Here is a 56,487-nt window from a genome sequence, read left to right as displayed (position 1 = left end):
TACTGTTAATTTATTGGTTTCCCTTGAGTCGAACGACGTTTCTAATCGTCTTTCTGGTCTCGGTTGCGCTGTATTTATCTTCGTTGGATGTTATTCGTGCTGCCGTAGAAGTGCTTATAATTTATGTGGACCCCAAGTACATGATTTATCTGGATAGGGATGTGTTTAATGCTTCTTTTGCCTACCGTGCAGCCTATGTCCTTGTGTCTGTTGTGATTTTTTCAAGCATCTATCTAGCATGGGGTAACGGTGGCGCTCAAAACGATACCAAACAATCAGCACCTCCCATCCTCTATCGTCTGGCATTTGTGGGCTTGCTTATCCCTCTGATAATATTTGGATTTCCAACACTGTCTACTAGATACCAGTATTTTTTTGCGGTGTTTTTAATCGGTGCGGCATTGAATACATTGTTGCGCTTAAACTATACAAGCCGGCTGGTTACGGTTTTTGTAATTGCATTAGTCGGGTATTTGCCGTTTTATCGATTTCTCTCGAGTCCGCTTTCCATCGTTTATATCCCCTACCAGAGTCAGCTGTTTTATGATATGCACAATTCGACGGGGCAGGAGCGAACAGATAACCTACTCAATCAACTTGACGAGCTGTGGTCCAAATGATGAGCTTGCGTAAAGATATTGTACTGCTTACCACCAAGTATGCTGACGACAAAAAAGACGCTTGGCTCACTAATGAGTTGGCCTATTCTATGAACGAACAAGGAAGCGACGTTACGGTCGTCGTTTTCTCTTGGCTAAAAAACGAGCCAGAATCGGTTACGAAAGTTATAGATGGGATTAAAGTAATACGAATCAAGCTTCCGTCGATATTTTATAACTCCGGAGTCATAGGGACGGCGTTGAAAATATTCATATTTCCCTTTCTTGCAAGATACAAAATTGCCAAAGAGATTAAATTTTGTGATTTGCTCATAGCGAATACGCCTTGCGTCACAATTCTAGGAATGTCCCACTTCTTTAAGAAGCGATATAATTCTAAAAGTTTCCTCGTGTTGTGGGATTTTTTTCCTTTCTATTTAAAGGATCTCGGTGCGATCAGGAACAAGCTGTTCTTCGGTTTTTTTCGATATCTGGAGGAATTGATGTATGCCAGTTTTGATCGAATCGGTTGTATGACTGAAGGTAATGCTCGATTTCTTTTCGATAATTTTCCTTCCGTCTCAAAAGAAAAAGTTAAACTTTTGCCGATCTGGGCGAAGATCAAGAAAATTGAACCAGTCGATAAAGTTGAGGTGAGAAAAAAGTATAATTTGCCACCTCAAGGGTTCATTGCGATATACGGTGGTGCGATGTCAATCGTGCAAGAATTGGAAAATATACTTGACTTGGCCGCGATGTATTCAAAAGATGAAGTGACCTTCGTTTTTATTGGTAAAGGCACTGAAAAAGAAAGCCTGCAAAAAGCGGTTGCGGTGCGTGGGCTGCAGAATATTATCTTTATTGATTATATTCCGCGGGAAGAATATGAGCACGTTGTGCAGTCGTGCGATGTCGGTCTCATATCGCTGTCTAGGAAGTTAACAGTGCCCAGTTTCCCATCGAAATCGCTTGATTACTTTAAAGTTTCATTGCCGATTCTGGCGTCGCTGGATTCGGTTACGGATTTTGGCGATATTTTGGAAAACGACGTTCGCGGTGGCTATGCTGTAGTGGCTGGTGACGCGGCGGCGCTGAAGGCGAAGCTGGACCTGCTGATTGAGGATTCAGCGCTCTGCGCTGAGCTGGGCAGGAACGGCCGACATTATTATGAAAAAAACTTGAGCGTAGAAAACGCGAGAAGTATCATTATTTCATTACTATAAGGGGTTTTTTATGGCTATTTCATTCAAGGATTCTACGCTTTTAATTACCGGGGGAACAGGTTCCTTCGGAAACGCAGTGCTCAAGCGGTTCCTGGATACCGATATCAAAGAAATACGCGTATTCAGCCGAGATGAGAAAAAGCAAGATGATATGCGCAAAAAATATGCCAATAGTAAATTGAAGTTTTACATTGGTGATGTTAGGGATTTTCAAAGCGTCCTTAACGCTACACGCGGGGTGGACTACATATTTCATGCGGCTGCCTTGAAACAAGTACCTTCCTGCGAATTCCATCCTATGGAAGCCGTTAAGACGAACGTACTGGGCACCGATAACGTGCTTGAAGCAGCAATACAAAATAATGTTAAGCGCGTCGTTTGCCTCAGCACGGATAAAGCCGTTTATCCAATCAACGCAATGGGGATCTCCAAAGCGATGATGGAAAAGGTAATGGTTGCCAAGTCGCGTAATGATAACAACACTGTGATTTGTGGTACGCGATATGGGAACGTAATGGCCTCAAGAGGGTCGGTGATTCCTTTATTTATTGATCAAATTAGATCAGGTACCCCTCTGAGTCTGACTGATCCTAACATGACTCGATTCATGATGACTCTCGCGGATGCCGTTGATCTGGTATTGTATGCGTTTGAGCATGGCTCGAATGGCGACATGTTCGTTCAGAAAGCTCCGGCAGCTACGGTGGAAGTCTTAGCGCAAGCATTGACTAGTATGCTTGATGTGCCAGATCACCCTATTCAGGTAATTGGTACACGGCACGGCGAGAAACTCTTTGAAGCTTTACTAAGTCGCGAAGAAATGGCATGTGCTGAGGACCGTGGCGATTATTTTCGTGTGCCTCCTGACTTACGCGATCTGAACTATGCTAAGTTTGTAGAGCAAGGTGAAACAAAAATTTCTCGTACCGAAGATTATAATTCTCATAACACTGAGCGTCTCGATGTAGAAGGTATGCGCGAACTGTTGCTCAAGTTGGACTTCATGCGTGCGATTCAGCGTGGTGAGCACGCGGTGCCCGAGGAGTAATTAATGAAAATTTTGATCACAGGTGCTAACGGCTTTATTGGTCGCAATCTCATATCGCATTTTAGTGTAAAATCCGATGTTGAGGTATTATCATTTACGCGTAATGATTCTATCGCGAGCCTCCCAAGTTTAATTGATCAAGTGGATTTTATTTTCCATTTGGCGGGGATCAATCGCCCTCAAGATCCTTTGGATTTCCAAAAGGGTAACACTGATCTTACTGGTGTCCTTTGTGATGCGATCCGAAAGCGTGGTCGGCCGGTACCTGTGGTCTATACATCGTCTATTCAAGCGCCCTTGGATAATCCCTATGGAAGCAGTAAGCTTGGGGCTGAGCAGTTATTACGCGATTTACAAAATGATACCGGATCGCCGGTACATATATTTCGTTTGCCGAATGTCTTCGGAAAATGGGCGCGACCTAACTACAATTCAGCCGTAGCTACATTTTGCCATAACATTGCACACGGATTGCCGATCTCAATAAATGATCCCAGTGCGGCTCTAAAGCTTACGTATGTTGATGATGTCGTACAATGCTTTATGGATGTTCTAGAGGGGAGAAGGGAAGGAACCCCTTTTGTAGAAGTTGTGCCTCAGTACGATACCACTGTAGGCGCGCTTGCTGAGCAGCTGGAATCTTTTCGCGACAGTCGCGATACGATGATATCCGAGCGTGTTGGAGCAGGGTTGTGTCGGGCGTTGTATTCTACGTACCTCAGCTATCTGTCCCCAGATCAATTTACTTACGAAGTTCCAAGGCACGTTGATCCTCGAGGTGCTTTTGTTGAGATGTTAAAGACTAAGGATTCTGGCCAGTTTTCTTATTTCACCGCACACCCGGGCATTACTCGCGGCGGACACTATCACCACTCGAAAACTGAAAAGTTTCTTGTTATCAAAGGTACTGCCTGCTTTCGATTCCGCCATATAGTGTCGGGTGAGTTCTATAAGCTGACCACAACAGGCGAGCGTTCGGAAATAGTTGAAACCGTGCCAGGGTGGACGCACGACATCACGAATATTGGCACCGATGAAATGATCGTGTTGCTTTGGGCTAACGAAATTTTCGATCGTTCTGCGCCGGATACTTACGCACTGCCAGTTGGCACAGAGGCTTAACATCAGATGTTCAGAGATTGCGTGTCAGTAGGCGTGCGAAATGAAATCTCCGAATATTTCATCTCCTGTAAAGAGCTTGAGTGGCTGTCGTTGACTTAATGCGCGGTGGCGTGGTGGCTGATATGTTAAGCACATTTAATTTATTCAAAAATGGCCTGAGAAAATGAAAAAACTGAAAGTCGTGACTGTCGTCGGAACTCGCCCGGAAATCATCCGTTTATCACGGGTCATGGCCGCGCTTGACCAGTATTGTGAGCATATCCTTGTCCATACTGGGCAGAATTACGACTACGAGCTGAACGAGATTTTCTTTCAAGACTTAGGCATCCGAAAGCCTGATCACTTCTTGAATGCTGCCGGGACCACCGGCGCGGAAACCATCGGCAATGTAATCATCGCGGTGGACCGGGTGCTGGCTACCATCGAGCCTGAAGCCGTGCTGGTACTGGGCGATACAAACAGTTGCATGGCCGTTATCCCCGCCAAACGGCGCAAGATTCCGACATTCCATATGGAAGCCGGAAACCGTTGCTTTGATATGCGCGTCCCTGAGGAGATCAACCGACGTATCGTTGACCACACAGCGGACATCAACCTGACCTATAGCACTATCGCCCGGGATTATTTGCTAAGCGAAGGTTTGCCTGCAGATCGTGTGATCAAGACGGGCAGTCCCATGTTTGAAGTGCTCAACCATTATCGCGATAGCATCGAGGCTTCAAACGTCTTGGAGCGACTTGGGTTGGAGGCGGGTAAGTTCTTTGTTGTCAGTGCTCACCGTGAAGAAAACGTCGACTCGGATAAGAACTTTCTCAAATTGGTCGAGGTGCTCAATACCGTGGCCAGTACGTTCGGCCAGCCTGTTATCGTCTCTACCCATCCGCGCACCCAAAAGCGTGTTGATGCGATGGGCATCGTGTTTCATGAAAATGTCCGATTGCTCAAGCCCTTGGGATTCATGGATTACAACAAGCTGCAACTGGAGTCACGTGCGGCTCTCTCTGACAGCGGCACCATCAATGAAGAGTCTTCGATTCTCAATTTTCCCGCCTTGAACTTGCGTGAAGCTCATGAGCGACCAGAGGGTATGGAAGAAGCGGCTGTAATGATGGTCGGGCTGGAAGTCGAGCGAGTGCTGCAAGGGCTGAGTATCCTTCAGACACAAAAATCAGGTAGTGAGCGCAGCCTTCGCTTGGTGGCGGACTACAGCATGCCTAACGTTTCTGAAAAAGTTGCTAGGATCCTGCACAGTTATACTGACTACGTAAACCGTGTTGTTTGGAAGCGGTATTGAGTCGAGTTGTGAAAATGCCAGAGAGCAAGCTGAATATTTTGGTGGTGACGCAGTATTTCTGGCCAGAGAACATGCGCATCAACGACTTGGTACGTGACTTCACCGAAAAAGGGCACGCGGTAACAGTGCTTACCGGAGTGCCCAATTATCCGGAAGGGGTGGTGTTTGAAGCCTACAAGGCGGCACCTGCACAGTTCACCGAATATCAGGGTGCCCGCGTTGTGCGGGTGCCTATGCTCCCGCGCGGCAAACGCAGCATACAGTTGATTTTCAACTACCTGAGTTTTTTTTCCAGTGCTTCGACCCTAGGTGCGTATGCGTTGCGAGGACGCAGTTTCGATGCCGTATTCGTCTACGCAGTTTCCCCGATCATGGCGGCGATCCCTGCGTTGGTGATCGGCCGTTTAAAGAAAGCCCCCGTGTTTATCTGGGTATTGGATTTGTGGCCGGACACTTTAAAGGCCGTCGGCGTTTTGAAACAACCGGCGTTGTTGTCCATGGTTGGTCGAATGGTGTCTTGGATCTATAACCGTGCTGACTACCTTTTGCTACAGTCCAATGGTTTTTTTGATAACGTCCGAGGCTACTGTACACGTCCCATGGACCCGCGACGCTTGATTTACTTTCCCAGTTGGGCTGAAGACGACTTCTCTGCAGCTCCGAATCACTTGACCTCGATACTTGCACGTGACGAGTCGGTTTTTACGGTGGTATTTGCTGGGAATCTGGGGGAGGCCCAGGATTTCCCTGCGGTGCTGGACGCTGCTGAGCAACTGCGTGGGAAAGTCGCTGTGCGTTGGGCCATCGTCGGTGATGGCCGGATGAGTCAATGGCTGAGCCAACAGGTGAGTAAGCGAGGCTTGGACAACGTTCTGCTCTTGGGCAGGCATCCATTGGATGCCATGCCTGCCTTGTTTGCCAACGCCGATGCACTGTTGGTGTCACTGAAGACCAATGATGTGTTTGAAAAAACCATTCCCGGCAAAGTCCAGGCTTACCTAGCCTCCGGGAAGCCTCTGCTGGGAATGATCAATGGGGAAGCAGCACGTGTAATTGATGAGTCCGGTGCAGGGTTTACATGTGCATCCGGCGACGCGGATGGCTTGGCACGTATCACTCAGGCATTGGCGGCTATCACTCCTCCCTTACGTAAGGTCATGGGAGAGAGCGGCCGTGAGTATTATCTTCAGCACTACTCCAAGCAACGGCTGCTGACGCGTTTGGAAGATATCTTCAGAAAAGCCACGCTACGAAAGGTCAATCACTGATGCAGAAAAGTATTCTCGTGACCGGCGCGAGCGGATTTGTAGGTGGAGCGGTATCCGTGCGGTTGCAGGCAGACTCAGGAAAATCGGTATTCGCGGTGGTTCGCGGTGATCGGAATTTATCGGCGCCTATCAATACTGTGCGAATTGACTCGTTCTCTGCACAAACCCAATGGCACACGCACTTGGCGAATGTGGATGCGATCATTCATTGCGCCGCTCGCGTGCACGTAATGAATGATACAGAAGCTGATCCGCTGGCTGCTTTTCGGCAGGTGAACGTTGAAGGAACGCTGAATTTTGCAAGGCAAGCAGCTGAAGCCGGCGTCCGTCGATTTATCTTTATCAGCTCCATCAAAGTGAACGGGGAAGGTACCTCGACCGGCCAACCTTATACTGCGGACGATATGCCTGCTCCAACGGACCCGTATGGCGTGTCCAAGCAGGAGGCTGAGCAGGGGCTGCGGGAAGTTGCGCTGGCGACAGGGATGGAAGTGGTCGTCATCCGGCCTGTCCTGGTTTATGGGCCCGGCGTGAAGGCTAATTTCTTGAATATGATGCGTTGGTTGGACAAAGGCGTGCCTTTGCCATTCGGCGCCATCGATAACCGGCGAAGCCTAGTGAGCATCGATAATCTGGTCGATCTCATCGTAACGTGTATCGACCATCCAGCGGCGGCGAACCAGACCTTCCTGGTCAACGATGGAGAAGATCTGTCGACCACGATGTTGCTAAGCCGGATGGCCCACGCGCTGGGTAAACCAGCGCGGTTGATTCCGGTCCCTAGTTGGATACTCGAGCGCGGCGCCAGCATGCTGGGCAGGAAAGCATTGTCCCAGCGCCTTTGTGGTTCGCTGCAGGTCAGTATCGAGAAGACCCGTACACTTTTGAATTGGAACCCTCCCGTGAGTGTCGATGATGCACTGGCCAAGACCGCACGGCATTTCAGGACGAATCAAGATAAATGACGTATTTCTGGATATTTGCCTCTGTCACGATGGCGTCGCTACTCATGACTGCCGGGCTGCGCCGGTATGCCTTGGCGCGTAGCATCATCGATATTCCGAATGCACGCAGCTCTCACAGTATCCCGACGCCCCGGGGCGGGGGCGTCGCCATCGTCGTGGCGTTCCTGATGACCTTGCCTTTGCTCGGCCAGCTGGGTTTGGTACAGCTTCACTACATGGTTGCGTTGGGTGGGGCAGGTGCATTGGTCGCCATCGTGGGTTTCATGGATGACCATGGACATATTGCCGCACGGTGGCGATTGCTTGGGCATTTCAGTGCAGCTGTCTGGGCGTTGATATGGCTTCAAGGCTTAGCGCCCCTGGACCTGTTTGGTGTCAGCGTTGATCTATCCTGGATAGGTCATGCTCTGGCTGCTTTTTATCTTGTCTGGATTCTCAACCTGTATAACTTCATGGACGGTATTGACGGTATCGCCAGTATAGAGGCTGTGCTGGCCTGCCTGGGGGCGAGTGCTCTCTACGTACTGTCGGGTTTCACCGGCCTGATCTGGCCTCCGCTGGTCTTGGCCGCTGCCGTGCTGGGCTTTTTTTTCTGGAATTTTCCGCCCGCGAAAATCTTCATGGGAGACGCGGGCAGTGGCTTCCTGGGCATCGCACTTGGGATCATGTCTCTGCAAGCCGCCTGGGTTTCCCCGGCCTTCTTCTGGGCATGGCTGATTCTGCTGGGAGTGTTCATTGTCGATGCGACCGTCACCCTGATCCGGCGGTTTTTGCGGGGTGATAAAGTCTACGAGGCCCATCGTAGCCATGCCTATCAGTTTGCCTCGCGTCATTATGGGCGCCATCGCCCTGTCACGTTGGCAGTGGCGGCGATCAACGTGCTGTGGTTGTTTCCCCTCGCGTGGTGCGTCGTGGTCCTGAAGCTGGATGGGCTGATGGGTGTTTTGCTGGCCTACGTGCCGCTGGTGTTATTGGCTTTCAAGTTCAAGGCCGGCCAGTTGGAGGACGCCTGAATGTCCCAGGTAAAGATGTGAAACGGGTCATGGACGGCTGTCATCGAGCAACTGGACATAACAAGAATGGGTACGAACAACAAGGTGCTGGAAATATTCATGGATAGACTTCGCATTGCATTGCTGGGCCTGCCACGTCGGCAGAAACGCCTGCTTCAGGTCATGACCGATGTGCTGCTGGTCTGGACCGCCCTGTGGTTGGCGTTCGCAGTGCGCCTTGGCTTCGACGAGATGATCAATCCGTTTAGCAGTCATCCGTGGCTCCTTGTCAGTGCTTCTTTAATTGCTATCCCATTGTTCGTGCGTTTTGGTATGTACCGTGCCGTCATGCGTTACTTGGGTAACGATGCCTTGATCGCGATCGTCAAGGCCGTCAGCCTGAGCGCGTTGGTTTTGGCGCTCGTGGTGTACTGGGGCGCCTCTTATATGGCGCCTGTGCCGCGTTCGGTTATCTTCAATTATTGGTGGCTCAGCCTGGTGATGATTGGCGGCTTGAGATTGCTTATGCGTCAGTATTTCATGGGCGATTGGTTCATTCCCTCCGGCCAAGTGCCCTTCGTCAACCGGGGGGCCGGTCTTACCAAAGTGGCGATCTACGGAGCCGGGGCTGCCGGTAATCAGCTTGTGGCGGCTTTGCGTATTGGTCGAGATATGCAGCCGGTAGCTTTCATCGATGACGACACCAGTATCGCGAATCGCATGATCTCTGGTTTGCAGGTGTTCAAACCCAAGCATATCCAGAAGATGATTGAGCTCACCGGCGCTCAGGAAGTGCTCTTGGCCGTTCCGTCGGCGAGTCGTGCGCGACGCCGTGAAATCCTCGAGTATTTGGAAGGATATCCACTGCACGTACGCAGCGTGCCGGGTTTTATGGATCTGGCCAGTGGCCGTGTGAAAGTTGACGACATCCAAGAGGTCGATATTGCCGACTTGTTGGGGCGCGATGCGGTGCCTGCGCAACCCGAGCTTCTGTCCCGTTGTATCAGCGCAAAGGTCGTTCTGGTCACGGGAGCGGGCGGGTCGATCGGTTCTGAACTCTGTCGACAGATTCTCGCCCTGCAACCGGCGACTTTACTGTTGTTCGATCACAGTGAGTTCAACCTCTACAGTATTTTGAGCGAACTGGAGGAGGTCATCGCCCGACAATCGATCCCGGTGAATTTGTTGCCAATTCTGGGCTCAGTGCGTAATGCGGCTAAAATGTTTGACGTCATGACTTCCTGGAACGTCGAGACGGTGTATCACGCCGCAGCCTATAAGCATGTGCCGTTGGTGGAGCACAATATTGCTGAAGGTATGCTTAACAACGTCATCGGTACGTTGAATACCGCGCAAGCGGCGTTGAAGGCCCAGGTCGAGAACTTCGTGCTCATTTCCACGGACAAGGCCGTGCGCCCTACTAATATCATGGGCAGCACCAAGCGCCTGGCAGAAATGGTCTTGCAGGCGCTGAGTCAAGAACTTGCGCCGGTGCTCTTCGCTGACAGCGGTAATGTTGCCCGGGTCAATAAGACTCGTTTCGTCATGGTGCGCTTCGGCAATGTGCTGGGGTCCTCCGGCTCGGTTATTCCGCGTTTCCGCCAGCAGATTAAATCCGGCGGTCCCATCACCGTTACGCATCCCAATATCACCCGTTATTTCATGACAATTCCAGAGGCGGCCCAGTTGGTGATCCAGGCGGGATCGATGGGGCGAGGCGGAGATGTGTTTGTGCTAGACATGGGGGAGCCTGTAAAAATCGCCGAGCTTGCCGAAAGAATGGTTCACTTGTCTGGCTTGAATGTGTGCTCCGAGAAGAACGTGCACGGTGATATTGCGATTGAATTCACCGGTTTGCGGCCTGGTGAAAAGCTTTATGAAGAATTGCTGATAGGTGACAACGTGGTCGCGACACAGCACCCGATGATCATGAGCGCCAACGAAGACCATCTGCCATGGGAACAACTCAAGGCCAAACTGGATGATCTGATGGCCGCCGTTACCATGGATGATTACTCACGGGTCCGAATGCTGCTACGCGAAACCGTAAGCGGTTACGCGCCCGAAGGTGAAATCGTCGATTGGATATTCCAGCAACAACGCTTGATTCCGCAACACAGGGATCGTTAATGGAGCACGTTGGTGGTTGCCAGGAGGATAGGCTTGCCGTTTAAGTTTAGGGGACAACGGCAGTCCGCAAAACTGGGCGTCTGGGCCGAGATCCAGCTTTCGGATGGGCTGTGGATATCGTGTTGCCAGGGGTAAAAAACTTTCATTAATTTCCTGTTGGCCTGGGAACGTCATTGCGGGCATGCTCCATTTCATGACGGGCCCTGCTGATGCGCAATAGCTTATTGCTACAATCCAATCAAAAAGGCAGAGAAGAGGAGACAGCGCTGAGCATTCGTCCAGGCAGTTTGATTAATCAAGCATTACGCGGATTCAACTGATTGCGCAATACCACTGCGTTCTCAGGCATTGCTGCTGATGCGTGAAATTTCAGGAGCCTGGCGCGGCGCGGCAGGTATTAACGTGCCGCCGGTGCCATGTCATTCAGTTCACGCTGGGATGGCCAGAGAAGGTCTAACTTTCGAAGCTGACACAGGCACTCTTTTTGATGAGCGTTTTATCAGTCATGCGTGACGTCGCCCGGTTCAATAAAAACGGAGTTGCACCAGAGGCAGGTCAAGATGCGTAAAGGATTTATGGATAAATTAAGAGTCGCCCTGCTAGGGTTGCCACGACGCCACAAGCGGGCGCTACAACTGGCAACGGACATTATTCTCGTCTGGATCGCCCTCTGGCTGGCGTTCGTCGTTCGTCTGGGTGTTGAGGCATTGGCCAGCCCGATTGCTACGCATTTATGGCTTTTCGGCTCTGCCCCGTTGGTTGCCATCCCGATCTTCATCCGATTTGGCATGTATCGCGCTGTCATGCGTTATTTCGGTAACGATGCGCTGATCACGATTTGCAAGGCGGTCAGCCTTTCGGCCTTGCTGCTGGCCCTTGTGGTGTATTGGTATAGCAATCATAAAACCGTAGTGCCACGCTCCATTATTTTCAATTATTGGTGGTTGAGCCTGATCATGATTGGCGGTTTACGCCTGATGATGCGGCAGTATTTCCTGGGGGACTGGTTCACCGCAGCTCAACATGTTCCATTCGCCAATCGAGACGATGGTCTGCCCAAGGTTGCTATCTACGGGGCCGGAGCCGCTGGTAATCAATTAGTGGCCGCGCTACGCATGGGGCGGGTGATGCGACCGGTCGCATTTATCGATGATGACAGTAATATCGCAGACCGCGTGATCGCCGGGTTGCAGGTCTACGCACCCAGAAATATTCAAAAGATGATTGATACAACCGGCGCAGAAGAAATCCTGCTGGCGGTGCCTTCCTCCTCACGTGGGCGTCGTCGGGAGATATTGGCGCTGCTTGAAGGTTTCCCGCTGCATGTGCGCAGCGTTCCGGGCTTCATGGACCTGGCCAGTGGTCGGGTCAAGGTCGATGATATTCAGGAAGTAGACATCGCGGACCTTCTCGGGCGCGATTCGGTACCCGCACAAGCTGACCTGCTTGAACATTGTATCGCTGGACAATCTGTCTTGGTCACTGGGGCCGGTGGTTCGATTGGTTCCGAGCTTTGTCGCCAAATCCTGGCATTGAAGCCGACTACCTTGCTGCTGTATGAGCACAGCGAATTCAATCTCTATAGCATCCTGTCCGAACTTGAACCTCGAGTCATTCGGGAATCGTTGTCGGTTCGGCTATTGCCTATTCTGGGATCGGTACGAGACCAGGACAAACTGCTCGACGTGATGAAGACCTGGAGTGTCGATACGGTTTATCACGCCGCCGCTTATAAACACGTCCCGATGGTCGAGCACAACATCGCCGAAGGCATCCTGAACAACGTAATCGGCACATTGAACACAGCACAGGCTTCGTTACAGGCGGGGGTGTCGAATTTCGTCCTGATCTCCACGGATAAAGCGGTGCGCCCGACCAATGTAATGGGCAGCACCAAACGGCTTGCGGAGCTGACATTGCAAGCCCTCAGCCGTGAGTTGGCCCCCGTGTTGTTTGGCGACAAGGGCAACGTCTCGCGGGTTAACAAAACGCGTTTCACCATGGTCCGGTTCGGCAATGTATTGGGCTCGTCCGGTTCGGTTATACCCTTGTTCCACAAACAGATTAAATCCGGCGGGCCGTTGACGGTTACCCACCCCAAGATCACCCGCTATTTCATGACCATTCCCGAGGCCGCACAGTTGGTTATCCAGGCAGGCTCCATGGGGTTGGGCGGAGATGTGTTTGTGCTGGACATGGGGGATCCCGTGAAGATTGTCGAGCTGGCGGAAAAAATGATTCATCTGTCCGGCCTGAGCGTTCGATCAGAAAAGAACCCCCACGGCGACATTGCAATCCAGTTCACCGGCCTGCGCCCGGGCGAGAAGCTTTTCGAAGAGTTGCTAATTGGTCACGACGTCGTCGCGACCCAGCACCCAATGATCATGAGTGCCAACGAAGACTACCTGCCTTGGGACGTCCTCAAGAGCAAGCTGGCTGAATTGCTGGTCGCGATTGAGCGGGATGACTATGCCAGGGTCCGCCAACTGCTTCGGGAAACTGTCAGTGGTTACGCCCCGGATGGAGAGATTGTCGACTGGATCTATCAGCAGCGGCGTCTTGAGCCCTGATTGTTACACAACCGGTAACGTACACATTTTTGACAGCGGTGCATCATCGCCTAAGTTTGAGAGGCAGCTTGGGAAAAAAGCTGTTTCTTCTTAACGATGTCATGGAGCTTCACAGATGCGTACACGTTATTTCTACTCCTTGGTTTTTGCCCTTCTGACCAGCGCCTCAATAGGTGCTGTCGCCGCACCTGCCGCGAAACTGGAAACCGTAGCCTCGCAGCAAGCCGTTGACGTGGGAGCATCTCAACGCGTTAAAATTGATCTTAATGGTGCAGATGCCACGACCTTGCAACGTGAGTTGTTGGGAGTTGGAGAGGCCAAGGCCAAGGCGATTGTGGCTTATCGTGAGAGCAATGGGGCATTTTCGTCGGTTGAAGAGCTATTGGAGGTCAAGGGAATTGGCAAGGCTATAGTGGATCGGAATCGTGACAAACTGGAAGTGAGATAAGGGCTAAGTAGCTAGCGAAAAAGGCCGGCTTCGATGGCCGGCCTTTTTGCATTCCATCCGATAGTTCTAGCGTTGCACCAACATATTCGAAATCGCCACGCATCCTCTTTTCAGGAAACGGCGCGCTGTAGCGAGTCGACGATATGGGTGAGTTGGTCTTCACTCAGCCCCATCCAGAGTGGCAGGCGGATCAAGCGTTCCGACAAGGTATCTGTATTTGTCATCGTGCCATGGGTACGACCGTAACGTAGCCCAGCTGGAGAGGAGTGCAGCGGTACGTAGTGGAACACCGAATAAATATGGTCGAGCTTGAGTTTATCTAGCGTGCGCTGGCGGTCAATGCCGGGAGCAAGTAATACATAGTACATATGGGCATTATGCGTACAGTTTTCCGGGATGATCGGACGGCGCACCGCGCCTTTCAATTCAAGCTCCTTGAGCGCCTGGTGATAGCGGCTCCAGCTATTCAGGCGATTCTGTGTGATTGACTGTGCCTCTTCCAGCTGTGCCCAAAGAAACGCGGCGGTCAATTCTCCTGGGAGATAAGATGATCCAACTTCCTGCCATGTGTATTTGTCGACTTCGCCCCTGAAGAAGCGGCTTCGGTCCGTACCTTTCTCGCGGATGATTTCGGCGCGTAACGACATTGCCGGGTCGTTAACCAATAGAGCGCCACCTTCGCCGGAGATCACATTCTTGGTTTCATGGAAGCTATACGCACCTAAATCACCAATACTACCTAAAGCTCTTCCTTTATAAGACGCCATGACACCCTGTGCAGCATCCTCTACGACGTAGAGGCCGTGTCGGCGGGCGATCTCCATTATCGTGTCCATTTCGCAGGCAACGCCTGCGTAGTGAACCGGAACGATTGCCTTGGTGCGAGGTGTAATTGCGGCTTCAATTAACCTTTCGTCTAAATTCAAGGTATCTTCTCTGATATCCACAAACACTGGTATCCCGCCGCGCAATACAAATGCGTTAGCGGTGGAGACGAATGTGTAAGACGGCATGATGACTTCGTCCCCGGGTTGAATATCCAGCAGTAGAGCTGACATTTCCAAGGCCGCAGTACATGAGTGTGTCAATAACGCTTTTTCACTGTGGCTATACTGTTCCAGCCACTGGTGGCAACGTCGGGTGAAGGGGCCGTCACCGGAGAGTTTATTGAGGAATTTTGCTTCGGCGATATAATAAAGCTCTTTACCCGTCATATAAGGGCGATTGAAGGGAATTTTAAGGTCGCTCACTGCATGTCTCCGGATTATTGTTTTCTAGCTAACAACAGGAGCGAACTCCCGAAGGGGAGCGTGATACCTGCCTTCAACAAGCTATGCTCTATCTTCATGACGAATTCCAGGATCCGATTCGTCGTCGGGGTAATCTTGGTGGGTGCCATCCAGCACAAAACCAATACCGCAACCAATTTCCAAAAAATTGCGAATGTCGCCGATACGAGATCTCAATACCCACATAATTACTCGGTTACGGGCCCGAAACCACCAATGCCGTGCCTCAGGCGGAGCAAGGACTTCGAAGGCCGACTTGGGGAACGGGGTGCGATCTAAGTTCATTGCCTAAGCTCTCTGTTAGTTAATGCGCTTCAGGCGGCTGTCTCGAAGGGTATCCCACAAATAAATAATTGCGCCACAAGTGGCGGGGATTAGTACCATCAACGTGTAATTTGCCAGGGAGGCACCTACAGCTACGTTGGCCGGTACGTCCAACAAACCATAAAAATATACAAAAAAACCTTCTCGCACGCCGAGCCCGCCAATGGTTAATGGAACCATGGTCAGGATAGCAATGACAGGATATAGTGCTAAATGTTGAACGAAGGGGATGTCGTAGCCATACGCTCGAAATACCAGATATACCACCAATATTAGCGATATTTGATGGCAGAAAATATAGAGCAAGGAACTTTTAAGCGCCCGTTGATAAGGAAAGCTGACCGTGCTGGCGTGAAGTTTTTCTATATATCCTAATAGGCGAGACAGCAGCGAGTTCTGAAAAATGAGATGGCTATAGAGTGTATGGATTTTTCTACTGCTGAATGAAATTTGCGCGCCGACTGCGATGCAACTGATAACGAGAACGGTAATGTTGAGCGAAGTGTAATTGTCTGATTTCGGTAGAAAAGGCAGAGCGCAAAGGGTAAGAGCACACAGCACCAATAGGCCCATCATCCTATCTATAATGACGGTACTGCCGGCCGTTCCTCGCTTATCCGGGTGACGTCGCTCGATATGGAGCATACGAAAAGCGTCTCCGCCTTGTGACGATGGAAAAACCAAGCCTTGAAACTGAGAGACCAAGCTCACCTTCCATAGACTGGGTAACGCTTCATCAATTGAGTTGAGTCGTAAAAATACTTGCCAGCGACTGATGGAGAAAAACGAGCTTAGCGTCAAGGGAATGCCCGCAGCCAACGCAAGATATTGCCATGCTTTAATGCCATCAATTAATGACGCTAGCTGGATATCTAGTGTTTTTGCCAGGAAGACAAAAATTAAAATGGCAAAAATCAGTCTTAAAAGCGTTGCGGGCATGCGGGCTGCTCAATGCTCGAGGAAGGCGAATACTTCGCTAAACACAGAGGAAATTGCCTGTGCATTGGGGGGGGCGTGCGGGATGGTCGTTTGCACCATGTTTCACCTTGAGTGACAAAATATTGCTTATGACTGTTTAGAGTCTATATAACCGACCAAGTCGTTCACTGTTTGAAGGCGTTCAATGTCGTCGTCGGGTATCTGAATCTGGTAATGGTCCTGGATAGCAATCATGATGGCGAAAATATCCATCGAGTCGATTCCCTGGTCGATCAACTTCAGGTTGTCACGTAATGACGAAGCGTCCGCCACAACATTAGCTTTCTTGATGAGCTCAACGATCGTTTCTTTTGTAGTTGGCACGGTCGGTGTTTCCTCGTTCTGGTGTTGCTGTTATCCCGGTCAGAAATTTTTCTACTCGGATTAAATGATGCGACGGTTGGAAGGCGATTTCGCGGCGGGCGCGAAGCTCAAGGCCGAGAATTTTGCCACAATCCAGGCAGTAGCGGGGCTGTCCTGCATGCAGTTCACGACCTTTTCCCGCGCGGCCGTCAATCGACGTTCAGGGCGCTGAAGTAAATGGTGCCGATCTGTTCCGAACCGAGTTCAATGCGAGTACGGGTCAGTCGGGTGCCCAGGGTTTGTTCGATCGTCAGCTCTACTCCGCCCAACTCATGGCTCAGCGGCCACTCGGGGCTTTCCCAGCGGCAGAAAACCCATTGGTGAGCACTGGGTAGGCACAGTTCTTTGAGATGCAACGCCTTGTTCAGTGATATCAGCACTTCTATCGAAGAAAAGTTTGCTGGCATGTTCGTCAGGCTAATCGAATGCTTGGCGGGAGAGTAATGGCTGTTGCTGTTGACCAGCGACTCGTCATAGGCGCGTCGAGTTTCGGCAAGTCCTTCGGCTTGAATCAATCTGCCTTCATGTTCAACGCCATCTAGGTGAAAAGTGAAGCTGGCAATGTCGTTACCCCCTGGCGTTTGAGGAGCGGACCTTGGCCACCAGTGACAACTGAGGAGATGGCTGGTCATTCTGCCAATTTTGAAGTCGAGCTTTTCGATCCTTGCGTCCGGCGCACGATCCATAATGGATTGCATCGTGGCACAGAGGATGTCGGCTCCCTGTATATAAGTCCTTTCGCCCTTGAAACCCAGTGAAAGCTCGGTGGAGTGCATCATTTCAATTTCCCCAGGTGGGCCGTCATGTTCGCCCTATGATTGATCGCGAAGTTTCCGGACACAACGCTATGTGGTGCGATATCGCTGATGACTACCGAGCCCATTTTTATTTGTACAGCGTCCCCGATCACCAGACCCTGGGCGATGGAGCAGGAGGCACCGACCCATACGCCTGCTCCCAAGCGAGAGCGCCCGGCGACCACGGTGTTGCCGGATACAACGCAATTTTTGCCAATCACCGCGCCGTGACCAATATTCGTCATGATGCCAATCTGGCAATTATCGTGGATAGTGGTCGGTTGCTGGAATAAAGAGCGCGCAATCACCGCGCCAGCGAGCACTTGACAGCCTGATCCGATGCGTACGCCGCCCTGATGCTTGACCATCGTCAGCGTGCCGTCGCCGTTGCGCAGGGTGATGAGGCCCTCGGCGCCCACTACGGCATTCGAACCGATGAAAACGTTGTCTCCGATCTCGACAGGGCCTTCAATGACAACATTCGCTGAAACTTCGACGTTGTTGCCCAGTTTAGCCAATGGCGAGATAACGGCGCTGGGGTGTAGTTTGCAGTTGTCTCCGATGATGGGGGGAGGCAAAGTTGCGCATCCCGCCTCTTGGTTGAAACTATTGTAGAGACGGAAAAAGGCGGTTCGAGGGTCGACGCAGAATACAATTGTTTTTTCCGTCGCCCGTACTTCATCCATCAGATTTTCGGGGCACAGAATACAGGCCACGTTCACGATGGCCAGCGCTTTATGCAGGTAGTGAATGTTCTGACAGTACACCAAGGCGCCGGGTGCTTGTGCTTCAATTTCGTCGAGGTGCGTAAAGAAACCGCTATTTAAAGTATCTTCGGGCGGAAAATAATCCATGACTCGGTAGGTGGAGGTCATTATTAATCCACATGCTCTTCGATAATTGGGAACTGGCTAAGGTGAGTTGCGTTTTCTACCAGCCTCCCTAGGTACTCACCCTGTACGCCCAAAGCCAAAAGTATGTTGCCGGCAAGAAAGGACACGAGGATAGCAAGTGACGCCCAGCCGGGCACAATATGGTCAGTCAGGAGGGTGCGCAGCAGCACGAACACTGCGAAGAGAATACTCGACGCACTGACCATGAATCCCCAAATCACCACATAGCGCAATGGCAGGAGCGAGTAGTTGATAATGAGGAACGATAGCGTTTTGAACATCTTGCCCAAGGTGTAGGTGCTTGGACCGCCGTCGGCGCGCGGTGCGTGACGTATGGTCACATTCGCCATCATGCTGATGGGCACCGAATTGAACAGCATCGCGGCAATGTGAGGATGTGATCCTTGATACCTGGCCAGCTGTTTCGCCACTTGCTGGCTCATCGCCCTGTAGCTAGAAAGACCGAAATCAGTCGGTTTGCCCAACACCTTGCTGACTAGTTTCTGATTAAGCCAAGAGGCCAGGTTGCGCCAGGTACTGTGTTGTTTCTCGGCCATCGGTATCTTGCCGATTACGACATGCTTGCCCGCCTGGAGCTGGTCGATGAAAAGCGACAAGTCCTCAGGAAAACACTGCAGATCGTCGTCAATCGTCACGACATAGCGTTTGCAGGCGTAGCTGATGCCGCACAGGGTGGCATGTTGTTGCCCTTTGTTCCTTGCGAAGCGAATGGCTTTGACCCGCGGGTCCTGTTCGTGAAGCGCCAGTGCGGCAAACCACGTCTGATCCGGGCTCGCATCGTCCACCAGGATAATCTCCCAGTCGTCGCAAATCAGCCCGAGGGCTGCTTGTGCACGTGCGTAAAACTCCGGGAGCGTATTCATGCTCCTAAAAACGGGTACAACCAAGCTAACTGAAACGGTTCTATCGATCACCTTGAGCTTCATCCTGACCATTGGATTAAACGATGACACAGGCTGCCGATGCGTCCTGTATGGATGTTACGGGCTTGTAGATTCGTTGCTTCCGCTTGGTCGTGCACGGCATGTCGCAGCCGATGGGGTGAGCATCAGGCTTTACCAGTCACCAGCGTCGCTCGACTTCAAGCAGGCATTGTGGAACCTCAGCGGATCTTCGTTAAAAAGTGAAGGATTTTAAGCCATGGAAGAGAAGGTGTCACGGCACCGGGAGCTTGATGCTTCTTCAATAGGCGGGGGCTAGGTTGGTGTTCGAAGCGTTACCCTAAATGGATATCACGCCGAACAGTGGGCGCGACGGACGCATGATAGGTTCGGTGTCGGGATTCGGCTATCATCGGCGCTGGCGAGTGAGCCTCTATTGACAAGATGGACAGTCCATCTTGATTCGACCGGATGTTTGATTGATGAGAGAAGCGGTAATAAGAAAAATCCAGATCCTGCACCTGATATTGTTTTTTGCAGTATTGCTGAGTGGGATATTTCTCCCAATCTATTCTGATGAGGTGGTGACAAAATTCAGAATTGCGCGGCTTTTTCTTGAGGAAGGCAATGCGGTTACGTTATATCCACAATGCACGGCCACCGCCGGGCGAGCGGTCGTTTGGATATTTTATCCGGCTGCGATGTCACTGTCGGCCGTATATGGTCATCTGGGGCCGCTTGGCCTGAGGGTCAGTGGTATTGTTTTAGCGCTGATCTGGTTCGGTTTGCTGGCTTATTGGTGTTTGCGCCAAGCGCACGACTCGGGAGCAGGGCTCCAGCGTTTTGCCGGATTAGTCGCAGTGGCGTCGCTGGGTGTCTTGCCTTTTTTGTGGGTTATGTCGCGTCCGGAGCATCTTCTGATACTGGCGATTCTGGTGCTCTGCCTGTCTGCTCTGTTTTTGAAGGAAGGAAAGTCTCCACGAGCACAAGCGGCAATCGGGGTAGGGTTAGCATTTTTGCTGTCTTTGTTCTTCTATGCTCATCCCAAAAGCCTGTTTTACATGCCGTTCGCGCTGGCGGCCGTCTGGTCGGCGACAGCTACCTACCATAAAGTGGTTCGCTATGGCCTGCTGCTATTCGTATTGGCCTTGTGCGTTCAAGTCTTCCTGTATTTCAGCGCACTGGGGGCCTGCCAAGACGCTCCCCAAATTCAACAGCTGTTAGCGACCAACACCCTATTGCCGGGAATGTTGTTCAGTGCCCCCTTTGAGTTCATCAGCGCCGCCTATAACAATTTAATAAGCTTTCCTGAGCGGATGTTGCCGCACCTGAACTTTAATGCTACTTACCAATCCGGTTGGCTGCCTCCGATGACGGACAGCTTTGGAGCGTTGCCATATCTTAACTTGACCATTGAATACGCCCTATACGCATTTATAGTCGCGACTCACATTCTAAGCATTCTGGTGTTTTTGTTGCAAGTGCTTCGCCGACGAATCACTGTCCCGGTGGTGTTGGCGCTATTGTTGACCGGGGCAAATGTGATTAACGCATTCTTCTACAATATCCAGAATTTCTACGCAGGCGTTCAATTCGTGCCTGTTTCCATCATTATCGCGGCCTTATTGATGCATACCCGGCGCGCAGCGAAGCTGAACAACGCATCGGTATTGGCCGCTTATTCACTTCTATTGATCCTTGCGACGGCATCGCTGGTGACATTGTCGGTATTCGTTACGCCAGGCCTCGTTGGTAATGCAGCTTTTACCCAGTCAAGCTTGCCTGGGCAACCATTGTCAATTCCGGTTTTTGGTGTACAACCTCATTTGGAGTCAATTACAAAGTTGGGGACGTCATGCAATATTCCCACGCAGTCAGCAGAGAACGTTGTCGTTGATCATATGACATACTTTGCCTATCTGCGCGATAAGCAACCGATCCACGTTCTCTATGTGTCCGAAATTGGATATGGCGGCGACTTGAGTAACGGCAAGTTGTTGCCGTTTCTAAAAGGACTAAACAGTCCGGGGCTGATCACCCGGTGCGAATGGGTACCCTATCCATTCAGGGAGGCGCAGGAAAAAGATGATAAAGGTTATTGCTGTGTCAATTTCGGTAAGCTCTGACAGGCACTGCTCCTGATTACGTCGCACGGAAAGCGCTGATGGGAAAAGAGGCCGGTCGCAATGACCGGTCCGCGCTTTCCGGTGGGTTTGACTTCGGCAGAGTGAAGGCCAGCAAGCTCTGTAAAACATCGGCGTGATTGAACCCGGCATGAAACGTCACTGAGCCTTTATCTCGACGATTCCGAGCAACTGCTTTTGCAACTACTGACTCTTGCCAATCACACCTGATCAAGGATTCTCGCCATGCACAAAGACTACCCAGCCGCCTACCAGGTCAGCAAAGGCTCAGCCCTGCAGGTGGACAAACCTTTCTACGACCGCATCCGCACCCAGCAGGACAAGCGCACGCTGATCGAGCAATTCGAAGTCCCGATCCGCACCGGCCGAGCCTGGCACGTACCGGCCGGTCATGTGTTTCGCGTCACTACCCCTGTGGGCCCGCAGGTGGGCGATTTCAACGTCTGGAACGCCCACGATCCCCGTGAACGCCTCTGGGCGGCGCGTACTCGCCAGCTCCAAGGTGCACATGTCAGCACTCATGATCGGTTGTGGTCGAACCTGCCATTCCTGCGGCCACTGGTGACCATCACCGATGACAGCCTGGCCGGTTATGGCATCGATGAGCACGGTGGACGGCTGCACGACTTGCTGGGTACGCGCTGCGATCCCTATGTGAACAAGATGCTGACCGGAGAGGACTTCCACCATCACTGTCACTCGAACCTGACCCGTGCGGTGTTGCCCCACGGCCTGACGGAGTTCGATGTGCACGACGTGTTGAATATTTTCCAGTGCACGGGGCTCAATCATGACGACATGTATTTCATGAAGGCCTGTCCGGCGCAGAAGGGCGACTACCTGGAGTTTTTTGCCGAGATCGATCTGCTGTGCGCGTTGTCCACCTGTCCTGGTGGTGACCTGTCGCTGGCGATGTGGGGGCCGGATGCGCAAGATCCGCTTAGCGTCTGTCGTCCCCTGGGAGTGGAGATCTACAGGCTCGAGGATTCATTGCTGGCAGGCTGGAGCCAGCCTGAGCGGGCGGCATACAAGGGCTTGCATGGCTTGCACATTGCCAAGGCGGATTGGGAGCAGTGAGGTAGCAAGCGCTGGCTTTTTGTGGCGAGGGAGCTTGCTCCCGCTGGGCTGCGTAGCAGCTCCAACAGCCCAAACCCGCTTAGCCTGACACTCCGCGCCAGCAGGTTTAGGGCCGCTTCGCGCCCCAGCGGGAGCAAGCTCCCTCGCCACGGAAGCGGTGTGCGGCTTAACGATCCTTGGCCTCCTTCGCATCCATCTCGGCATTGCGCTCGGCCACACGCTTGCGCTGTTCATCCGTCAATTCAACCTTGTTGGCGGTGTCGCGCAGCATCATCAGACCGCCAACGATCGAGCCGATTGCAACAATCAGAATCAACCAGGCATACCAGGGCATAGGGCTCTCCTTGAGGGGGCGATGGACGAACGAGCATTTCGCTGTTCCATCGCACCTATCACTTATGAGCGAAAGTCGCTCGCAGTGGTTCAATACTACGCCCGTTCTGCCGCTTTCACCTCAGAGCCCGGTCAGCATCGCATCAGCCGGCGCATCGGCACGCAGTTGTGCGGTGAGCAGGAAATACAGGAAGCCCGCCGCCATGAAGCCGAGGAAGATTAGCCCGATCAGCGCATTGAACCAGGCCATCGCCACCAGGCACACCACCGCCAGAACCAGGGCGATCCCCGGCACGATCGGATAACCCGGTGCGCGAAAAGTACGTTCCAGGTTGGGTTCGGTTTTACGCAACTTGAACAGGCTGAGCATGCTCATGATGTACATGACGATGGCGCCGAACACGGCCATGGTGATCATCGCGGCGGTCAGGGTCATGCCGCCGAGGTTGATCAGGCCGTCGCTGTAGATCGCGGCGATGCCGATCACGCCACCGGCGACGATGGCCCGGTGCGGGGTCTGGAAGCGTGACAGTTTGGCCAGGGAGACAGGCAGGTAGCCGGCGCGGGCCAGGGCGAAGAACTGGCGCGAATAGCCAAGGATGATGCCATGGAAACTCGCCACCAGGCCGAACAGGCCGATCCATACCAGCATGTGCAACCACCCGGAGCTTTCGCCGACCACGGTTTTCATGGCTTGGGGCAACGGATCGTTGATATTCGACAGGGTCCGCCAATCGCCCACGCCCCCAGCGAAGAACATCACGCCCATCGCCAGCACCACCAAGGTCAGGATGCCACTGATGTAGGCCTTGGGAATCGTACGTTCCGGGTCCTTGGCTTCTTCGGCCGCCATCGCTGCGCCTTCAATAGCGAGGAAGAACCAGATGGCGAAGGGAATCGCGGCGAACATGCCGGCAATGGCCGGTGCGCCGAATACGTCGGAACCGGCCCAGCCGTTCAAGGCAAAATGGCTGAAGCTGAACGCCGGGGCGACGACGCCCATGAACACCAACAGTTCGGCCACGGCCAGTACGCAAACAATCAGCTCGAACGTCGCAGCCAATTTGACCCCGAGGATGTTCAGGCCCATGAAGACGATATAGGCGCCGACCGCCGCGTGTTTCGGGTCCAGGGCGGGAAATTGCACATTCAGGTAGGCACCGATGGCCAGGGCAATGGCGGGCGGAGCGAAGACGAACTCGATCAGCGTCGCCAGGCCTGCAATCAAGCCACCTTTTTCACCGAAGGCTCGACGGCTATAGGCAAACGGCCCGCCGGCGTGGGGAATCGCGGTGGTCAGCTCGGTGAAGCTGAAGATGAAACAGGTGTACATGGCCGCGACCATGAAGGATGTCACCAGAAAACCCAGCGTCCCGGCCACGCCCCAGCCATAACTCCAACCGAAATACTCGCCCGAAATCACCAGCCCGACGGCAATGCCCCACAAGTGCAAGGTGCCTAGCGTGGGTTTGAGTTGTGTGTTCATCGTGGCTCCCCTCGATCGTTAGCAAAAGCGCTGGGGAAGGGCAGTGCAGTGGGCGTGCCAGGGTGGCGGGGGCAGTCGTAACGGGTCAAATGGTGTCGTATCGGGGATGTTCCTTGCTCGTTGGGCTCCTGTTGTGCGCCAGTTAAGGGCATCAGAGTCTGTGATGCCGTCTTCGCGAGCAAGCCCGCTCCCACAGTAGATCTGTGGTGATCCACTGATTTCACGTACACAACCTATCCATGTGGGAGCGGGCTTGCTCGCGAAGACGGCAGTCCAGGCACTGGCATAACGATGCCTTGCCCCATTTTTTACAGATTCTTTACCCCCCAAGCCTCCCTTCGATCTCGTTCCTTTACAGCCCCCTTGCCGACAATTACCTCACACACGGCACGACGCCGTACCACGGAGAAATCCCATGAGTGTTCTGGACGGGGTGTCGCTGCTGCTGGCAGTGGCGCTGTTCATTTATCTGCTGGTTGCGCTGTTGCGCGCGGATCGGAACTAGGAGCGGCTATGCACGGTTATGACTATGGGCTGGTCCTCGCCTTTTTTGCCCTGGTGCTGATCCCGGCACCGTTTCTGGGGCGTTTTTACTATCGGGTGATGGAGGGCCAGCGCACTTGGCTGTCCCCGATCCTCGGCCCGGTGGAGCGCGGTTGCTATCGCCTGGCCGGCGTGGATCCCGACCTTGAGCAGAGCTGGCAGAAATACACCCTGGCCTTGCTCGCCTTCAACCTGGCCGGTTTTTTCGTGCTGTTCGCGGTCTTGTTGTTCCAAGGATATCTGCCCCTCAACACCGAGCAATTGCCGGGCATGGAATGGACCCAGGCCTTCAACACGGCCGTGAGTTTCGTGACCAACACCAACTGGCAGTCCTACAGCGGCGAGGCATCCCTGAGCTACCTGAGCCAGATGATCGGCCTGACCGTGCAGAACTTCGTCAGCGCCGCCACCGGGCTGGCCGTGCTGGTGGCGCTCTGCCGCGGGATCGGGCGCAAGTCCACCGCGACGCTGGGCAACTTCTGGGTCGACATGACCCGCGCCACCCTTTATGGGCTGTTGCCGCTGTGCCTGTTGTTGGCGCTGTTCCTGGTGTGGCAGGGCGTGCCGCAGACTTTTGCGCATTATGTGCACGGGGTGACGATGCAGGGCGTCGACCAGGTGATTCCATTGGGGCCGGCCGCGAGCCAGATCGCCATCAAGCAATTGGGCACCAACGGCGGCGGTTTTTTCGGCGTCAACTCGGCACACCCCTTCGAGAACCCGACGGCCCTGAGCAATCTGTTCGAGGTTGCTTCGATCATCCTGATTCCCGCCGCGCTGGTGTTTACCTTTGGCCATTACGTCAAGGACCTGCGTCAGAGCCGGGCGATCATCGCTTGCATGCTGGTGCTGTTCTTGATCGGCGGCGCCACGTCGCTGTGGGCCGAGTACCAGCCCAACCCAGCCCTGAACAGCCCTGCCGTGGAACAGACCGCGCCCCTCGAAGGCAAGGAAGCGCGCTTCGGCACCACCGCTACGGTGTTGTGGTCGGTGACCACCACAGCGGCGTCCAACGGCTCGGTCAACGCCATGCATGACAGCCTGAATCCGTTGAGCGGCATGGTGGCGCTGGTGAACATGATGGTCGGCGAAGTGATCTTCGGCGGCGTTGGGGCCGGGCTCTACGGCATGTTGCTGAACGTGCTGATCGCGGTGTTTCTGGCTGGATTGATGATCGGTCGTACCCCGGAATACCTGGGCAAGAAGCTGGGTGCCAGGGAGGTGCAGTTGCTGGTGGTTACCCTGCTGGTCATGCCCGTGAGCGTGCTGGTGCTGGGCGCCATCGCCGCGAGTTTGCCCGGGCCGGCCGCGGCGGTGAGTAATCCGGGGGCCCATGGTTTCAGCCAGTTGCTGTACGCCTACACCTCGGCGGGAGCAAACAACGGTTCGGCATTCGGAGGGTTCAGCGCCAACACGTCTTTCCACAACCTGATGCTGGGCCTGGGCATGTTGATCGGCCGTTTCGGCTACATCCTGCCGGTGCTGGCGTTGGCTGGCAGTCTGGCGCTGAAGAAAACCGCGCCGATCGGCCAGAACAGCTTCCCCACCCACGGCCCGCTGTTCGTGACCTTGTTGACCGTGACCATCCTGCTGGTGGGTGGACTGACCTTCCTGCCGACCCTGGCGCTGGGGCCGATTGCCGAACACTTGAGCATGGGCTTCTGAGGAACTGATGATGAATATGCCGATGAGCAAAACCGTTGCCGCCAAGGCACCGGAACAACCGAAAGCCAGCCTGTTGGCCCTGTGGCGGCCCGCGCTGGTGCAAGCCTTCGTCAAGCTCGACCCGCGCCAGCTGCAACGCGCCCCGGTAATGCTGGTGGTGGAACTGACTGCGATCCTGACCACCGTCCTCTGTTTCATTCCCGACAGCGCAGTGCCGACGTTTGTGGCAGCGCAAATTGCCCTGTGGCTCTGGTTCACCGTGCTGTTCGCCAATTTTGCCGAAGCGTTGGCCGAAGGTCGCGGCAAGGCCCGGGCCGACAGTCTCAAGGCCGGCAGTGAGGGCCTGAGCGCACGTCGCCAAACCGCCAGCGGTTTTGAGGTGATCCCCGCCACCCGCTTGCGCAAAGGCGATGTGGTGCGCGTCGCAGCGGGGGAGATGATTCCCGGCGACGGTGAAGTGATCGAAGGCATTGCCGCCGTCAACGAGGCTGCCATCACGGGTGAATCGGCGCCGGTCATTCGTGAGTCCGGTGGTGATCGCTCGGCCGTCACCGGCAACACGCGGCTGGTGTCCGACTGGTTGCTGGTACGGATTACCAGCAACCCTGGCGAATCCACCCTGGACCGCATGATCGCCCTGGTCGAAGGCGCCAAGCGCCAGAAGACACCCAACGAAGTGGCGCTCGATATTCTGCTGATCGGCCTGACGCTGATTTTCCTGCTGGTGGTGGTGACGCTCCAGCCGTTCGCTCACTTCGCCAATGGCAGCCTGCCCCTGGTGTTCCTGGTGGCGCTGTTGGTGACGTTGATCCCGACCACCATCGGCGGGTTGCTCTCGGCCATCGGCATCGCCGGGATGGATCGTCTGGTGCGCCTGAACGTGATCGCCAAGTCCGGCCGTGCGGTGGAGGCAGCGGGGGACGTGCATGTGCTGATGCTGGACAAGACCGGCACCATCACCTTCGGCAACCGCCGTTGCGCGGCAGTCCATGCCGCCCCCGGCGTGAGCGCCCAGACGCTGGCCGAAGGTGCGCTGTTCGCCTCGCTGGGCGACGATACGGCCGAGGGCAAGTCCATCGTCGAATACCTGCGGGGCTTGAATCCGCAATCCGAGCCCGGCCTCGAAGCGTTGACGGTTGTGCCATTCAGCGCCGAGACGCGGTTGTCCGGCGTCGATTATCAAGGACGCATCTACCGCAAAGGCGCTGTGGATTCGTTGTTGGATTTCATCGGTCTACCGCGCAATGAGCTGCCGTCGGCCCTGGCCCGGGAGGTCGACAAGATCGCCCAGAGCGGTGGCACGCCGCTGCTGGTGTGCATGGATGGCCGGCTGCTGGGCGCGATCCATCTCAAGGATGTGGTCAAGCCGGGTATCCGTGAGCGTTTTGCCGAACTGCGCAAGCTGGGAATCCGCACGGTGATGGTTACCGGTGACAACCCATTGACCGCCGCCGCGATTGCCGCTGAAGCCGGGGTTGATGACGTGCTGGCCGAGGCTACGCCAGAGAAAAAACTCGCGAGAATCCGCCATGAGCAGAACGACGGTCGGCTGGTGGCGATGTGCGGCGACGGTGCCAACGATGCGCCGGCCCTGGCCCAGGCCGACGTCGGCATGGCGATGAACGACGGCACCCAGGCGGCGCGGGAGGCCGCGAACATGGTCGACCTCGACAGCGACCCGACCAAGTTGCTGGACGTGGTGCAGATCGGTAAGGAACTGCTGGTGACCCGTGGCGCGCTGACCACGTTTTCCATCGCCAATGACATCGCCAAGTATTTCGCGATTCTGCCGGCGCTGTTCGCTTCGATTTATCCACAGCTCGGCGTGTTGAACGTCATGCACCTGAGCAGCCCGCAGAGCGCGATCCTGTCGGCCATCGTGTTCAACGCATTGATCATCGTCGTGCTGATTCCCCTGGCCTTGCGTGGCGTGCGGGTGCAGGCGGCGAGCGCGGCGGCGCTGTTGCGGCGCAACCTGTTGATTTATGGCCTGGGCGGGATTGTCGTGCCGTTCGTGGGGATCAAGGCGATCGATATGTTGCTGACGGCGATGGGTCTGGTTTGAGCCAGTAATGGGATGACCACTGACATTGTGGCGAGGGGATTTATCCCCGTTGGGCTGCGTAGCGGCCCCCAAGCCTGATACCTCAGTGTGTCAGGCAAAACGATGGCGACTGTTTTTGGGGCTGCTGCGCAGCCCAGCGGGGATAAATCCCCTCGCCACACATGTGTTTTCATATTGAGGATATTTGGATGTCCACACTCGTTCGCCCGGCCCTGAGCCTGTTGCTTCTGATGACCCTGATCACCGGCGTCGCCTACCCACTGCTGGTCACCGGCGTGGCGCAGGTCGCCTTTCCCGTCCAGGCCAATGGCAGCCTCATACAGGATGCAACCGGCAAGGTCCGTGGCTCGATGCTGATTGCCCAGGATTTCACCGGTGACGCCTGGTTCCATCCACGGCCATCGGCCGGTGCCTTTGCCACGGTCGCCAGCGGTGCCAGCAATTTATCCCCGAGCAACCCGGCCTTGGCCGCAAGGGTGCTAGATGAGGCCGAAAAACTGCAAGTGCCCGGGCAGGGGCCGGTACCACTGGCGCTGCTGACCACCTCCGCGAGCGGGCTGGATCCGCACTTGCCACCGGCCGCGATTGCCTATCAACTGGCCCGTGTCGCCGCGACGCGCAATCTGCCGGTTTCGACCTTGCAGCGATTGCTCGACGACAACATCGAGCAACCCTTGGTGGGCCCGCCGGTAGTGAATGTGCTGGCGCTGAACCTGGCGTTGGAAAAGCTGTAGACCAGTGAAGCCGCCTTCGCGAGCAAGCCCGCTCCCACATTGAATCTTGGCGGACGTAGAAATAGCGTACTACGTAGATCCGGTGGGAGCGGGCTTGCTCGCGAAAGCGGCTGAACATCCGCTACATCAACATCTGAAACGAGAGCCACCAGCATGAGCGACGCCGGCCGCGCCGATGCACTGTTAGCCAATCTGCCCCGCAACGACCGAGGCCGACTCAAGGTTTTCCTTGGCGCGGCCCCGGGTGTCGGCAAGACCTACGCCATGCTGCAAGCAGCCCACACGCGGTTGCGCCAAGGGGTAAAGGTGATTGCCGGTGTGGTGGAAACCCATGGCCGAACCGAAACCGAAGCGCTGCTTGGCGGCCTGGTGCAACAGCCATTGGTGCGCTCGGAATATCGCGGCGTCATGCTCGAGGAAATGGACCTCGACGGTTTGCTGGCGGCCCGGCCAGCCCTGGTCCTGGTGGATGAACTGGCCCACAGCAACGCGCCCGGCAGCCGCCATGCCAAGCGCTGGCAAGACATCCAGGAACTGCTCGGCGCTGGCATCGATGTCTACACCACCGTCAACGTCCAGCATCTGGAAAGCCTCAACGACCAGGTGCGCGGCATCACCGGTGTGCAGGTCCGCGAGACGTTGCCGGACTGGGTCCTGCAGGAAGCCGATGAATTGCTGCTGATCGACCTGCCACCGCGCGAGCTCCTGGAGCGCCTGCGCGACGGCAAGGTCTACGTACCGGAACAGGCCCGGGCGGCCATCGATGCGTTCTTCACCCAGACCAACCTGACTGCATTGCGCGAATTGGCCATGCAGACGGCCGCCGCCCAGGTCGATAACGACTTGGCCCAAGGCTATCGGCAGATGGGCCAGGCCGCACCGGCGGTGCGCGGACGTTTGCTGGTGGGCGTAGACGGTGACGTCCAGGCTGAACGCCTGGTGCGCCATGCCAGCCGCGTTGCCCAGCGTCGACATCTGCCGTGGAGCCTGGTGCATGTGGACAATGGCAGCGTTCGCGACGAGCCTTCACGCCAGCGCCTGCAAAATGCCCAGCAATTGGCCGAGCGCCTGGGCGGGGAAGTGGTGCTGCTGCGAGCCGGCGAGGTGGCCAAGACCTTGATCCAGCATGCCTGCGAGCGTCGTGCCACGCTGGTGTTGGTGGGACAATCCAGGCCGCGCCTGCGCAGGCGGCTGTTTGGCGGCGGCCTCGCTTCGCGCCTGTTGCGTGATGCCCGCGGCCTGGAAATCAACGTGCTGGACAGCGACGAGCAACCCCGTCCCGCCCGCGTGCGCTCAAGCGTCGTCCAGACCGGGTTCGATTATGTACTGGCGCTGCTGGCGACCGTGGCGGCCAGCGCCTTGGCCTGGGGGATTTCGGGAGTGTTGGCATTGCCCAATATTTCCCTGGTGTTCCTGATGGCGGTGTTGCTGGTGGCCGTGCGCAGCAGCCTCGGCCCGGCGCTCGCCTGCGCGGCGCTGTCGTTCCTGGCCTATGATTTTCTTTTCATCCCGCCGAATTTCTCCCTGACCATCCAGCGCGAAGAAGACGTGCTGACACTGGTGTTTTTCCTGCTGATGGCGGCCCTGACCGGCAACTTGGCGGCCCGCCAGCGTCGTCAGCTGCAGGCCCTGCGCGACACCCAGCAGGAAACCGGCGAGTTGCTCGACCTGTCGCGCAAACTCACCGCTGCCACCGACCGCCAGGCCGTCATCAGTGCTGCCGCCCAGCACCTCAACGGCTGGCAAGACTTGCAATTGTGCCTGCTCAACCGCGACAACCAAGGCAGTTGGAAGATCGAGAGCGGAGAACCGCTGACGTTCACCGAACCCGAGCGCGCGGCAGCCGACTGGTCCTGGCAACACGACCAACCGGCTGGCGCCGGCACTGGGACACTGCCATCCGGGCGTTGGTGGTGGTGGCCACTGTCAGCGGAGGGCGGGCCGTTGGCGTTATTGGGCGTGTGTCCGAAAGAAGGCAAGCCCCTGAGCGGTCAGCGTCGTCGTCTGCTGGCGGCCCTCAGTCAGCCGTTGGCCCAGGCATTGGCGCGGGCGCAACTGGCCCAGGATCTGGAAGCGGCGCGCCTGCATGGCGAGACCGAGCAGTTGCGCAGCGCCTTGCTGGCTTCGGTGTCCCACGACCTGCGCACGCCGCTGACTGCCATGCGCGGCAGCATCGACAGCCTGCTGGCGCTGGGGGAGGCGATCCCGCTGGCGGATCGTCGCGAGCTGCTCGAGGGCACCCGCGATGAAGCCGAGCGCCTGGACCGCTACATCCAGAACCTGCTGGACATGACCCGCCTTGGCCACGGTGCCCTGAAGCTGGCGCGGGACTGGGTGTCGCCGGCAGATATCGTCGGCAGCGCGCTGAACCGCCTGCGTGCGGTGCTGGCGCCGCTGGCGGTCGGCGTCGAGGTGCCCGTCGAATTACCCCTGCTGTATGTCCATGCCGCGCTGATCGAACAAGCCTTGGTGAATGTTTTGGAGAATGCTGCGCGGTTCTCGCCGGCCCACGGACGACTGTTGCTGAGCGCGGGGACGACGGACGCCGAAGTATTTTTTGCCGTCGCCGATGAAGGGCCGGGCATCCCGCAGGAAGAGCGGGAAAAGATCTTCGACATGTTCTACACCGCGGCGCGAGGTGATCGGGGCGGGCAGGGTACGGGGCTGGGCCTGGCGATCTGTCAGGGCATGGTCGGTGCCCATGGCGGGCGCATCAGCGTGACCGATGGCCTCGACGGGCGTGGCACCTGCATCACTTTGCACCTGCCGTTGCAAGCACAGCCGGGGATGGACGATGAAGCTTGAGCGGCGCTGGGTTACTCTTTTCCCACCGGCTTGCCTTTTCACCTGACCGCATTGAACGGACCCCATGAGCCAGACCGCAACCCTTTTGGTTATCGATGACGAACCGCAGATCCGTAAATTCCTGCGCATCAGCCTGGTTTCCCAAGGCTATAAAGTGCTCGAGGCCGGCACCGGCACGGAAGGACTCGCGCAGGCGGCATTGAACAAGCCGGACCTGCTGGTGCTCGACCTGGGGTTGCCGGACATGGACGGCCAGCAAGTATTGCGCGAGTTTCGCCAGTGGTCGACGGCGCCAGTGCTGGTGCTCTCGGTGCGGGCCAGCGAAGCACAGAAGGTCGAGGCGCTGGACAACGGTGCGAATGATTACGTGACCAAACCGTTCGGCATCCAGGAGTTCCTCGCCCGAATCCGCGCCCTGTTGCGCCAGGCCCCGCCAGGCGAGCCGCAGGAAGCGGCGCTGAAGTTCGGCCCGCTGACGGTGGACCTGGCGTATCGACGGGTGCTGCTGGACGGCGCCGAAGTGGCCCTGACCCGCAAGGAATACGCGGTCCTGGCGCAACTGGCGCGACACCCTGGGCGGGTCATCACCCAGCAGCAACTGCTCAAGGATATCTGGGGGCCGACTCACGTCGAAGACAGCCACTACCTGCGGATCGTGGTCGGGCACCTGCGCCAGAAACTCGCCGACGACCCGACCCGGCCCCGGTTCATTGTGACTGAGGCGGGGGTGGGGTATCGGTTGTTGGGTGAATGAGGAATCTAGTCACGAATAGGTTTCTAGCCGTGCTCCCTCTCCGCATGGGGTCAGCAATCATGCTTAATTCTGCTCACTCTCATACCGATCCAACGTATCACTGGCAATCTCTCGCCCCAAGGCGATCAATTCAGGCGCCTTGTAGAACTCGAAAAACCGGCACACCCGTTTCGGCACGTTGATCAGCACATCCGGCGGATAACCGGCGATCTTGTACTGGGCCAGCGATGTCTGCATCACCTCGAAGCTCTGGTTGATCAGATCCAGCAACGACGCAGGCCCGACGTTGTCGATGATGAACGAGCCGGTGGCGGATTTCGGCGCGCCTTCGGTCTCTGGTGCGGCGGCCGGTTGCTGGCCTTCGGGTTCGGCGGACTCCAGCCAGGGATTGATATCGGCCGCCTCGGCCTTTAACGCTTCCTGTTCCAGCAGCAGCAATTGCTCGGCTTGCTTGCGGCGAAACGGCAGGCGCGACCCCAGGGAACTGACCAGGGTATCGAAGCGCCGCCTGAACGCGGCGGGGCGCTGGATGACCGGCAATCGGTACTGTTTCTGGTTGGTGGCGTTGAGGTTGACGGCGATGATCAGGTCGCAATGGCTCGACACCACCGGCACGATCGGCAACGGATTCAGCAGGCCGCCATCCACCAGCATGCGGTTACCTTGCATCACCGGGGTGAACAGGCTGGGAATCGCCGCCGAGGCGCGCATCGCCTGGTGCAGGCAACCTTCCTGGAACCAGATTTCCTGCTGGTTGGTCAGGTCGGTCGCGACGGCGGTGTAGGGAATGCGCAGGTCTTCAATGTTCAGTTCGCCGACGATCTTGCGGATCTGCCCGAAGACTTTTTCGCCACGGATCGCCCCCAGGCGAAAGCTGACGTCCACCAGTCTCAGCACATCCAGGTAATCCAGGCTTTCGATCCAGTTGCGATAATCCTTGAGCTTGCCTGCGGCATAGATCCCGCCCACGACAGCGCCCATGGAACAACCGGCGATGCAGGCGATGTCGTAGCCACGCCGTTCGATTTCTTCGATCACCCCGATATGGGCATAGCCCCGGGCCCCACCGGAGCCCAATACCAATGCGACACGTTTTGTCATGACCTGGCCTCTTGTCGAACAGACTTCAACAATGCACTGATCGACGACTTGGCTCAATCGTTGTGGCGCAGGCGTCGTTTTTTGACACGCCGGCGCGGCATTTGCGTATTCTCGGCCACACATGAATATAGACGGGCGGGCCAGGCACTTTTTACCGGCGCGACCGTCTTACCAGCACGACTGTTTACCTGACTTGAGGTGTAATCGATGAAAGCCCGGATCTGCCTGCCCCTAGTGGCGTCCCTGATGGTTCTGGCCCTGGCCGGTTGCGCAGGCAAAACCGCTTACCGTGACAGCTGCGGTACCCAGCTCGACGCCGCCTGGCATGAACTTGACCTGGCCAAGGCCGAGGGTTTTGCCGGCACTGTCAGTTATTCCAAGGCCCTGTCGCTGCTGACTGGTGCCAAGACCCAGCAGCAATTCGAAGCCTTCGAAGGCTGCTCCAAGAAAGCCGAGAAGGCGCGTTTCTACATTCGCGAATCCCGCGCCGGACGTTAACGACAGCCGCAAGCTTCGAGCTTCGAGCTTCAAGAAGGCGGCATAAGCTGCTTCCACTTGCAGCTTGAACCTCGCAGCTTGGAGCTGCACACGGAGTGCGTCCCATGATCGATCGGCTGGTGGCCCGGATATTGGGCCTGGAAGTTCGCCTGCTCGCCTGTCAGGCCCGTTTGAATGCCCACACCGACAGCGAAGCGTTGCATGACCTGCGCACCACGGTTCGCCGTTTGCGCAGCCTGCTTCGTCCGTTGCGCGGACTGCCCGGCGTCGAGCAACTGGAAGCCGCCGCTGCGGCGGTCGGCGCCCTGACCACGCCTCTGCGCGATCGGGAGGTGCTCGCGGCCTACCTTGAGCAGCATGGCAAGAACGACGCAGCACAACGCCGTCGAGTGCAGATGGCCGACGCTTATCCCCGCGTGGCCGCCAGTGCGCAACTGGCGCAGTTGTTGATGATCCTGGACGCGTTCCCACGCTTCATCCGCGCCGCCCAGCGCGAAGGATTGCTCAAGGGGTTGCGCAAGCGCATCGAGAAGCGCCTGGGCAAACAATGGAAACAACTCGGCGAAGCCCTGCATGATCCGGCCCACGACCGTCACCGGTTGCGCTTGTTGATCAAGCGCGTGCGCTACGCCATCGAAGCCTATCCCGAACTCGACCGCCTGCCCGAAGCTGCCTTGCCACGGCTCAAGTCTGCCCAGGCCGCGCTGGGTGACTGGCACGATTGCTGGCAATGGCTCGCCAAGGCCGAGGAAGAAACTGATCTGCAATCGTGTGTGCCAATCTGGCAGCGCACCATGGAAAAAGCCGAGGACAAATCCGATAAGGTCCTCGACAAGCTGATTGCGAGTTGCTTCAGATCCTGAATCCTGCACAGATTCATGTGGGAGCGGGCTTGCTCGCGAATGGGATAGATCAGTTCATACAGTTCTGACTGACCCACCGTATTCGCGAGCAAGCCCGCTCCCACAGTCGATTAGGGGTGGATTTAAAACTGCGGCTTATCTGTCAGCCTCTTTGGCCGGAATGAGCGCTGTGCCGCTGGCCGGGGCTGGTTAAGATTCCTTCATCCTTTTTTCTGTTGCCTTCGAGGTCGCCATGCGCTTTTCCGATTTGATCGATGCCGTGCGTCGGCAGCCAGATGCCGTGGTTATCGCGCCCGAATGGGGCCAGGGCCGCGCCAGTTTTGGTGGCTTGGTGGCGGCGCTGCAATATGAAGCGATGCGGGCCCGGGTACCGGCGGATCGCCCGGTGCGTTCGCTGGCGATCACGTTTGTCGGCCCGGTGGCGCCCGATGTGCCGGTCAGTTTCGAAGTCGACGTGTTGCGAGAAGGCAAGGCGGTGAGCCAGGTACTAGGGCGCGCGGTGCAGAACGGCCAGGTAGTGACCGTGGTGCAAGGCAGCTTTGGCGCATCGCGTGGCTCGGTGGTGGCGGTGCAGGCCGACCCCGCACCGGAATTCAAAAGCGTGGAGCAATGCCAGGAGCTGCCCTACATCAAAGGGGGCACGCCGGAGTTCATGCGCCATCTGGCGATGCGCTGGAGCGTCGGTGGCCTGCCGTTCACCGGCAACAAGTCCCGCAGCATGGGCGGCTGGGTGCGCTTGCGCGGCGACGTGAAAGAGGAGCCGTTGAACGAAAGCCATATCCTCGCGTTGGTGGACGCCTGGCCACCGGCGTTGCTGCCGCACCTCACGCAAATGGCCCCGGGCAGTACGCTCACCTGGACCATCGAGTTTGTCCAGCCATTGCTGGAGCTCACCACTCTGGACTGGTGCAAATACCTGGCCGAAATCGAGCACGCCCAGGACGGCTACGGCCACGTTGCCGCGAAGTTCTGGAGTGCCGATGACCGCTTGATTGCCATGAGTCGGCAGACAGTCACGATCTTCGGCTAAAGCTTGTATCCCACTGATCAGTGACGGTGGCGATCCCGCCAGGCGCGCCACCAGCGACCGCTGAGCAAGAATCGGGGAAAGGTCAGGAACTGTTCCACCATCAGCCGTGACACCGCGTCTTTGCGGTCACTGAATGGTTCGCTGGCCTGGGCCTCGAGGCTATGTCCGTGGCGCTGCAAGCCAAGTGCCGCGACCAGGCCGATGATGCCGATGGCGACATCGGCCAGGCTCAGGCTGAACACCCCGGACACAATCAGCAGAAACGCGATGATGAACAGCGGCACGGCAATCAGGTGCAACACCAGGTTGGTGGGGTGGCGATGATTGTCAGGGTAGGCGCGCCATTGCCAGGCCGCAAGGTTGGGGTGACGTTTGCCCATGATGCTGTTCCTTAAGTTCATGAAACCGAATAACCCAAGAATAGGCCTGCCCGGGCAGGGCGGCGAATCGCGGTTGGCTATTGACGCGATAGGGGGTCATAGCCATTTTTCCCTCTCCACAGTGAACTTGAGCAGGCCAAGGTCCTAAAGCTTCAGCTGCCCGATCGCCTTGCTCAACTCACCGGCCAACGTGGCCAATTCATGGCTGGTGGTGGCCGAGTCCACCGTTTGGCGCACGGTGTTTTCGGTCACGTCGCGAATACTCACCACCGCCCGGTTCATCTCCTCGGCGACATGGCTTTGCTGCTCGGCGGCGACAGCGATCTGTGTATTGCTTTCACGCATCTGCGCCACCGCACTGGTAATTTGCTCCAGTGCCTCGCCGGCCTCATGGGCTTGTTGCACGCAATCGTCGGCCTTGAATGAGCTTTCCTGCATGAAATCCACCGCATCCCGGGTTCCGGCTTGCAGCGCCGCGATCATGGTGGTGATTTCATCCGTGGACGACTGCACCCGCTTGGCCAGGTTGCGCACCTCGTCGGCGACCACGGCAAAGCCCCGGCCCATTTCCCCAGCCCGCGCCGCTTCGATGGCGGCGTTAAGGGCCAGCAGATTGGTTTGTTCAGCGATGCTGTGGATTACATTGACCACGCCGTTGATCTTCTGGCTGTCTTCGGCCAGGCGCTGGATCATTTCGGCGGTCTGCTGCACGCCGCAGGACAGCCCCGTGATCGACTGTTGCACGCGACTGACCACCTCGCGGCCATTGCCGGCCAGGGTGTCAGCAGTTTTCGACAGGTCGCGGGTGGCACCGGCATGCTGGGCGATGTGATGAACCGTGGCGGACATTTCGTTGATCGCCGTGGCCGCCTGATCGGTTTCGCTCTGTTGGCCGAGCATGCCGTGACGCACGTCATTCATGCTCGACGCCAGGCGCGCCGCGCCACTGTCCAGTTGCCGGGCCGTGCTGGCGACGGTATCGACCACACGTTGGTAGCCAGCTTGCATGGCGTTGAACGCCGCCGCCATCTGCCCCACTTCGTCCTTGCAGGCCAGGGGCACGCGGGCAGACAAGTCACCGGTTTTTTCCACATGCAGCATGACGTCTTTCAGCGTGTTGAGTTGGCTGAGCAAAAAGCGGATGAGCAATTGCGAGGCCCCCAGCATTGCCAGCATCAAAACGAACACGGCCACGGCGTATCGGCTGAAGCGCTCGGCAAACACCTGGCTCAGGCTGGCGCCTTGGGCCAGCACCGCAAGCTGTTGGCCGTCGCCTCGACGGATCACTTCGGCGCCCAGCAGCGGATCATCGCCGAACAGCAGGCTGGCATTGAGTTCGACCCAGCCCTGGGCCGGTGCCAGCGAAGGCAGCGGCTGTCCGTTGAACACGGGGACTTGATCGTGTTGGAGTGGCAAGAGATAGCCAGACTTGGGCAGCGCCTGCCCGACAGGCCAGGCTGCGAGCAAATGTGCCTGGGCCTGGGCGTTCGCCTGGGCCGCGTGGTTGCGCGCTTGTTGCTCCAGGTGCACGGCATAGAGCACCAGCAATAACGTGGTAACAAAGGCGACCGCATTGACCGCCCAGAATTTGTACTTCAGCGAGATATTGCTAAGCCAGGCACCCATGGAAGGTCTTCTCTGATAGCGGAAACAGCATTGGCAAGGTGCCAGTATTGTGCCGCTACCTGAGGACCTGAATGTTGACGCGTGTCAACAGACACAGCAGTACTACCCCTGTGGGAGCGAGCCTGCTCGCGATGACGGTTGATCCGCTAGCATGTGTATCGCCTGATACTCCGCTATCGCGAGCAGGCTCGCTCCCACAGGGGGGCAATCAGGAGATTGAAGGCAACCCGAAAAATGCCCGGGCGCAGGCGGTGCTGTGAGCCGCCAGGTCTTCCTGGGTTTCGCCCCGGTGCAAGGCCACCTCGCGCAAAACCTCCGGCAGATAGGCCGGCTCGTTGCGACCATTCTTGGGTTTGGGCCGCAGTGTGCGGGGTAGCAGGTATGGAGCGTCGCTTTCGAGCATCAGCCGGCCACGGGGAATTTCGCGCACCAATGGGTGCAGATGCGTGCCCCGGCGCTCGTCGCAGATCCAGCCCGTGATGCCGATGTGCAAGTCCAGGTCGAGATAGTTGAACAGGGCCTTTTTTTCGCCGGTAAAACAGTGCACCACCGCCGCTGGCAATTGGTCGCGAAACTCCCGGAGGATTTCCAACAGGCGCTGGTCGGCGTCTCGTTCATGGAGGAAAACCGGCAACTGCAATTCCACCGCCAAGGCCAGATGTTGCTCCAGGACTTTCTCCTGTTGCGGCCTGGGAGAAAAGTCCCGGTTGAAATCCAGTCCGCATTCCCCCACCGCACGGACTGGGCTTTGCCTGAGCAAGTCCTTGAGGTGCCTGGCGCTGTCAGCCGTCCATTCACTGGCGCTGTGGGGATGGATACCGGCAGTGGAAAATAGCCGCTCGGTGCTGTTGTCGAGGCGTTCGCACAGCGCCAGGGCCTGCTCGCTGCCCTCGATGCTGGTGCCCGTCAGGACCAGTTGGCAGACCCCGGCTTCATGGGCGCGCTCAAGCACCGCCTGGTGTTTATCGGCAAAACTGGGGTTGGTCAGGTTGACGCCGATATCGATGAGTTGCATGGTGCTACCTCGGCCCAAAGGCTGGAAAGCATATCAGAGCTGTAGATTTATAAGAAAAGCCAAGAACTACAACGGGTTGAGGCTGTCTGTTAAGGCCGCGAGACACATTGGATTGGTATAAAAGCCATCACTGTGCCAGTCTTCCGCACTTTTTCAGCGCCTAAAGCGCTCTGTTTCTGTCGACTCAGTCTCAATTTTCAACGAGGCGGTCGGCAGTATTCCTTCCGGAGAGTGGATGACACGTCCCCAGGTGTTGCTACTGCTGTGTTGTTCGCTGCTGCTGCCAATGCTGGCCGAAGCACGCCTGCCCGGACCGCTGCAGACCGTTGCGCCCGGCGCTACGCGCGACCTGGCGCAGATCCGCAGCAGCCGGGTATTGAAAGTGCTGGTCAATCAGAGCCGCAACAGCTCCGGTGAAGTCCAGGGCGAGCCCATTGGCGTCGAATACCACCGGCTGCGTGCCTTCGAGCAATACCTCAATGGCCATGCCCAAGACGGCCAGCAAATTACGCTCAAGATCATTCCCATGGCCAAGGACCAGTTGCTCGGTGCCTTGCAGCGCGGGGAGGGCGACCTCGTCGCGCCCGGTGAGTTGCTCCAGCCCCAGGCCGGGCAGGCGGTCAGTGCCAGCGATCCGATCCGTACCAACGTGCCGTTGCTGCTAGTGGGCATCAAGGGGGAAAAACGCTACACCCGCCTGGAGCAGCTTTCCGGCAAGACCCTGGCGCTGCCCAACGGCAGCGCGGCGGGGGACGCGGTGAGCCAGATCAATCAGAAATTGGCGCTGCTCAAGTTGCCACCGGTGAAGGTCGAGTGGGTCGATCCCACTCTGGCGGTGGAGGACGTACTGGAGATGGTCCAGGGCGGGATCTTCCACCTGACGATCGTCGAACAACCGATTGCCGAACGCTGGGGCAAGATCCTTTCCAAGCTGCGCCTGGACCGTCAGGTGCCGATCGGCGAACCAGGCGACGAATCTTGGTTCGTGCGTCGCGACGCAGGCATGCTGCGGGCAAGCATCGACCGCTTCCTGGCGACCTACAAGGCACCGTCCAACCAGGACGCAGCGTTCCTGCGCATCTACCGCCGCTTGTATCAGGTCCATTATCCCTTGGCCCGAGCCGATCGACAGCGCCTGGAGAAACTGCGTCCGGTGCTGCAAAAGCATGCCGATGCCCAAGGCATGGACTGGCTTAACCTGGCGGCCCTAGCCTTCAAGGAATCGGCCCTGCAACCCAGCGCCCGCAGTGGCTCAGGCCCCACCGGCCTGATGCAGATCACCCCTTCGGCGGCCCAGCGGGTCGGGGTGGATAACATCCAGAACCTGGATGCCAACGTGCAGGCCGGCGCCAAGTACCTGGCCATGATCCGCCGCAAATTCTTCGCCAGCCCCAAGCTCAACGAGCGCGAACGCATGGCGTTCGTCCTGGCGGCCTACAACATGGGGCCCGAGCGCGTCCAAGGCATGCGTGCCGAAGCCCGGCGACGCGGCTTGAACCCTAACCAGTGGTTCTTCCAGGTTGAACGCATTGCCATGGAGCAGGTGGGAATGGGCGCGGTCAGCTACGTTAATAGTGTGAATAAGTATTATCTGGCATTTGATCGAGAGCGTGAGTCGCTGGAGCCCACGGAGCAAAAGGTTGCGCTGCGTAAGTGATCGATTAAGTTGATTGGTATGTCGCAATAATTGCGCTGTTAGCACAAAAAATTTCGATTAGTATGGCCGCAACAACCACACACTTGGATGACCCTGCATGAGCGCCTTGATCAACAAAGTATTGTTTACCCGTGCTGGCTATGGCCTGACTGTCCTGCGCATCGTCGTCGGGATCATTTTCGCTGCCCACGGCTCGCAGAAACTCTTCGGCCTGTTCGGTGGCTACGGCTTGGCGGGGACGGCACAGTGGATGGAAAGCATCGGGCTGACGCCAGGATACGTGATGGCAACACTGGCGGGCGGTACCGAGTTCTTCGCCGGGGTGGCACTGATCATCGGCCTGCTGGCCCGTCCGGCGGCGCTGGGCCTGGCCTTCCTGTCACTGGTGGCGATCTTCTCCGTGCACATCGGCAACGGCCTGTTCATGGCCAACAACGGTTATGAATTTGCCCTGGCACTGCTGGCAGGCAGCATTGCCGTGCTGATCGAAGGGGCTGGCAAGCTGTCGGTCGATCGCGCCATCGCCAACTGATCGCAGATTTTCAGCTGAAGGCCCGTCTGGTACGGGCCTTTTTCGTGTGTGGCGATTCTTGACACCGGCCGGTCAGCTTCTCTAGGATGCCGCCCATGCGCCGATTTAAACAGCTACTTGCGGGGCGCCAGGTGACTCATCTCAGTTGCCGATAGAAGCCGGAACAACAGGGCTTCGAAATACCGCTAAAGCGCTGGTTCGGTGTTGCCTCTCACCTGCCATGCAGACTTTTGAGGCAGAGACACGACACTATGAATGCACTCAACCCCCTCGTACGTCTTGCGCCGATCACGGCGGACCTTGTGCAACGCAACCCGAAAATTCTCCTGGGCGGCACCCACCAGCCCACGCTCTTGCGATATCTCGACGGCTGGCCGCGACGCAACCACGGGCCCGCTGCTTTCCTGATCCAGTTCGTAGACGACGGCGAGTCCCTGGCCCGTTTTGCCAATGACAGTTTTGACTTGGCTGTTATCCAGTCTCCCAGTGCGGCGGACGCTCCCGAGATGATTCGGCAACTGACCCGTGTCGCACGCCAGGGTTTGATTACTCGCCGCTGAAGCTGCCGATTACGGGTAAGTGATATCCACGATGTAGACCCGCTTTTCTCCGGTAGGCGTCTGGACGCTGACTTCCGCGTCCAAGGCCTTGCCGATCAGCGCCCGTGCCAATGGTGAATCGATACTGATCAGGTTCTGCTTCAAATCCAGTTCGTCCGGGCCGACAATGCGGTAGCGTGACTCCTTGCCATCTTCGTCTTCGACAGTGACCCAGGCGCCGAAGTAAACCTTGTTCGGATCGCTGGGTTTTTCGCTGACCACCTTGAGCGCCTCGAGGCGCTTGGTGAGGAAGCGCACGCGGCTGTCGATTTCCCGCAGCATTTTCTTGCCGTAGGTGTACTCGGCATTTTCCGACCGGTCGCCCTGGGCCGCTGCCTCGCTGACCGCCTGGGTCACTTGAGGACGGCGCACATGCCACAGCTCATGGAATTCAGCACGCATCCGCGCCTCACCCTCAGGGGTGATCAGCGCGGTGCCGGCGGTGCGGGGTGGGCGATAACGGCTCATGGCAACTTCTTGTGATAGCGAAGCCGGGAGTCTATCAACCCTCGCGCAATACTGTCAGCGGGCTGGCATTGAGCGCTCGACGAGTGCCAAACACTCCGGCCGCGCCGATCAGCAGCGCGCCCACCAACGGTAATGCCAATAGCCACGGATGCGGATGCCAAGGCAGGTCGAAGGCATAGCGGTAGAGCACCAGGCTGACCAGTTCCGAACCCAGGGCTGCGAGCAAGCCGCTGACTGCCCCCAGCAGGCCAAACTCGATACGCCGCGCCTTCACCAGCAATGCTCGCCCGGCGCCGAGTGCCCGCAGCAGCGCACCTTGGCGAATCCGCTCGTCGAGGGTTGCCTGCAGGCCGGAAAACAGCACCGCCATTCCTGCCGCCAGTACAAACAGCAACACATATTCAACGGCCAGGGTCACCTGGGCGAGGATGCTGCGCAGTTGTTCAAGCAGGGCTTCGACCTGCAGGATCGTCACTGCCGGGAAGGCCCGGGACAGGTCGACAATCTGCTGGTCGTGGCCCGCCGCCAGGTAGAAGCTGGTGAGGTAGGTAGCCGGCAGGTCCTTCAGCGTGCCCGGCTGGAAAATCATGAAGAAGTTGGGTTGGAAGTTATCCCAGTTGATCTCCCGCAGGCTGGTGACCTTCGCTTCCCGGTTGACGCCGCCAACGCTGAACATCAGACGGTCGCCAAGCTTGATCTTGAGGTTTTCAGCCACTTTGCCTTCCACCGAAACCCCGGGAATATCATCCGCCGGTTGTTGCTGCCACCAAGTCCCGGCGGTGACGACGTTGCCCGCCGGCAGATCGGCCGCCCAGGTCAGGCTCAGGTCGCGTTGGAGGGCCCGGTCACCCGCTGAGTCCTTGGTGACAAATTCCGTGGCGGGTTCGCCGTTGATGCTGATGAGCCGCCCTGGCACTACGGGGTACAGCGGTGCCGATTGTGCCGACAGCGCCAGCAGCTTGTCAGTGAAGGCCTGCTTGTCGTTGGGCAGGATGTTCAGGGCGAAATAGTTCGGGGCATTTTTGGGCAACTGGTTCTGCCAGGTGTCCAGTAACTCGCCGCGCAACAGCGCGATCAACGCCATGGACAGCAGGATCAGGCCGAACGCCAGGGCCTGGCCGGCCGCCGCAAGGGGGTGGCGCAGCAGTTGCCCGAGGCCCAGCCGCCAGGGCAGGGCAGAGCGGGCCAGCAGCCGGCGCAGGCTCTGGAGCAACAGCAGCAAGAGGCCGCCGAGCACCAGTGCGGCGATGACACCGCCCCCCAGCAGCGCGAAGGTGAGGACCAGGTCCAGGCTCAGGCGCCACATGATCAGGCCGAGGGCGGCCAGCGCGGCACCGTAGACCATCCACGTGCTGGACGGGATCGGCAGCATGTCCCGGCGCAGCACGCGCAGCGGTGGCACCCGGCCCAGCGCGGCCAGCGGTGGCAGGGCGAACCCCGCCAGCGCCACCAGCCCGGTACCGACTCCGGCGAATGCCGGCAACAGGCCCCCCGCCGGTACGGTGGTGGGCAGCAGGTCGTGCAGCAAGGCGAAAAGGCCTAACTGCGCGACCCAGCCCAGCAGCGCACCACTGATGCTGGCCAGCAGGCCCAGAGTCGCCAGTTGCAGGCTGAACAACACCATGGTTTCCCGTCGCGACAGACCCAGGCAGCGCAGCAGGGCGCTGGCGTCGAAGCGTCGGGTGGCAAAGCGGTTGGCCGAAAGTGCAACGGCGACGCCGGACAGCAACACCGCTACCAGGCTGGCCATGTTCAGGTAGCGTTCGGCCTTGCCCAAGGCGCCACCGATCTGCCGGTTGCCATCGCGGGCGTCCTGCAAGCGCTGGTGGGCCTCGAGGCCCGGCTTGATCAGGTCGCGATAGGTTTGCAGCGCCGGCGCCGGGCCGCGCCACAGATCGCGATAACTGACGCGGCTGCCGGGTTGCACCACGCCGGTGGCGTCCAGGTCCTTGAGATTGATCAGCACCCGTGGGGTGAGGCTGTAGAAGTTGCCGGCGCGATCGGGCTCATAGGTCAGTACCCGGGCCAGGCGCAAAGTCTTGTTGCCGACATCGATGCTGTCTCCGATCTCCAGGTCCAGTGCCGTCAACAGCCGGGCTTCGACCCAGGCCTCGCCAGGGTTCGGACGTCCGCCGGGTTCTTCCGGAGCGAAAGGGGCCGGGGCGCTTTTCAGTTCGCCGCGCAGTGGGTAGGGATCGTCGGCAGCCTTGACGCTGGACAGCTGGATACCGTTATCGGTGGCGACGACGCTGGAGAACTCCACTACCCGAGCATGCTCCAGGCCCAATTCGGTGCCGCTGCGGATCTGCTCCGGACGGGCGGGCGCGCTGCCTTCGAGCAGCAGGTCGGCGCCGAGGAATTCGGTGGCGCGCATCATCATGGCGCCATTGAGACGGGCGCCGAAATAACCGATGGCGGTACTCGCCGCCACGGCCACCAGCAAGGCAAAAAACAATACCCGCAATTCGCCGGCGCGGGCATCGCGCAGCAATTGGCGGACAGCGAGACTGAACAGGCGCAACAGCGGCAAGCGTGCCATCAAGGCTCCAGGGGGGCGACCATCTGGCCGGCTTCAAGGCGGATCAGGCGCCGGCAGCGATGGGCCAGGCGTTCATCATGGGTGACCAGCACCAGGGTCGTGCCGCGTTCCTTGTTCAACTCGAACAGAAGGTCGCTGATGCGTTCGCCAGTGTGGCTGTCGAGGTTGCCGGTGGGTTCGTCGGCAAACAGCACGTCGGGTTCGGCGGCAAAGGCGCGGGCGATGGCCACGCGTTGCTGTTCGCCGCCCGAGAGCTGGCGGGGCGAGTGGGCCAGGCGCTGGCCCAGGCCGACGCGCTGGAGCAGTTGCGTGGCGCGTTCGCGGGCATCCTTGCGACCGTCCAGCTCCAGCGGCAGCATGACGTTTTCCAACGCGTTGAGGCTGTCGAGCAACTGGAACGACTGGAAGACAAAACCGACATGTTCGGCACGGATTCGGGCCCGCTGGTCTTCGTCCAGGGTGCTGAGGGCCTGCCCGGCGAGGGTCACTTCACCACTGCTGGGCAGGTCGAGGCCGGCCAACAGGCCCAGCAAGGTGGATTTCCCGGAGCCGGACGCGCCGACGATGGCCAGGCTTTCGCCTTTGTTCAGTTCCAGGCTGAGTTCGTGCAGGATGGTCAGTTCACCTTCCGCGCTGGTAACCACTTTGCTAAGGTCCGTCGCGGTGAGAATGCTTGAGCCCATGGAGAATCCGATGCGTGTGTGGTTTTTGAGTGCTGGCCTGGCCTTGATGTGCATGGCCCAGAGCGCAGCGGCGGGTACAGTCCTGATCGTTGGCGATAGTATCAGCGCGGCTTTCGGCCTGGATACCCGGCAAGGCTGGGTGTCTTTGCTCGAACAACGGCTCAAGGCCGAGGGTTTTGACGATAAAGTGGTCAATGCCTCCATCAGTGGCGATACCAGCGCAGGAGGCCAGGCGCGGCTGCCAGCGCTGCTTGCGGCCCATAAGCCGGACCTGGTGATCCTCGAGCTTGGCGGCAACGATGGCTTGCGCGGACAGCCGCCAACGCAATTGCAACAAAACCTTGCAGCGATGATCGACAGCTCCCGCGCCAGCGGTGCGAAGGTGCTGCTGCTGGGCATGCAACTGCCGCCCAATTACGGACGGCGCTACACCGATGCCTTTGCCCGGGTCTACAGCACCCTGGCCGAGGAGAAGAAAGTGCCGTTGGTACCGTTTTTTCTCAAGGATATCGGTGGCGTAGAGGGGATGATGCAGGGCGACGGATTGCACCCGTCCGTCGCCGCCCAGGGCAAGTTGCTGGAAAATGTCTGGCCGACGCTGAAACCGCTGCTTTGACGCTTTTCTACAGGCGGGCTTTCGGCTAATGTGGCGCCCCCGATTTGGAGCCCCCGATGCCGCGTCCCGCCTGGTCTTTGTTTGCCTACCAACTGATCGAGCCTGACGAGCAGTTGGACCTATTCGCCTGCCAGGAAGTGCGGGTGCATCTGGTGACACGCCAACTGGAGCTTGGCGGCTCGGCCGATCGGACCCTCTGTGGCAGCCTGCTCCCGGCACAGCCGCGCTGGTCAGGGGTTGATCGCAAGATTTTCCAGGACCATCGCCTGTGCTCATTGTGCCGGGCGATCCTGGAATCCCAGAAGCGTGGCACGTCGCCGATCTGGCCTGAGCTACGGTTCGAGTTGTAATTGCCCAACTCCGAAGGATGACTTCTGTGGTGGGAGCCAATCTTGTGGGCGCCAGAAGTAATGCTGCATATCGGACGCTCATTGCCAACCTCCCCGAATTAATGGGCGGCAGTGTACAATCGCCGTTTTCATACCCTTGTTCGATCTGCGAAGGATTTCCCGGATGTTGCCGCGCTTGCCTGCCGTCGCCCGCTGCCTGTCACTTGCCGCCCTGTGTATGGCGGGGCCCGTTGCCGCATTGGAGCTGCCTTTGCCACCGCCGGGTGAAGACATTGTCGGCCAGGTGCAGGTGATCAAGGCCAAATACGAAGACACCTTCGCTGACCTGGGCACCACCTATGACCTGGGTTACAGCGAGATGGTCGCCGCCAACCCGGGGGTCGATCCCTGGTTGCCGGGCGCAGGTACTGAAATCGTGCTGCCGACCCGCTTCATCCTGCCGCCAGGTCCGCGGGAGGGCATCGTGATCAACCTTGCCGAATACCGCCTCTACTACTTCCCCAAAGGCCGGAACGTGGTCTACACCTTCCCGCTGGGGATTGGTCGTGAGGGCTGGGGTTCGCCAATCGCCCATACCAGCATCATCGCCAAGACGCCAAACCCGACCTGGACCCCACCAGCCTCGATCAAGGCCGAACATGCTGCCGACGGTGACCCGCTGCCAAATGTGGTGCCGGCCGGTCCCGATAACCCGCTGGGGCCGTTCAAGTTCACCCTGGGTACGCCGGGCTATCTGATCCATGGTTCGAACAAGAAGTTCGGCATCGGCATGCGTACCAGCCACGGTTGCTTCCGGATGTTCAACAACAACGTCCTGGAAATGGCCGGCATGGTGCCGGTGGGGACGTCGGTGCGGATTATCAACGACCCGTACAAGCTGGGCGTGAGCGGCGGCAAGGTGTATCTGGAAGCTCATACGCCGCTGGACGACAAGGGCAACCCGTCGGTGGTGGACAAGCACACCGCTGTGATCAATGCGATGCTCAAGCGTGAGGACATCACCAGCAATCAGCGCATGAACTGGGATGTGGTGCGGGACGTCGTGGCTGCCGAAGATGGCCTGCCGGTAGAAGTCGCCGTGCCGAATACGTCGGCACCGATGGTGTCGAGTGCACCGATCGACCTGCAGCAATAAGAGAACCTGAAGCAACCCGCCGGCGTTTCACAATGCCGGCGGGTTTTTTATTGCCTGGAAAACACCGGGCAATAAAAAGCCGACCCAACGATGGGTCGGCTCGATAACAATCCCGAGGGACTATTACTTGCGGCTAGCTTTTTCCAGCATGCGCAGAGCACGCTCGTTAGCTTCGTCAGCAGTCTGTTGTGCTTTTTGAGCAGCAGCCAGAGCTTCATCAGCTTTACGGTAGGCTTCGTCTGCACGAGCCTGGGAGCGAGCTGCTGCGTCTTCGGTAGCAGTCAGACGTGCTTCGGTTTCTTTGGATGCGCTGCTGCAACCGGTAGCCAGAACTGCGGCCAGGGCCAGAGCAGAGAATTTCAGAACGTTGTTCATCGTGTTCCCCTTCAAGGACTTTCTATTGTGGACTGCTCCCCAGACTGGGGAGTTAGCCGGCGTACATACTACCCATTACTTGTAGTAAGTAAACTGACGTAGCGCAAGAAGCAAAAAAATTGTAGGCGGTGATTCTTTTTCGAGCAACTTTTCTGTTGGGTCGTTGAAAAAAAACACAGCGTCAAGCCCCTGACTGGAGCGCGCGGCTGAAAAAAAGTTCCGTTAGCGGTTGAACTCTTTCGGCTTGCGCTAACGTCGTTGCTTATTGATTAACCTATACTTTTGTTCATTTTTTGCGCAGGCGCCCAAGCATCTTTATTGGTATTGGGCGGTGACTTTAACTGCGCACGCTCGTCTCAAGACTCAACAACTGGCGATGTTCAGCTATTGCACCGTGACCGATTACAGCGCGACGATGGCGCTCAATCGATAAACCCGACGAGGTTTACCCCTTCGATGACAGGCGTGCCTTGAGCATTTGCGTCATTGGTGCCTACTATTCACGACGTGCTCGGGTTTGAGCGGTTCGGTTTTGGCGCTCGGTGACCAGGAAGGCACGGGGTGGCGTAGTTGTTCCTTCGCCGGAAAAACATCGGTAAGGTAGGGGTCAGCATTCAGACCCGCGAGGAGTAGTGATGAGCGAGGCGTTGTCCATCCACCATGACCAGGCTGGTCATCAGTTCGAGACCAATGTGGACGGTCATCGTGCGTATCTGACCTATATGGACCTGGGCAAGCAGACCCTGGATATCTATCGCACCTTCGTGCCCAACGCCTTGCGCGGCAGGGGCATTGCGGCGGCGCTGACAGAACGGGCGCTGCAATACGCCGAGGAAATGGGCTACACGGTGATCCCGTCCTGTTCCTACGTGGAGCGCTACATGGAGCGTCACCAGAGGCATGCGGCGAAGCTCTGAAAAAAACGATTTCCCATAAAAAACGCCGGGCTGAAGAGCCCGGCGTTTTTTTATGCGGTGTTTTTTTGTGAGCTAAAGCGGGCCGATCAGATGCGCTGGCGCTTCGGCAGTACATCCTTGAGCTTGGCGTGCATGCTGCGCAGGGTGTTCTCGGTAGCGCTCCAGTCGATGCAGGCATCGGTGATGGAAACGCCGTACTGCAAATCGGCGAGGTCTTTCGGGATCGCCTGGCAGCCCCAGTTCAAGTGGCTTTCGACCATCAGGCCGATGATCGACTGGTTGCCTTCCAGGATCTGGTTGGCGACGTTTTCCATCACCAGCGGCTGCAGCGCTGGGTCCTTGTTGGAGTTGGCGTGGCTGCAGTCGACCATGATGTTCGGCTTGATCTTCGCCTTGTTCAGTGCCTGTTCACACAGCGCGACGCTGACCGAATCGTAGTTCGGCTTGCCGTTGCCACCGCGCAGTACCACGTGGCCGTAGGCGTTGCCCTTGGTGGTCACGATCGACACGCCGCCTTCCTGGTTGATACCTAGGAAGCGGTGGGGGCTGGAAACCGATTGCAGGGCGTTGATCGCCACGGTAAGGCCGCCATCGGTGCCGTTCTTGAAGCCTACGGCCGAGGACAGGCCGGAAGCCATCTCGCGGTGGGTCTGGGATTCGGTGGTGCGCGCACCGATGGCCGACCAACTGATCAGGTCCTGCAAGTATTGCGGGGAGATCGGGTCCAGGGCTTCGGTGGCGGTGGGCAGCCCCATTTCCGCCAGGTCCAGCAGCAACTGCCGACCGATGTGCAGGCCATCCTGGATCTTGAAGGAGTCATCCAGGTACGGGTCGTTGATCAGGCCTTTCCAGCCGACTGTGGTCCGAGGCTTCTCGAAATACACCCGCATCACCAGGTACAAGGTGTCGGACACTTCCGCAGCCAGGACTTTCAGGCGCTCGGCGTATTCGTGGGCGGCCTTGATGTCATGGATCGAGCAGGGCCCGATGACCACGAACAGGCGATGATCGGTGCCGTCGAGAATGTTGCGGATGACTTCCCGGCCTTTGGTCACGGTGCGCAGGGCAGCGTCGCTCAGGGGGATATCACGCTTGAGTTGGTCAGGCGTGATGAGGGTCTCGTTGGAGGCGACGTTAAGGTCATTGATCGGTAAATCAGCCATCGTGTTACTCGTCAGGTCACGGGTGCCGGCCGCCAGCGATCCCCGCGCGGCGGTGCACAGCGGATATTAAGCGCGCCGGGGAGCCGAACCTTATCGCGTTACGAGGCCGCTCGACAATGGGCAAGGTCGGGTTTAATGCCCTATTGGCTGGGTAAGAAGCCTTCGAGGCGGGCCTGCAACAGATTCGTTAGCGGATGTAATGGAGATTGCATGCCATGCCGCTCACGCTGATAGTGTGCAGGGCCGTTTACCAGAGGAGTTGCAAAGATGCAGGCAGGCGCTAAACCGCGGATCGGAATGATCGGCACCGGTGCGATCGGCGGATTCTATGGGGTGATGCTGGCACGTGCCGGTTATGACGTGCACTTTTTGCTGCGCAGCGAGTTCGGTGCGGTGGCCGAACACGGCTTGCAGGTCGACAGCGCGGTGCACGGCGCGCTGACCCTCAACCCGGTCCAGGCATATCGCTCGGCGGCCGATATGCCGCCCTGTGACTGGTTGCTGGTCGGTGCCAAGACCACCAGCAACGCCGACCTGGCCCCGGCCATCATCCAGGCCGGTGCCAAGGGGGCGAGAGTCCTGCTGCTGCAAAATGGCCTCGATGTCGAAGACGATCTGCGACCTTTGCTCCCCGATTCGCTGCATCTGCTCGGCGGCCTGTGCCTGGTCTGCGTGCACCGCGTCGGCCCTGGGGTCGTCGCCCACCAGGCTCTCGGCGCGGTCAATATCGGTTATCACAGTGGACCTGGTAGCGACCAGGCGGAACGCATGGCGATTGTCGAAGAGGCGACGACATTGTTTCGTACCGCCGGTATCGATTCCCAGGCGATGCCTGACCTGCAACAGGCCCGCTGGCAGAAACTGGTGTGGAACGTGCCGTACAACGGTCTGTCAGTCCTGCTGGGCGCCAGTACCACGCCGTTGATGGCTGATGTCGACAGTCGCGGCTTGATCCAGGCGCTGATGGGCGAGGTGGTATGCGGTGCGCAAGCCTGCGGCCATCACATCGCGCCGGGCTACGCCGAGTACCTGTTCAGCATGACCGAGAAGATGCCCGACTACTGGCCGAGCATGCATCACGACTACGCCCACCGACGCCCATTGGAACTGGAGGCAATTTACGGTCGGCCGTTGGCGGCAGCGAAAGCGGCGGGGTGCGAACTGCCTAAGATCGAAGCCTTGTATCAGACGCTGGCGTTCATGGATCGGCGTAACCGCTGAGCCGACGAAGGGGGAGCGACATGGCAAATAACATCGACGACAAACTGGTGCTGGCGATTTCGTCGCGGGCTTTGTTCGACCTGAGTGAAAGCCACAAGGTGTATCTGTCGAGTGGTGTCGAAGCCTATCGGCAGTACCAGATCGAGCACGAAGACGAAGTCCTGGCGCCCGGGGATGCGTTCGCCCTGGTGCAAAAACTGTTGAACCTCAACGAGCACCTGGGGCGTGCCCGGGTCGAGGTGATCCTGGTTTCGCGCAACAGCGCCGACACCGGCCTTCGCGTTTTCAACTCGATTCACCATTACGGCCTGGCGATCTCGCGGGCAGCGTTCGTCGGCGGTCGCAGTCCTTATCCCTACCTCAAGGCGTTCGGCTGCGACCTGTTTTTGTCCACCCATGCTGAAGACGTGCGCAGTGCCTTGGACGCGGGGTTTGCCGCGGCGACTATCTTGTCGGGTGGGGCCAGCCGCGCCGCCAGCGAGGAACTGCGCATTGCCTTCGATGGCGATGCGGTGCTGTTTTCCGATGAATCGGAGCGTGTCTATCAGGCCGGCGGCCTGGAAGCGTTCCAGGCCAGCGAGCGTCAGGCGGCTCGCGAACCGCTGCGAGGCGGGCCATTCAAGGGCTTCCTTGCGGCGCTCAATGCGTTGCAGCGCGAGTTTCCCGAGGACGCCTGCCCCATTCGCACGGCGCTGGTCACGGCCCGTTCGGCTCCGGCCCATGAGCGGGTGATCCGGACGCTGCGTGAATGGGATATCCGTCTGGACGAGTCTTTGTTTCTCGGCGGCCTGACCAAATCAGCCTTCCTTGAAGCGTTCGCCGCCGACGTTTTTTTCGACGACCAGACCGGTCATTGCGAACTGGCTCGCGAGGTGGTCGCCACCGGTCATGTGCCCCATGGCATCAGTAACGAAGTCAAGCCTTAGTGCCCGTGGTTCGGGACGTTACACCGCACGCCGCACTCTCCAAGGCACTGCTAAGCTGAATCAATCTCCGCCATCTTGGCACGCGAGGAGGTCACATGATTCGTTCGATGCTGTACGCCACAGACCTGGGACTTTACGCCCCTTATGTGATGCAGCATGCCTTGGCGTTGGCACGGACGTTTGAAGCCGAGTTGTATGTGGTGCATGCGGTAGAACCGATGGGGCTGTTCGCCGAATCGGTGTTGCAGAGTTATCTCGACGAGCAGGCGCTGAACGAATTTCATCGCCAGGGTCTGAATACGGTAATGGCCAATATCGAGCAGCGAGTGCTCGACAGCTTTCGTGAGGAGCTGGGAGAGGGGCAGCAGGACTTGAAGCTGATCAAATCGGTCAGGGTTTACCAGGGTGATCCTTCCCAGGTCATTCTGGAGCAGGCGGCGAAACTCTCCGTCGATTTGCTGATCGTAGGCAGTCATTGCCAAGGGGCAAGCGGCGAGACCCCCTTGGGTCGGACCGCTGCACGGGTATTGCAGTTATCCCGTGTGCCAGTCTATCTGGTGCCGCTGATGCAACGTCGACGCCAGGGAGAGGCGTGAGGCTAAATGATGGCTTTTTATAAAAAGTTCTAGATTTATTGTCATAACCTTCCATATAGTTATATACCGTCGCTGATGCCCGTGGCGTCCAACTGCTTTGAGGGATACATATGAAGCTTCAACAACTGCGCTACATCTGGGAAGTGGCGCACCACGACCTCAACGTTTCCGCTACTGCCCAAAGCCTTTATACGTCGCAACCCGGCATCAGCAAGCAGATCCGTCTATTGGAAGACGAACTGGGCGTGGAAGTCTTCGCCCGCAGCGGCAAGCACCTGACTCGCGTGACTCCGGCCGGGGAGCGGATCATCACCACGGCTGGCGAGATCCTGCGCAAAGTCGAAAGCATCAAGCAGATCGCCCAGGAGTTCTCCAACGAGAAAAAGGGCACCCTGTCGATCGCCACCACCCACACCCAGGCACGGTATGCGCTGCCTCCGGTGATCAGCAATTTCATCAAGCAATACCCGGACGTGGCGCTGCACATGCACCAGGGCTCGCCGATGCAGATCGCCGAGATGGCCGCTGACGGCACCGTGGATTTCGCCATCGCCACCGAGGCCCTGGAGTTGTTCGGGGACCTGGTGATGATGCCGTGCTATCGCTGGAACCGCTGCGTCGTCGTGCCCCAGGGCCATCCGTTGACCAAGCTGCCGAAGCTGACCCTCGAAGCCCTGGCCGAATACCCGATCGTGACCTACGTCTTCGGTTTCACCGGCCGATCGAAGCTCGACGAGGCCTTCAGCCACCGTGGCCTGACCCCGAAAGTGGTGTTCACCGCCGCCGACGCAGACGTGATCAAGACTTACGTGCGTCTCGGCCTGGGGGTAGGCATCGTGGCGAAAATGGCGGTCGATACCAAGCTCGACAATGACCTGGTGGTGCTGGATGCCAGCGAACTGTTCGAATCCAGCGTGACCAAGATCGGCTTCCGCCGCGGCACCTTCCTGCGTGGTTTCATGTGCGATTTCATCGAGAAATTCGCGCCGCACCTGACCCGCGAAGTCATGGCCAAGGCCATCCAGTGCCACAACAAGCAGGAACTCGAAGAGTTGTTCGACGGTGTCGAACTTCCGGTGCACTAAGTCCCAGCCTGCTAGATCGCCTCGGTGACAGCGAACTGTTGCCGGGCGCCCGCCACCACGATCTCCACCTCATCCCCTTCGAACTTGCCCAGCAGGCCCCGGCCCAGCGGCGAGCGAGGGGTGATGACCGTGATCGGTTGCCCTACCAGCGAAACTTTCAACCCCGCCGCATCCGGAGCCAGGAACAGCCATTGCTGGCGGCTATCCTCATCTTCCAGGCCTATCAGCGTGCCGACCGTAATGCCGCGCTGCGCGTCGTAGGGCCTGAGCGGCAGGGCTTGGCACAGGGCGAGCGCCTGACGGATCTCTTCCACGCGCCTGGCTTGCCCGGCGGCGAGGTATGACGCCTCCAGGCCAAGGGTGTCGTACTTGTTCTCGGCGATGTTTTCTTCGTGGGTCGCGGTTTCGTACGCGGTTTGCGCCGCGCGCTCGGCAATGTCGAGATCAATCTTGAGCTTGTCGAGAATCAATTGGTGGACGGTCTGTTTGTTCATGGTTTATTCGCAGAATTGCAGGACATTGGCCCGGCTCTTGTCGCTGGGCGCGTTCTGGTCCTGTTGCAGCCAGAACTGGCACTTGGGGTTGGACAGGTTGCGCGGATTACTGCGCACCTGTTCCAGCGCCTGGCGCTGCTCGTTCCTTTGCAGGTTCTGCTGGTACTGCTCGAACATTGGCGCCGGCGGCTCCGGTGCCGGTTGCACCGCCGACGGTTGTGCCAGCTGATGGACGGCCGCAGCCACCGGAGCCAGTTGGTCAGCGAGGAACCATCTCGATAGCAGCCAGCCGGTGAGGACGATGGCGAGGAACCCCAGCCACAGGCCCAGGGCAATGCTGAATGTCAGTTGCAAGGCTGAGAGGCGCGGGGCTGGCGGGTGATCAGGCATGGCTGCTTCCTGGCAGAGTCATGGGATGGCGATGATTGTCGCATGAAGAATAATCGCCGTCGGCTCTTCTGCATGATCATGTTATTCGGGACAATCAGGCCTTTGCCACAAGGAGTCGGAAATGACCGTGCGCTGGGATATTTTTTGCACCGTCGTCGATAACTTTGGCGACATTGGCGTTACCTGGCGCCTGGCGCGTCAGTTGGTGGCCGAGCATGGATGCGCCGTGCGGCTATGGGTCGACGACTTGCGAGCCTTCGAACGGCTGTGCCCGGAAATCGACATCACCCTTTCCGAGCAGTGGCAGCAGGGCGTAAACGTGCGTCACTGGCCCCAAGTCTGGCCGTCCACCGAGGCCGCCGATGTGGTGATCGCCGCATTCGCCTGCCAGTTGCCGAGTGCCTACATGGACGCGATGACTGAACGGCAACCCGCGCCATTGTGGATGAACCTCGACTATCTGAGTGCTGAGGACTGGGTCATCGGTTGCCACGGCTTACCGTCGGTCAAATACAAACACGTGCAGAAGTATTTCTTTTTTCCAGGCTTCCAGCCGGGGACAGGGGGCCTGTTGCGCGAGGCGGGGCTGCTGGAACGTCGTCAGCGATTCCAGCAGGATGCCGAGGCGCAACGCATGTTCCTGCAAGGATTGGGCGTCGTTCGGGCGCCGGATACTTGCCTGATCTCGCTTTTTGCCTACGAGAACGCCGGGCTTGCCAGCTGGTTCGACGCCATGGCCGCCGATGTCCAGGCCTTTCATGTGCTGGTTCCCGAAGGGCGGGTGCTGGGCGATGTTGGGCGTTGGCTTGGTGTGGATGGCCTGAAAGCGGGAGCGGTGCATCGACGTGGCCGCCTGACCGTTCAGGTGCTGCCATTCGTCCGGCAGGATCAATACGATCAGCTTCTGTGGTGCTGCGATTTCAATGCCGTGCGTGGCGAAGACTCCTTCGTCCGCGCCCAGTGGGCTGGCCGACCACTGCTCTGGCACATCTACCAGCAGGAGGAAGACGTCCACCTGGAAAAACTCGAGGCGTTCCTCAGGCTGTATACCCACGGACTGCCGGAGGCGACGCAAAAGGCGATCAACGGTCTCTGGCGCGCCTGGAATGCCGGCCAGGACATGACCGAGCACTGGAAAGCCGCCCGCGAACAGCACCGGGAACTGGCCGAACATGCCCAGGCGTGGTGTCTGGAACAGGCCTCGCGACCCGATCTTGCCGCGGCGCTGGTGAAGTTTTATGTAAATTGGATATGATACGCGGCCTAGATTTTTGTAAATCCCATCCAAATTCGGATATTCGCAATGAAAACTGGTAAAGAACTGAAACCCGGGACCGTGATCCGTCTCGAAAACGATCCTTGGCTGGTTCAGAAAGCTGAGTTCACCAAGTCGGGTCGTAACAGCGCGATCATGAAG

54 protein-coding genes (2 of these 54 cut by a window edge) are annotated in these 56,487 nt (G+C 57.7%); 35 read left to right on the top strand and 19 right to left on the bottom strand.

What is annotated here, in order from left to right; genetic code table 11:
* From AD663_RS18865 to AD663_RS18815, 11 genes are all read left to right on the top strand, one after another.
* On the top strand, positions 1-620 hold the 3' portion of the coding sequence (locus tag AD663_RS18865; protein WP_053214337.1) for an EpsG family protein. It extends 547 nt beyond the left edge of the window; 620 of the gene's 1,167 nt are visible here — the last part of the coding sequence; its start codon lies off the left edge, out of view; its stop codon occupies positions 618-620.
* Complete coding sequence (locus AD663_RS18860; protein WP_003183868.1) at positions 617-1,822, top strand: glycosyltransferase family 4 protein; 1,206 nt, start codon at positions 617-619, stop codon at positions 1,820-1,822. Before AD663_RS18865 ends, AD663_RS18860 begins: the two co-directional genes overlap by 4 nt.
* 10 nt (positions 1,823-1,832) lie before the next feature.
* On the top strand, positions 1,833-2,870 hold the full coding sequence (locus tag AD663_RS18855) for a polysaccharide biosynthesis protein (RefSeq protein WP_003183866.1): 1,038 nt from the start codon (positions 1,833-1,835) through the stop codon (positions 2,868-2,870).
* 3 nt (positions 2,871-2,873) lie between these two features.
* Positions 2,874-3,992, top strand: coding sequence for an NAD-dependent epimerase/dehydratase family protein (locus tag AD663_RS18850; RefSeq protein WP_053214336.1), 1,119 nt, complete (start codon positions 2,874-2,876; stop codon positions 3,990-3,992).
* Between the two features lie 163 nt (positions 3,993-4,155).
* Entirely contained in the window at positions 4,156-5,286 is a 1,131-nt protein-coding gene (gene wecB, locus AD663_RS18845) for a non-hydrolyzing UDP-N-acetylglucosamine 2-epimerase (protein WP_003183863.1), read from the top strand.
* A 14-nt stretch (positions 5,287-5,300) separates the two neighbouring features.
* Positions 5,301-6,554 (top strand): glycosyltransferase family 4 protein, encoded by a 1,254-nt coding sequence (locus AD663_RS18840; protein WP_053214364.1) that lies wholly within the window; start codon positions 5,301-5,303, stop codon positions 6,552-6,554.
* Positions 6,554-7,519 (top strand): SDR family oxidoreductase, encoded by a 966-nt coding sequence (locus AD663_RS18835; protein WP_003183858.1) that lies wholly within the window; start codon positions 6,554-6,556, stop codon positions 7,517-7,519. Before AD663_RS18840 ends, AD663_RS18835 begins: the two co-directional genes overlap by 1 nt.
* Complete coding sequence (locus tag AD663_RS18830; protein ID WP_003183856.1) at positions 7,516-8,532, top strand: glycosyltransferase family 4 protein; 1,017 nt, start codon at positions 7,516-7,518, stop codon at positions 8,530-8,532. Before AD663_RS18835 ends, AD663_RS18830 begins: the two co-directional genes overlap by 4 nt.
* A gap of 99 nt (positions 8,533-8,631) precedes the next feature.
* Positions 8,632-10,641: a nucleoside-diphosphate sugar epimerase/dehydratase gene (locus AD663_RS18825; protein WP_033046583.1), complete on the top strand. Its 2,010-nt coding sequence runs from the start codon at positions 8,632-8,634 to the stop codon at positions 10,639-10,641.
* 575 nt (positions 10,642-11,216) lie between these two features.
* Positions 11,217-13,211: a nucleoside-diphosphate sugar epimerase/dehydratase gene (locus AD663_RS18820; RefSeq protein WP_003183851.1), complete on the top strand. Its 1,995-nt coding sequence runs from the start codon at positions 11,217-11,219 to the stop codon at positions 13,209-13,211.
* A gap of 115 nt (positions 13,212-13,326) precedes the next feature.
* Entirely contained in the window at positions 13,327-13,659 is a 333-nt protein-coding gene (locus AD663_RS18815) for a helix-hairpin-helix domain-containing protein (protein ID WP_003183849.1), read from the top strand.
* A gap of 110 nt (positions 13,660-13,769) precedes the next feature.
* On the opposite strand, the gene rffA is transcribed toward AD663_RS18815, so the two are convergent.
* From rffA to AD663_RS18785, 6 genes are all read right to left on the bottom strand, one after another.
* Positions 13,770-14,909: a dTDP-4-amino-4,6-dideoxygalactose transaminase gene (rffA, locus tag AD663_RS18810; protein WP_003183847.1), complete on the bottom strand. Its 1,140-nt coding sequence runs from the start codon at positions 14,907-14,909 to the stop codon at positions 13,770-13,772.
* Positions 14,910-15,248: 339 nt separating this feature from the next.
* The gene (locus tag AD663_RS18805) at positions 15,249-16,211 is read right to left on the bottom strand and encodes a lysylphosphatidylglycerol synthase transmembrane domain-containing protein (RefSeq protein ID WP_053214335.1); all 963 of its coding nucleotides are present in this window, start codon (positions 16,209-16,211) and stop codon (positions 15,249-15,251) included.
* Between the two features lie 126 nt (positions 16,212-16,337).
* Entirely contained in the window at positions 16,338-16,574 is a 237-nt protein-coding gene (locus tag AD663_RS18800) for an acyl carrier protein (protein WP_053214334.1), read from the bottom strand.
* Between the two features lie 188 nt (positions 16,575-16,762).
* Complete coding sequence (locus AD663_RS28950; RefSeq protein WP_003183842.1) at positions 16,763-17,392, bottom strand: hypothetical protein; 630 nt, start codon at positions 17,390-17,392, stop codon at positions 16,763-16,765.
* Positions 17,389-18,285 (bottom strand): DapH/DapD/GlmU-related protein, encoded by an 897-nt coding sequence (locus AD663_RS18790; RefSeq protein WP_053214333.1) that lies wholly within the window; start codon positions 18,283-18,285, stop codon positions 17,389-17,391. The genes AD663_RS28950 and AD663_RS18790 overlap by 4 nt, the downstream gene beginning before the upstream one ends.
* Before the next feature lie 2 nt (positions 18,286-18,287).
* Positions 18,288-19,250, bottom strand: a complete 963-nt coding sequence (locus tag AD663_RS18785; RefSeq protein ID WP_225970841.1) for a glycosyltransferase family 2 protein — start codon at positions 19,248-19,250, stop codon at positions 18,288-18,290.
* A gap of 437 nt (positions 19,251-19,687) precedes the next feature.
* On the opposite strand from AD663_RS18785, the gene AD663_RS18780 reads away from it, so the two are divergent.
* Positions 19,688-21,331: a hypothetical protein gene (locus tag AD663_RS18780; RefSeq protein ID WP_033046181.1), complete on the top strand. Its 1,644-nt coding sequence runs from the start codon at positions 19,688-19,690 to the stop codon at positions 21,329-21,331.
* A 243-nt stretch (positions 21,332-21,574) separates the two neighbouring features.
* Positions 21,575-22,426, top strand: a complete 852-nt coding sequence (locus AD663_RS18775) for a DUF1989 domain-containing protein (protein WP_053214332.1) — start codon at positions 21,575-21,577, stop codon at positions 22,424-22,426.
* 166 nt (positions 22,427-22,592) lie between these two features.
* Here the strand turns inward: AD663_RS18775 and AD663_RS28540 are convergent, their stop codons facing one another.
* Entirely contained in the window at positions 22,593-22,760 is a 168-nt protein-coding gene (locus AD663_RS28540) for a DUF2897 family protein (protein WP_003183831.1), read from the bottom strand.
* Positions 22,761-22,880: 120 nt separating this feature from the next.
* Positions 22,881-24,245, bottom strand: coding sequence for an ethanolamine permease (gene eat, locus AD663_RS18770; RefSeq protein WP_053214331.1), 1,365 nt, complete (start codon positions 24,243-24,245; stop codon positions 22,881-22,883).
* A 415-nt stretch (positions 24,246-24,660) separates the two neighbouring features.
* Between eat and kdpF the strand changes: the two genes are divergently transcribed.
* From kdpF to AD663_RS18740, 6 genes are all read left to right on the top strand, one after another.
* Positions 24,661-24,750, top strand: a complete 90-nt coding sequence (kdpF, locus tag AD663_RS18765; RefSeq protein ID WP_003218754.1) for a K(+)-transporting ATPase subunit F — start codon at positions 24,661-24,663, stop codon at positions 24,748-24,750.
* An 8-nt stretch (positions 24,751-24,758) separates the two neighbouring features.
* Positions 24,759-26,453, top strand: coding sequence for a potassium-transporting ATPase subunit KdpA (gene kdpA / locus AD663_RS18760; RefSeq protein ID WP_053214330.1), 1,695 nt, complete (start codon positions 24,759-24,761; stop codon positions 26,451-26,453).
* A 10-nt stretch (positions 26,454-26,463) separates the two neighbouring features.
* Positions 26,464-28,518, top strand: a complete 2,055-nt coding sequence (gene kdpB, locus AD663_RS18755) for a potassium-transporting ATPase subunit KdpB (protein WP_003183826.1) — start codon at positions 26,464-26,466, stop codon at positions 28,516-28,518.
* Positions 28,519-28,706: 188 nt separating this feature from the next.
* Positions 28,707-29,252 carry a potassium-transporting ATPase subunit KdpC gene (gene kdpC, locus AD663_RS18750; RefSeq protein ID WP_003183824.1) on the top strand — a complete coding sequence of 182 codons (546 nt, stop codon included), beginning with the start codon at positions 28,707-28,709 and terminating at the stop codon, positions 29,250-29,252.
* Between the two features lie 153 nt (positions 29,253-29,405).
* Positions 29,406-32,057, top strand: a complete 2,652-nt coding sequence (locus AD663_RS18745; protein ID WP_003183821.1) for a sensor histidine kinase KdpD — start codon at positions 29,406-29,408, stop codon at positions 32,055-32,057.
* Positions 32,058-32,121: 64 nt separating this feature from the next.
* Positions 32,122-32,811: a response regulator gene (locus tag AD663_RS18740; protein WP_003183819.1), complete on the top strand. Its 690-nt coding sequence runs from the start codon at positions 32,122-32,124 to the stop codon at positions 32,809-32,811.
* A 63-nt stretch (positions 32,812-32,874) separates the two neighbouring features.
* On the opposite strand, the gene AD663_RS18735 is transcribed toward AD663_RS18740, so the two are convergent.
* On the bottom strand, positions 32,875-33,912 hold the full coding sequence (locus AD663_RS18735) for a patatin-like phospholipase family protein (RefSeq protein ID WP_003183817.1): 1,038 nt from the start codon (positions 33,910-33,912) through the stop codon (positions 32,875-32,877).
* A gap of 207 nt (positions 33,913-34,119) precedes the next feature.
* Between AD663_RS18735 and AD663_RS18730 the strand changes: the two genes are divergently transcribed.
* From AD663_RS18730 to AD663_RS18720, 3 genes are all read left to right on the top strand, one after another.
* Positions 34,120-34,410, top strand: a complete 291-nt coding sequence (locus AD663_RS18730; RefSeq protein WP_003183815.1) for a hypothetical protein — start codon at positions 34,120-34,122, stop codon at positions 34,408-34,410.
* A gap of 104 nt (positions 34,411-34,514) precedes the next feature.
* Positions 34,515-35,273, top strand: coding sequence for a CHAD domain-containing protein (locus tag AD663_RS18725; protein WP_003183813.1), 759 nt, complete (start codon positions 34,515-34,517; stop codon positions 35,271-35,273).
* Positions 35,274-35,505: 232 nt separating this feature from the next.
* Complete coding sequence (locus AD663_RS18720) at positions 35,506-36,303, top strand: acyl-CoA thioesterase II (RefSeq protein ID WP_003183811.1); 798 nt, start codon at positions 35,506-35,508, stop codon at positions 36,301-36,303.
* A gap of 17 nt (positions 36,304-36,320) precedes the next feature.
* On the opposite strand, the gene AD663_RS18715 is transcribed toward AD663_RS18720, so the two are convergent.
* The 3 genes from AD663_RS18715 to AD663_RS18705 all read right to left on the bottom strand — a co-directional run bounded on the left by AD663_RS18715 (position 36,321) and on the right by AD663_RS18705 (position 39,324).
* Positions 36,321-36,683 (bottom strand): Mpo1-like protein, encoded by a 363-nt coding sequence (locus AD663_RS18715; RefSeq protein ID WP_003183809.1) that lies wholly within the window; start codon positions 36,681-36,683, stop codon positions 36,321-36,323.
* Positions 36,684-36,827: 144 nt separating this feature from the next.
* Positions 36,828-38,309 carry a methyl-accepting chemotaxis protein gene (locus AD663_RS18710; RefSeq protein ID WP_053214329.1) on the bottom strand — a complete coding sequence of 494 codons (1,482 nt, stop codon included), beginning with the start codon at positions 38,307-38,309 and terminating at the stop codon, positions 36,828-36,830.
* A 208-nt stretch (positions 38,310-38,517) separates the two neighbouring features.
* Positions 38,518-39,324: a TatD family hydrolase gene (locus tag AD663_RS18705; RefSeq protein ID WP_053214328.1), complete on the bottom strand. Its 807-nt coding sequence runs from the start codon at positions 39,322-39,324 to the stop codon at positions 38,518-38,520.
* Between the two features lie 235 nt (positions 39,325-39,559).
* On the opposite strand from AD663_RS18705, the gene AD663_RS18700 reads away from it, so the two are divergent.
* The 3 genes from AD663_RS18700 (at position 39,560) to AD663_RS18690 (ending at position 42,073) form a co-directional block, all read left to right on the top strand.
* On the top strand, positions 39,560-40,981 hold the full coding sequence (locus AD663_RS18700; protein WP_053214327.1) for a transglycosylase SLT domain-containing protein: 1,422 nt from the start codon (positions 39,560-39,562) through the stop codon (positions 40,979-40,981).
* A gap of 97 nt (positions 40,982-41,078) precedes the next feature.
* Entirely contained in the window at positions 41,079-41,513 is a 435-nt protein-coding gene (locus AD663_RS18695; RefSeq protein WP_003183801.1) for a DoxX family protein, read from the top strand.
* A 251-nt stretch (positions 41,514-41,764) separates the two neighbouring features.
* Entirely contained in the window at positions 41,765-42,073 is a 309-nt protein-coding gene (locus AD663_RS18690) for a hypothetical protein (protein ID WP_053214326.1), read from the top strand.
* A gap of 9 nt (positions 42,074-42,082) precedes the next feature.
* Here the strand turns inward: AD663_RS18690 and greB are convergent, their stop codons facing one another.
* The 3 genes from greB to AD663_RS18675 are packed head-to-tail and all read right to left on the bottom strand — an operon-like array spanning position 42,083 to position 45,802.
* A complete protein-coding gene (gene greB, locus AD663_RS18685; protein ID WP_003183796.1) occupies positions 42,083-42,580 on the bottom strand; it encodes a transcription elongation factor GreB in 498 nt (165 codons plus the stop codon).
* Between the two features lie 34 nt (positions 42,581-42,614).
* On the bottom strand, positions 42,615-45,119 hold the full coding sequence (locus tag AD663_RS18680) for an ABC transporter permease (RefSeq protein WP_053214325.1): 2,505 nt from the start codon (positions 45,117-45,119) through the stop codon (positions 42,615-42,617).
* Positions 45,119-45,802: an ABC transporter ATP-binding protein gene (locus tag AD663_RS18675; protein WP_053214324.1), complete on the bottom strand. Its 684-nt coding sequence runs from the start codon at positions 45,800-45,802 to the stop codon at positions 45,119-45,121. Before AD663_RS18675 ends, AD663_RS18680 begins: the two co-directional genes overlap by 1 nt.
* A 10-nt stretch (positions 45,803-45,812) precedes the next feature.
* Between AD663_RS18675 and AD663_RS18670 the strand changes: the two genes are divergently transcribed.
* The 3 genes from AD663_RS18670 to AD663_RS18660 all read left to right on the top strand — a co-directional run bounded on the left by AD663_RS18670 (position 45,813) and on the right by AD663_RS18660 (position 47,903).
* Entirely contained in the window at positions 45,813-46,418 is a 606-nt protein-coding gene (locus AD663_RS18670; protein ID WP_003183790.1) for an arylesterase, read from the top strand.
* Positions 46,419-46,474: 56 nt separating this feature from the next.
* On the top strand, positions 46,475-46,768 hold the full coding sequence (locus tag AD663_RS18665; protein ID WP_003183788.1) for a hypothetical protein: 294 nt from the start codon (positions 46,475-46,477) through the stop codon (positions 46,766-46,768).
* 163 nt (positions 46,769-46,931) lie between these two features.
* Positions 46,932-47,903, top strand: coding sequence for a L,D-transpeptidase family protein (locus AD663_RS18660; RefSeq protein ID WP_003183786.1), 972 nt, complete (start codon positions 46,932-46,934; stop codon positions 47,901-47,903).
* A gap of 123 nt (positions 47,904-48,026) precedes the next feature.
* Here AD663_RS18660 and oprI read toward each other — a convergent pair whose 3' ends face one another.
* A complete protein-coding gene (gene oprI / locus AD663_RS18655; RefSeq protein ID WP_003183784.1) occupies positions 48,027-48,278 on the bottom strand; it encodes an outer membrane lipoprotei OprI in 252 nt (83 codons plus the stop codon).
* Positions 48,279-48,913: 635 nt separating this feature from the next.
* On the opposite strand from oprI, the gene AD663_RS18650 reads away from it, so the two are divergent.
* A complete protein-coding gene (locus AD663_RS18650; RefSeq protein WP_003183779.1) occupies positions 48,914-49,195 on the top strand; it encodes a GNAT family N-acetyltransferase in 282 nt (93 codons plus the stop codon).
* 86 nt (positions 49,196-49,281) lie between these two features.
* On the opposite strand, the gene AD663_RS18645 is transcribed toward AD663_RS18650, so the two are convergent.
* On the bottom strand, positions 49,282-50,358 hold the full coding sequence (locus AD663_RS18645; RefSeq protein WP_053214323.1) for a 3-deoxy-7-phosphoheptulonate synthase: 1,077 nt from the start codon (positions 50,356-50,358) through the stop codon (positions 49,282-49,284).
* A gap of 267 nt (positions 50,359-50,625) precedes the next feature.
* Here AD663_RS18645 and AD663_RS18640 point away from each other — a divergent pair, with 267 nt between their 5' ends.
* From AD663_RS18640 to cysB, 4 genes are all read left to right on the top strand, one after another.
* The gene (locus tag AD663_RS18640) at positions 50,626-51,579 is read left to right on the top strand and encodes a putative 2-dehydropantoate 2-reductase (protein ID WP_053214322.1); all 954 of its coding nucleotides are present in this window, start codon (positions 50,626-50,628) and stop codon (positions 51,577-51,579) included.
* Between the two features lie 20 nt (positions 51,580-51,599).
* Positions 51,600-52,505 (top strand): 5'-nucleotidase, encoded by a 906-nt coding sequence (locus AD663_RS18635; protein ID WP_003183773.1) that lies wholly within the window; start codon positions 51,600-51,602, stop codon positions 52,503-52,505.
* 95 nt (positions 52,506-52,600) lie between these two features.
* A complete protein-coding gene (locus tag AD663_RS18630) occupies positions 52,601-53,101 on the top strand; it encodes a universal stress protein (RefSeq protein WP_003183771.1) in 501 nt (166 codons plus the stop codon).
* A 110-nt stretch (positions 53,102-53,211) separates the two neighbouring features.
* Positions 53,212-54,186, top strand: coding sequence for an HTH-type transcriptional regulator CysB (cysB, locus tag AD663_RS18625; protein WP_003183769.1), 975 nt, complete (start codon positions 53,212-53,214; stop codon positions 54,184-54,186).
* Positions 54,187-54,197: 11 nt separating this feature from the next.
* On the opposite strand, the gene AD663_RS18620 is transcribed toward cysB, so the two are convergent.
* Both AD663_RS18620 and AD663_RS18615 read right to left on the bottom strand, forming a co-directional pair.
* Positions 54,198-54,680 carry a GreA/GreB family elongation factor gene (locus tag AD663_RS18620; RefSeq protein WP_003183767.1) on the bottom strand — a complete coding sequence of 161 codons (483 nt, stop codon included), beginning with the start codon at positions 54,678-54,680 and terminating at the stop codon, positions 54,198-54,200.
* Positions 54,681-54,683: 3 nt separating this feature from the next.
* Positions 54,684-55,070 carry a hypothetical protein gene (locus AD663_RS18615; protein WP_003183764.1) on the bottom strand — a complete coding sequence of 129 codons (387 nt, stop codon included), beginning with the start codon at positions 55,068-55,070 and terminating at the stop codon, positions 54,684-54,686.
* Positions 55,071-55,191: 121 nt separating this feature from the next.
* Between AD663_RS18615 and earP the strand changes: the two genes are divergently transcribed.
* The gene (earP, locus tag AD663_RS18610; RefSeq protein ID WP_003183763.1) at positions 55,192-56,325 is read left to right on the top strand and encodes an elongation factor P maturation arginine rhamnosyltransferase EarP; all 1,134 of its coding nucleotides are present in this window, start codon (positions 55,192-55,194) and stop codon (positions 56,323-56,325) included.
* 48 nt (positions 56,326-56,373) lie between these two features.
* Positions 56,374-56,487, top strand: partial view of an elongation factor P gene (locus tag AD663_RS18605; RefSeq protein ID WP_003183761.1) — the 5' portion only. The gene runs 456 nt beyond the window's last position; only the first 114 of its 570 coding nucleotides appear in the window; it begins with the start codon at positions 56,374-56,376; the stop codon falls past the right edge of the window.

It is taken from the genome of Pseudomonas sp. Q12-87 (assembly GCF_001269755.1).
Classification (GTDB): domain Bacteria; phylum Pseudomonadota; class Gammaproteobacteria; order Pseudomonadales; family Pseudomonadaceae; genus Aquipseudomonas; species Aquipseudomonas fluorescens_S.
The sequence above is the reverse complement of the archived record's forward strand: the minus strand, read 5'-3'. Positions and strand labels throughout refer to the sequence as shown.

What these genes read in the sequence shown, in the direction of transcription:
- AD663_RS18860 (WP_003183868.1), top strand. Translation starts at nt 617, where the DNA reads ATGATGAGCTTGCGTAAAGATATTGTACTGCTTACCACCAAGTATGCT.
- AD663_RS18855 (WP_003183866.1), top strand. Translation starts at nt 1,833, where the DNA reads ATGGCTATTTCATTCAAGGATTCTACGCTTTTAATTACCGGGGGAACA.
- AD663_RS18850 (WP_053214336.1), top strand. Translation starts at nt 2,874, where the DNA reads ATGAAAATTTTGATCACAGGTGCTAACGGCTTTATTGGTCGCAATCTC.
- wecB (WP_003183863.1), top strand. Translation starts at nt 4,156, where the DNA reads ATGAAAAAACTGAAAGTCGTGACTGTCGTCGGAACTCGCCCGGAAATC.
- AD663_RS18840 (WP_053214364.1), top strand. Translation starts at nt 5,301, where the DNA reads ATGCCAGAGAGCAAGCTGAATATTTTGGTGGTGACGCAGTATTTCTGG.
- AD663_RS18835 (WP_003183858.1), top strand. Translation starts at nt 6,554, where the DNA reads ATGCAGAAAAGTATTCTCGTGACCGGCGCGAGCGGATTTGTAGGTGGA.
- AD663_RS18830 (WP_003183856.1), top strand. Translation starts at nt 7,516, where the DNA reads ATGACGTATTTCTGGATATTTGCCTCTGTCACGATGGCGTCGCTACTC.
- AD663_RS18825 (WP_033046583.1), top strand. Translation starts at nt 8,632, where the DNA reads ATGGATAGACTTCGCATTGCATTGCTGGGCCTGCCACGTCGGCAGAAA.
- AD663_RS18820 (WP_003183851.1), top strand. Translation starts at nt 11,217, where the DNA reads ATGGATAAATTAAGAGTCGCCCTGCTAGGGTTGCCACGACGCCACAAG.
- AD663_RS18815 (WP_003183849.1), top strand. Translation starts at nt 13,327, where the DNA reads ATGCGTACACGTTATTTCTACTCCTTGGTTTTTGCCCTTCTGACCAGC.
- AD663_RS18805 (WP_053214335.1), bottom strand. Translation starts at nt 16,211, where the DNA reads ATGCCCGCAACGCTTTTAAGACTGATTTTTGCCATTTTAATTTTTGTC.
- AD663_RS28950 (WP_003183842.1), bottom strand. Translation starts at nt 17,392, where the DNA reads ATGATGCACTCCACCGAGCTTTCACTGGGTTTCAAGGGCGAAAGGACT.
- AD663_RS18790 (WP_053214333.1), bottom strand. Translation starts at nt 18,285, where the DNA reads ATGACCTCCACCTACCGAGTCATGGATTATTTTCCGCCCGAAGATACT.
- AD663_RS18785 (WP_225970841.1), bottom strand. Translation starts at nt 19,250, where the DNA reads ATGAAGCTCAAGGTGATCGATAGAACCGTTTCAGTTAGCTTGGTTGTA.
- AD663_RS18780 (WP_033046181.1), top strand. Translation starts at nt 19,688, where the DNA reads ATGAGAGAAGCGGTAATAAGAAAAATCCAGATCCTGCACCTGATATTG.
- AD663_RS18775 (WP_053214332.1), top strand. Translation starts at nt 21,575, where the DNA reads ATGCACAAAGACTACCCAGCCGCCTACCAGGTCAGCAAAGGCTCAGCC.
- AD663_RS28540 (WP_003183831.1), bottom strand. Translation starts at nt 22,760, where the DNA reads ATGCCCTGGTATGCCTGGTTGATTCTGATTGTTGCAATCGGCTCGATC.
- eat (WP_053214331.1), bottom strand. Translation starts at nt 24,245, where the DNA reads ATGAACACACAACTCAAACCCACGCTAGGCACCTTGCACTTGTGGGGC.
- kdpF (WP_003218754.1), top strand. Translation starts at nt 24,661, where the DNA reads ATGAGTGTTCTGGACGGGGTGTCGCTGCTGCTGGCAGTGGCGCTGTTC.
- kdpA (WP_053214330.1), top strand. Translation starts at nt 24,759, where the DNA reads ATGCACGGTTATGACTATGGGCTGGTCCTCGCCTTTTTTGCCCTGGTG.
- kdpB (WP_003183826.1), top strand. Translation starts at nt 26,464, where the DNA reads ATGAATATGCCGATGAGCAAAACCGTTGCCGCCAAGGCACCGGAACAA.
- kdpC (WP_003183824.1), top strand. Translation starts at nt 28,707, where the DNA reads ATGTCCACACTCGTTCGCCCGGCCCTGAGCCTGTTGCTTCTGATGACC.
- AD663_RS18745 (WP_003183821.1), top strand. Translation starts at nt 29,406, where the DNA reads ATGAGCGACGCCGGCCGCGCCGATGCACTGTTAGCCAATCTGCCCCGC.
- AD663_RS18740 (WP_003183819.1), top strand. Translation starts at nt 32,122, where the DNA reads ATGAGCCAGACCGCAACCCTTTTGGTTATCGATGACGAACCGCAGATC.
- AD663_RS18735 (WP_003183817.1), bottom strand. Translation starts at nt 33,912, where the DNA reads ATGACAAAACGTGTCGCATTGGTATTGGGCTCCGGTGGGGCCCGGGGC.
- AD663_RS18730 (WP_003183815.1), top strand. Translation starts at nt 34,120, where the DNA reads ATGAAAGCCCGGATCTGCCTGCCCCTAGTGGCGTCCCTGATGGTTCTG.
- AD663_RS18725 (WP_003183813.1), top strand. Translation starts at nt 34,515, where the DNA reads ATGATCGATCGGCTGGTGGCCCGGATATTGGGCCTGGAAGTTCGCCTG.
- AD663_RS18720 (WP_003183811.1), top strand. Translation starts at nt 35,506, where the DNA reads ATGCGCTTTTCCGATTTGATCGATGCCGTGCGTCGGCAGCCAGATGCC.
- AD663_RS18715 (WP_003183809.1), bottom strand. Translation starts at nt 36,683, where the DNA reads ATGGGCAAACGTCACCCCAACCTTGCGGCCTGGCAATGGCGCGCCTAC.
- AD663_RS18710 (WP_053214329.1), bottom strand. Translation starts at nt 38,309, where the DNA reads ATGGGTGCCTGGCTTAGCAATATCTCGCTGAAGTACAAATTCTGGGCG.
- AD663_RS18705 (WP_053214328.1), bottom strand. Translation starts at nt 39,324, where the DNA reads ATGCAACTCATCGATATCGGCGTCAACCTGACCAACCCCAGTTTTGCC.
- AD663_RS18700 (WP_053214327.1), top strand. Translation starts at nt 39,560, where the DNA reads ATGACACGTCCCCAGGTGTTGCTACTGCTGTGTTGTTCGCTGCTGCTG.
- AD663_RS18695 (WP_003183801.1), top strand. Translation starts at nt 41,079, where the DNA reads ATGAGCGCCTTGATCAACAAAGTATTGTTTACCCGTGCTGGCTATGGC.
- AD663_RS18690 (WP_053214326.1), top strand. Translation starts at nt 41,765, where the DNA reads ATGAATGCACTCAACCCCCTCGTACGTCTTGCGCCGATCACGGCGGAC.
- greB (WP_003183796.1), bottom strand. Translation starts at nt 42,580, where the DNA reads ATGAGCCGTTATCGCCCACCCCGCACCGCCGGCACCGCGCTGATCACC.
- AD663_RS18680 (WP_053214325.1), bottom strand. Translation starts at nt 45,119, where the DNA reads ATGGCACGCTTGCCGCTGTTGCGCCTGTTCAGTCTCGCTGTCCGCCAA.
- AD663_RS18675 (WP_053214324.1), bottom strand. Translation starts at nt 45,802, where the DNA reads ATGGGCTCAAGCATTCTCACCGCGACGGACCTTAGCAAAGTGGTTACC.
- AD663_RS18670 (WP_003183790.1), top strand. Translation starts at nt 45,813, where the DNA reads ATGCGTGTGTGGTTTTTGAGTGCTGGCCTGGCCTTGATGTGCATGGCC.
- AD663_RS18665 (WP_003183788.1), top strand. Translation starts at nt 46,475, where the DNA reads ATGCCGCGTCCCGCCTGGTCTTTGTTTGCCTACCAACTGATCGAGCCT.
- AD663_RS18660 (WP_003183786.1), top strand. Translation starts at nt 46,932, where the DNA reads ATGTTGCCGCGCTTGCCTGCCGTCGCCCGCTGCCTGTCACTTGCCGCC.
- oprI (WP_003183784.1), bottom strand. Translation starts at nt 48,278, where the DNA reads ATGAACAACGTTCTGAAATTCTCTGCTCTGGCCCTGGCCGCAGTTCTG.
- AD663_RS18650 (WP_003183779.1), top strand. Translation starts at nt 48,914, where the DNA reads ATGAGCGAGGCGTTGTCCATCCACCATGACCAGGCTGGTCATCAGTTC.
- AD663_RS18645 (WP_053214323.1), bottom strand. Translation starts at nt 50,358, where the DNA reads ATGGCTGATTTACCGATCAATGACCTTAACGTCGCCTCCAACGAGACC.
- AD663_RS18640 (WP_053214322.1), top strand. Translation starts at nt 50,626, where the DNA reads ATGCAGGCAGGCGCTAAACCGCGGATCGGAATGATCGGCACCGGTGCG.
- AD663_RS18635 (WP_003183773.1), top strand. Translation starts at nt 51,600, where the DNA reads ATGGCAAATAACATCGACGACAAACTGGTGCTGGCGATTTCGTCGCGG.
- AD663_RS18630 (WP_003183771.1), top strand. Translation starts at nt 52,601, where the DNA reads ATGATTCGTTCGATGCTGTACGCCACAGACCTGGGACTTTACGCCCCT.
- cysB (WP_003183769.1), top strand. Translation starts at nt 53,212, where the DNA reads ATGAAGCTTCAACAACTGCGCTACATCTGGGAAGTGGCGCACCACGAC.
- AD663_RS18620 (WP_003183767.1), bottom strand. Translation starts at nt 54,680, where the DNA reads ATGAACAAACAGACCGTCCACCAATTGATTCTCGACAAGCTCAAGATT.
- AD663_RS18615 (WP_003183764.1), bottom strand. Translation starts at nt 55,070, where the DNA reads ATGCCTGATCACCCGCCAGCCCCGCGCCTCTCAGCCTTGCAACTGACA.
- earP (WP_003183763.1), top strand. Translation starts at nt 55,192, where the DNA reads ATGACCGTGCGCTGGGATATTTTTTGCACCGTCGTCGATAACTTTGGC.